This window comes from Streptococcus xiaochunlingii (assembly GCF_006385805.1).
GTDB lineage: Bacteria > Bacillota > Bacilli > Lactobacillales > Streptococcaceae > Streptococcus > Streptococcus xiaochunlingii.
Window position 1 is genome coordinate 287633 of sequence record NZ_VFSG01000001.1, and the last position, 57307, is coordinate 344939.

55 protein-coding genes and 1 other annotated feature (1 of these 56 only partly in view) are annotated in these 57307 nt (G+C 45.1%); of the genes, 49 read left to right on the top strand and 6 right to left on the bottom strand.

Going from position 1 to position 57307, the window contains the following annotated elements:
• Positions 1–48 precede the first annotated feature (48 nt).
• Together hemH and FJR71_RS01520 are read left to right on the top strand one after the other, a co-directional pair.
• Entirely contained in the window at positions 49–1143 is a 1095-nt protein-coding gene (gene hemH / locus FJR71_RS01515; protein ID WP_140813901.1) for a ferrochelatase, read from the top strand.
• Between the two features lie 89 nt (positions 1144–1232).
• Positions 1233–2270 (top strand): zinc-binding dehydrogenase, encoded by a 1038-nt coding sequence (locus tag FJR71_RS01520; protein WP_125329525.1) that lies wholly within the window; start codon positions 1233–1235, stop codon positions 2268–2270.
• A 54-nt stretch (positions 2271–2324) separates the two neighbouring features.
• On the opposite strand, the gene FJR71_RS01525 is transcribed toward FJR71_RS01520, so the two are convergent.
• Positions 2325–5039: a DEAD/DEAH box helicase family protein gene (locus FJR71_RS01525; protein ID WP_140813902.1), complete on the bottom strand. Its 2715-nt coding sequence runs from the start codon at positions 5037–5039 to the stop codon at positions 2325–2327.
• A gap of 157 nt (positions 5040–5196) precedes the next feature.
• On the opposite strand from FJR71_RS01525, the gene FJR71_RS01530 reads away from it, so the two are divergent.
• The 11 genes from FJR71_RS01530 (at position 5197) to FJR71_RS01580 (ending at position 20776) form a co-directional block, all read left to right on the top strand.
• The gene (locus FJR71_RS01530) at positions 5197–5961 is read left to right on the top strand and encodes a nucleoside phosphorylase (RefSeq protein ID WP_140813903.1); all 765 of its coding nucleotides are present in this window, start codon (positions 5197–5199) and stop codon (positions 5959–5961) included.
• A 31-nt stretch (positions 5962–5992) separates the two neighbouring features.
• A complete protein-coding gene (locus tag FJR71_RS01535) occupies positions 5993–7375 on the top strand; it encodes a TrkH family potassium uptake protein (protein WP_140813904.1) in 1383 nt (460 codons plus the stop codon).
• Between the two features lie 9 nt (positions 7376–7384).
• A complete protein-coding gene (locus tag FJR71_RS01540; RefSeq protein WP_125329521.1) occupies positions 7385–8059 on the top strand; it encodes a potassium channel family protein in 675 nt (224 codons plus the stop codon).
• A gap of 135 nt (positions 8060–8194) precedes the next feature.
• Positions 8195–8830: a TetR/AcrR family transcriptional regulator gene (locus tag FJR71_RS01545; RefSeq protein ID WP_125335480.1), complete on the top strand. Its 636-nt coding sequence runs from the start codon at positions 8195–8197 to the stop codon at positions 8828–8830.
• 171 nt (positions 8831–9001) lie between these two features.
• A complete protein-coding gene (locus tag FJR71_RS01550; protein WP_125329519.1) occupies positions 9002–9742 on the top strand; it encodes an ABC transporter permease in 741 nt (246 codons plus the stop codon).
• A 135-nt stretch (positions 9743–9877) separates the two neighbouring features.
• A complete protein-coding gene (locus tag FJR71_RS01555; RefSeq protein ID WP_125329518.1) occupies positions 9878–10591 on the top strand; it encodes an ABC transporter ATP-binding protein in 714 nt (237 codons plus the stop codon).
• Between the two features lie 26 nt (positions 10592–10617).
• Positions 10618–12300, top strand: coding sequence for an ABC transporter ATP-binding protein (locus tag FJR71_RS01560; protein WP_125329517.1), 1683 nt, complete (start codon positions 10618–10620; stop codon positions 12298–12300).
• Positions 12301–12616: 316 nt separating this feature from the next.
• Positions 12617–13381, top strand: coding sequence for a CPBP family intramembrane glutamic endopeptidase (locus tag FJR71_RS01565; protein WP_125329723.1), 765 nt, complete (start codon positions 12617–12619; stop codon positions 13379–13381).
• A gap of 134 nt (positions 13382–13515) precedes the next feature.
• Positions 13516–16794: an ATP-dependent nuclease subunit B gene (rexB, locus tag FJR71_RS01570; RefSeq protein ID WP_140813905.1), complete on the top strand. Its 3279-nt coding sequence runs from the start codon at positions 13516–13518 to the stop codon at positions 16792–16794.
• Positions 16791–20474, top strand: a complete 3684-nt coding sequence (addA, locus tag FJR71_RS01575) for a helicase-exonuclease AddAB subunit AddA (RefSeq protein WP_140813906.1) — start codon at positions 16791–16793, stop codon at positions 20472–20474. Before rexB ends, addA begins: the two co-directional genes overlap by 4 nt.
• The gene (locus FJR71_RS01580) at positions 20471–20776 is read left to right on the top strand and encodes a DUF4298 domain-containing protein (protein WP_129822157.1); all 306 of its coding nucleotides are present in this window, start codon (positions 20471–20473) and stop codon (positions 20774–20776) included. The genes addA and FJR71_RS01580 overlap by 4 nt, the downstream gene beginning before the upstream one ends.
• 317 nt (positions 20777–21093) lie before the next feature.
• Here the strand turns inward: FJR71_RS01580 and FJR71_RS01585 are convergent, their stop codons facing one another.
• Positions 21094–21264 (bottom strand): DUF3042 family protein, encoded by a 171-nt coding sequence (locus FJR71_RS01585; protein WP_003002781.1) that lies wholly within the window; start codon positions 21262–21264, stop codon positions 21094–21096.
• 83 nt (positions 21265–21347) lie between these two features.
• On the opposite strand from FJR71_RS01585, the gene miaA reads away from it, so the two are divergent.
• The 11 genes from miaA (at position 21348) to FJR71_RS01640 (ending at position 31608) form a co-directional block, all read left to right on the top strand.
• Positions 21348–22238 (top strand): tRNA (adenosine(37)-N6)-dimethylallyltransferase MiaA, encoded by an 891-nt coding sequence (miaA, locus tag FJR71_RS01590; protein ID WP_048788916.1) that lies wholly within the window; start codon positions 21348–21350, stop codon positions 22236–22238.
• Positions 22225–23475, top strand: coding sequence for a GTPase HflX (gene hflX, locus FJR71_RS01595; protein ID WP_140813907.1), 1251 nt, complete (start codon positions 22225–22227; stop codon positions 23473–23475). Before miaA ends, hflX begins: the two co-directional genes overlap by 14 nt.
• Positions 23459–24079: an HIT family protein gene (locus FJR71_RS01600; protein ID WP_172605113.1), complete on the top strand. Its 621-nt coding sequence runs from the start codon at positions 23459–23461 to the stop codon at positions 24077–24079. The genes hflX and FJR71_RS01600 overlap by 17 nt, the downstream gene beginning before the upstream one ends.
• Positions 24080–24089: 10 nt before the next feature.
• Positions 24090–25019 carry a ribonuclease Z gene (gene rnz / locus FJR71_RS01605; protein ID WP_140813909.1) on the top strand — a complete coding sequence of 310 codons (930 nt, stop codon included), beginning with the start codon at positions 24090–24092 and terminating at the stop codon, positions 25017–25019.
• A 1-nt stretch (position 25020) separates the two neighbouring features.
• Complete coding sequence (locus FJR71_RS01610) at positions 25021–25776, top strand: SDR family NAD(P)-dependent oxidoreductase (protein ID WP_140813910.1); 756 nt, start codon at positions 25021–25023, stop codon at positions 25774–25776.
• Between the two features lie 10 nt (positions 25777–25786).
• Complete coding sequence (locus tag FJR71_RS01615; protein ID WP_140813911.1) at positions 25787–26497, top strand: class I SAM-dependent methyltransferase; 711 nt, start codon at positions 25787–25789, stop codon at positions 26495–26497.
• Position 26498: 1 nt separating this feature from the next.
• Entirely contained in the window at positions 26499–26903 is a 405-nt protein-coding gene (locus FJR71_RS01620) for a GNAT family N-acetyltransferase (RefSeq protein WP_140813912.1), read from the top strand.
• A 123-nt stretch (positions 26904–27026) separates the two neighbouring features.
• Entirely contained in the window at positions 27027–29243 is a 2217-nt protein-coding gene (recJ, locus tag FJR71_RS01625) for a single-stranded-DNA-specific exonuclease RecJ (RefSeq protein WP_172605114.1), read from the top strand.
• 110 nt (positions 29244–29353) lie between these two features.
• The gene (locus FJR71_RS01630) at positions 29354–29866 is read left to right on the top strand and encodes an adenine phosphoribosyltransferase (RefSeq protein WP_003002788.1); all 513 of its coding nucleotides are present in this window, start codon (positions 29354–29356) and stop codon (positions 29864–29866) included.
• A 101-nt stretch (positions 29867–29967) separates the two neighbouring features.
• Positions 29968–30912 (top strand): homoserine O-acetyltransferase MetA, encoded by a 945-nt coding sequence (gene metA, locus FJR71_RS01635; protein WP_048717344.1) that lies wholly within the window; start codon positions 29968–29970, stop codon positions 30910–30912.
• A gap of 9 nt (positions 30913–30921) precedes the next feature.
• Positions 30922–31608, top strand: coding sequence for a DnaD domain-containing protein (locus FJR71_RS01640; protein ID WP_140813914.1), 687 nt, complete (start codon positions 30922–30924; stop codon positions 31606–31608).
• 36 nt (positions 31609–31644) lie between these two features.
• Here the strand turns inward: FJR71_RS01640 and add are convergent, their stop codons facing one another.
• The gene (add, locus tag FJR71_RS01645; RefSeq protein ID WP_140813915.1) at positions 31645–32664 is read right to left on the bottom strand and encodes an adenosine deaminase; all 1020 of its coding nucleotides are present in this window, start codon (positions 32662–32664) and stop codon (positions 31645–31647) included.
• Between the two features lie 139 nt (positions 32665–32803).
• Here add and yghU point away from each other — a divergent pair, with 139 nt between their 5' ends.
• The 7 genes from yghU to rfbB all read left to right on the top strand — a co-directional run bounded on the left by yghU (position 32804) and on the right by rfbB (position 39220).
• Complete coding sequence (gene yghU / locus FJR71_RS01650; RefSeq protein WP_048788926.1) at positions 32804–33595, top strand: glutathione-dependent disulfide-bond oxidoreductase; 792 nt, start codon at positions 32804–32806, stop codon at positions 33593–33595.
• Between the two features lie 81 nt (positions 33596–33676).
• The gene (locus FJR71_RS01655) at positions 33677–34366 is read left to right on the top strand and encodes a tRNA (adenine(22)-N(1))-methyltransferase (RefSeq protein ID WP_048788927.1); all 690 of its coding nucleotides are present in this window, start codon (positions 33677–33679) and stop codon (positions 34364–34366) included.
• Positions 34353–35150, top strand: a complete 798-nt coding sequence (locus FJR71_RS01660; protein WP_048788928.1) for a Nif3-like dinuclear metal center hexameric protein — start codon at positions 34353–34355, stop codon at positions 35148–35150. The genes FJR71_RS01655 and FJR71_RS01660 overlap by 14 nt, the downstream gene beginning before the upstream one ends.
• 6 nt (positions 35151–35156) lie before the next feature.
• A complete protein-coding gene (locus FJR71_RS01665) occupies positions 35157–36248 on the top strand; it encodes an NAD(P)/FAD-dependent oxidoreductase (protein ID WP_398578233.1) in 1092 nt (363 codons plus the stop codon).
• 260 nt (positions 36249–36508) lie between these two features.
• Positions 36509–37378, top strand: coding sequence for a glucose-1-phosphate thymidylyltransferase RfbA (rfbA, locus tag FJR71_RS01670; protein WP_048788930.1), 870 nt, complete (start codon positions 36509–36511; stop codon positions 37376–37378).
• Complete coding sequence (locus FJR71_RS01675) at positions 37378–37971, top strand: dTDP-4-dehydrorhamnose 3,5-epimerase family protein (RefSeq protein WP_023022979.1); 594 nt, start codon at positions 37378–37380, stop codon at positions 37969–37971. The genes rfbA and FJR71_RS01675 overlap by 1 nt, the downstream gene beginning before the upstream one ends.
• 202 nt (positions 37972–38173) lie before the next feature.
• Positions 38174–39220, top strand: a complete 1047-nt coding sequence (gene rfbB / locus FJR71_RS01680; RefSeq protein WP_023026717.1) for a dTDP-glucose 4,6-dehydratase — start codon at positions 38174–38176, stop codon at positions 39218–39220.
• Between the two features lie 83 nt (positions 39221–39303).
• Here rfbB and FJR71_RS01685 read toward each other — a convergent pair whose 3' ends face one another.
• The gene (locus FJR71_RS01685; RefSeq protein ID WP_048690238.1) at positions 39304–39705 is read right to left on the bottom strand and encodes a DUF6556 family protein; all 402 of its coding nucleotides are present in this window, start codon (positions 39703–39705) and stop codon (positions 39304–39306) included.
• Positions 39706–39807: 102 nt separating this feature from the next.
• Positions 39808–40371, bottom strand: a complete 564-nt coding sequence (locus tag FJR71_RS01690; protein ID WP_048690241.1) for a hypothetical protein — start codon at positions 40369–40371, stop codon at positions 39808–39810.
• A gap of 238 nt (positions 40372–40609) precedes the next feature.
• Between FJR71_RS01690 and FJR71_RS01695 the strand changes: the two genes are divergently transcribed.
• The 12 genes from FJR71_RS01695 (at position 40610) to proC (ending at position 50587) form a co-directional block, all read left to right on the top strand.
• Positions 40610–41752: a cysteine desulfurase family protein gene (locus FJR71_RS01695; RefSeq protein WP_048690244.1), complete on the top strand. Its 1143-nt coding sequence runs from the start codon at positions 40610–40612 to the stop codon at positions 41750–41752.
• A 21-nt stretch (positions 41753–41773) separates the two neighbouring features.
• The gene (gene thiI / locus FJR71_RS01700) at positions 41774–42994 is read left to right on the top strand and encodes a tRNA uracil 4-sulfurtransferase ThiI (protein ID WP_140813916.1); all 1221 of its coding nucleotides are present in this window, start codon (positions 41774–41776) and stop codon (positions 42992–42994) included.
• Positions 42995–43068: 74 nt separating this feature from the next.
• Positions 43069–43668: a hypothetical protein gene (locus FJR71_RS01705; RefSeq protein WP_140813917.1), complete on the top strand. Its 600-nt coding sequence runs from the start codon at positions 43069–43071 to the stop codon at positions 43666–43668.
• Positions 43669–43774: 106 nt separating this feature from the next.
• Positions 43775–43861, top strand: a sequence feature (ribosomal protein L21 leader region).
• A gap of 33 nt (positions 43862–43894) precedes the next feature.
• Positions 43895–44209: a 50S ribosomal protein L21 gene (rplU, locus tag FJR71_RS01710; protein WP_003007734.1), complete on the top strand. Its 315-nt coding sequence runs from the start codon at positions 43895–43897 to the stop codon at positions 44207–44209.
• Between the two features lie 15 nt (positions 44210–44224).
• The gene (locus FJR71_RS01715; protein ID WP_140813918.1) at positions 44225–44569 is read left to right on the top strand and encodes a ribosomal-processing cysteine protease Prp; all 345 of its coding nucleotides are present in this window, start codon (positions 44225–44227) and stop codon (positions 44567–44569) included.
• 17 nt (positions 44570–44586) lie between these two features.
• Complete coding sequence (gene rpmA / locus FJR71_RS01720; RefSeq protein ID WP_003002805.1) at positions 44587–44880, top strand: 50S ribosomal protein L27; 294 nt, start codon at positions 44587–44589, stop codon at positions 44878–44880.
• Between the two features lie 132 nt (positions 44881–45012).
• Complete coding sequence (locus FJR71_RS01725) at positions 45013–45915, top strand: LysR family transcriptional regulator (RefSeq protein WP_048690250.1); 903 nt, start codon at positions 45013–45015, stop codon at positions 45913–45915.
• 3 nt (positions 45916–45918) lie between these two features.
• Positions 45919–46380: a signal peptidase II gene (lspA, locus tag FJR71_RS01730; RefSeq protein WP_048690252.1), complete on the top strand. Its 462-nt coding sequence runs from the start codon at positions 45919–45921 to the stop codon at positions 46378–46380.
• Positions 46370–47260 carry an RluA family pseudouridine synthase gene (locus FJR71_RS01735; RefSeq protein WP_140813919.1) on the top strand — a complete coding sequence of 297 codons (891 nt, stop codon included), beginning with the start codon at positions 46370–46372 and terminating at the stop codon, positions 47258–47260. Before lspA ends, FJR71_RS01735 begins: the two co-directional genes overlap by 11 nt.
• A gap of 141 nt (positions 47261–47401) precedes the next feature.
• Positions 47402–48511: a glutamate 5-kinase gene (gene proB, locus FJR71_RS01740; protein WP_140813920.1), complete on the top strand. Its 1110-nt coding sequence runs from the start codon at positions 47402–47404 to the stop codon at positions 48509–48511.
• A gap of 12 nt (positions 48512–48523) precedes the next feature.
• Positions 48524–49768, top strand: coding sequence for a glutamate-5-semialdehyde dehydrogenase (locus FJR71_RS01745; protein WP_140813921.1), 1245 nt, complete (start codon positions 48524–48526; stop codon positions 49766–49768).
• 3 nt (positions 49769–49771) lie between these two features.
• Positions 49772–50587, top strand: a complete 816-nt coding sequence (proC, locus tag FJR71_RS01750; RefSeq protein WP_140813922.1) for a pyrroline-5-carboxylate reductase — start codon at positions 49772–49774, stop codon at positions 50585–50587.
• 438 nt (positions 50588–51025) lie between these two features.
• Here proC and FJR71_RS01760 read toward each other — a convergent pair whose 3' ends face one another.
• On the bottom strand, positions 51026–52549 hold the full coding sequence (locus FJR71_RS01760) for an ATP-binding cassette domain-containing protein (RefSeq protein WP_140813923.1): 1524 nt from the start codon (positions 52547–52549) through the stop codon (positions 51026–51028).
• 319 nt (positions 52550–52868) lie between these two features.
• On the opposite strand from FJR71_RS01760, the gene hemW reads away from it, so the two are divergent.
• The 6 genes in view from hemW to FJR71_RS01790 are tightly spaced (at most 12 nt apart) and all read left to right on the top strand, a layout consistent with a single transcriptional unit that may run on beyond the window.
• Complete coding sequence (hemW, locus tag FJR71_RS01765) at positions 52869–53999, top strand: radical SAM family heme chaperone HemW (RefSeq protein ID WP_140813924.1); 1131 nt, start codon at positions 52869–52871, stop codon at positions 53997–53999.
• 3 nt (positions 54000–54002) lie between these two features.
• Positions 54003–54761, top strand: a complete 759-nt coding sequence (locus tag FJR71_RS01770) for an acyl-ACP thioesterase domain-containing protein (protein WP_140813925.1) — start codon at positions 54003–54005, stop codon at positions 54759–54761.
• Positions 54743–55447 (top strand): hypothetical protein, encoded by a 705-nt coding sequence (locus FJR71_RS01775; RefSeq protein WP_172605086.1) that lies wholly within the window; start codon positions 54743–54745, stop codon positions 55445–55447. Before FJR71_RS01770 ends, FJR71_RS01775 begins: the two co-directional genes overlap by 19 nt.
• On the top strand, positions 55437–56207 hold the full coding sequence (locus FJR71_RS01780; protein ID WP_140813926.1) for a TIGR01457 family HAD-type hydrolase: 771 nt from the start codon (positions 55437–55439) through the stop codon (positions 56205–56207). The genes FJR71_RS01775 and FJR71_RS01780 overlap by 11 nt, the downstream gene beginning before the upstream one ends.
• On the top strand, positions 56200–56829 hold the full coding sequence (locus tag FJR71_RS01785) for a TIGR01906 family membrane protein (protein ID WP_140813927.1): 630 nt from the start codon (positions 56200–56202) through the stop codon (positions 56827–56829). The genes FJR71_RS01780 and FJR71_RS01785 overlap by 8 nt, the downstream gene beginning before the upstream one ends.
• Positions 56830–56841: 12 nt before the next feature.
• Positions 56842–57307 carry the 5' end (the start) of a CPBP family intramembrane glutamic endopeptidase gene (locus FJR71_RS01790; RefSeq protein WP_140813928.1) on the top strand. The gene runs 494 nt beyond the window's last position, so only the first 466 of its 960 coding nucleotides appear in the window; its start codon is at positions 56842–56844; its stop codon lies beyond the right edge, outside the window.

Genomic DNA, 57307 nt, shown 5'->3' on the forward strand with positions numbered 1-57307 from the left:
TAAGCCTTTTCATGGTAAAATAGAACAAACATGGAACAAGGAGTAGTTATGAGTAAAAGAGCTGTGTTGATGATGACCTTTGGGTCGCCAGAAGAGATTACCTACGAAGGAGTAGCAGAGTTTTTCACGAATATACGCCGTGGGGTTCGTCCTGAACCACATGAAATTCAGACTTTATATGACAATTACGTCCGAATCGGTGGAACGCCGCTCCAAAGGATAACTAGAGAAGAAGTGGACTTGGTTGCTACTGCTCTTGGAGATCAAGCATCGGTTTACTTTGCCAACAAATTTTCCCGCCCTTTCATCACAGATGTGATCAAAGAAATGGAGTTAGATGGAATTAAAGAGTGTTTGTGTTTGATTCTAGAGCCCCATTATTCCTACTATTCTGTCATGGGTTATGAAAAATTTTTAGAAAGTGGTCAGATAAAGTTCCAAATTATCAAGGACTGGTACCGCGAACCTGACCTACTCCACTATTGGGCTGATGAAATCCAAAAGATTTTAGATCAGATTGGAGACGACAGTTATAAGGTGATTTTTTCAGCCCACAGTGTTCCAGTTTTGGCGCTAGATTTTGGTGACCCTTATATCGACCAGATTTATGACAATAGTCGCATGATTGCAGAGATTTTAGGGCTTGAAGAGGATCAGTACACCAATACTTGGCAGAGTGAGAGTGATATAGGTATTCCTTGGATTAAGCCTGATGTTTTAGAATATCTGCGAGATGAGAGTGAACACCCAAACCACTATATTTTTGTTCCGATTGCCTTTATTAGTGAGCATATTGAAGTTCTTTTTGATAATGATGTGGAGTGTCAGGAGCTATGTCAGGAGCTCGGAGTGGCTTATCATCGACCTCCTATGCCAAATAGCGATTCACGACTGATTAAAGCCCTTCTGTCAACCATTCAGTCTCATATAGATGGTGACTATAGTGACTATCAACCTCAGCTAGAGACTTTTGATGAGTTGGAAGCTCCTTCAAGTACAGGTCAGATTTTGGAAGCAGAAAAAGATATTCAAATGCCCGATTTTGTCAGAAAATTGATTGATAAGAAAGGCCGCGAAAATGTCAAAATGCCCTATTTGATTAAGAAAATGCTAGAAAAGAAGTATGGGAAAAAATATGATTAAATGATAGAGTTTTAAATCAGGAAGTGGGCTAGAGCTCGATAAAAAGTGTATACTGTAGATAAGTAAGCAATAGAAAGTAGGTTGTTCCTATGAAGAAAACAGTCTATACAAAAGCTGGGCAAGTGGGTCTAGTAGAAGTAGAACGTCCGCAAATCGAAGCGCCGGATGATGTTATTCTCCGCATCGTCCACACATGTGTCTGTGGATCCGATCTCTGGAGCTACCGCAATCCAGATATTGAAGCAGGGCATCAAAATAGTGGCCACGAAGCCATTGGGATTGTCGAAGAAATCGGAGAAGCCATTACAACGGTCAAACCAGGAGACTTTGTCATCGCACCTTTCACCCATGGTTGTGGGGAGTGTGATGCCTGTCGTGCTGGCTACGATGGGACTTGTGACCGTCATATCGGCACCAACTGGTCTGATGGGGTGCAAGCGGAGTACATGCGCTTCGAATACGCCAACTGGGCCCTTGTCAAAATTCCAGGGCAACCATCAGATTATACAGAAGCCATGCTCAAATCTTTCTTGACGCTGGCAGATGTCATGCCGACGGGCTACCATGCGGCGCGTGTAGCAGACGTGAAGCCTGGTGACAAAGTAGTGGTCATCGGGGACGGTGCCGTTGGTCAATGTGCAGTGATCGCAGCCAAGATGCGTGGTGCGTCTCAAATCGTCCTTATGAGTCGCCACGAAGACCGGCAACAGATGGCTTTGGAATTTGGTGCGACAGCGGTCGTAGCGGAGCGTGGCGAAGAAGGGATTGCCAAGGTCCGTGAAATCCTTGGTGGCGGAGCAGATGCGGCCCTTGAATGTGTCGGTACCGCAGCAGCTGTCGATCAAGCCCTTGGGGTCCTTCACAATGGTGGACGTTTAGGTTTTGTCGGCGTGCCTCATTACAATAATCGTGCCCTTGGTTCGACCTTTGCTCAAAACATCTCGGTGGCAGGTGGAGCAGCCTCGGTCACTACCTACGACAAACAGTTCTTGCTTAAGGCTGTCCTTGATGGCGATATCAATCCAGGACGTGTCTTCACCCAAAGCTATAGCTTGGACGAAATTGATCAAGCATACAAAGACATGGATGAACGCAAGACTATTAAGGCCATGATTGTGATTAACTAACGAAAAAATCTAGTAGAAATCATCTACTAGAATTTTTTATTGTGAAATAAATTCTTATTTCAAATTTGACAACACTTGTTTCTTGGTGAAGGTACGCTCTTGTTTATTAGCTAAGGCCTTAATGCGCGCATCTAGGAGAATAGCGCGACCTTCCGCACTTCGGGTATAGACGAGGTCATACTTACCCAGGCTCTTTCGGATTTGCTCCACAAAGGCTTGGGCATCCTCTTTCCGTTTGTCAAAAAGGCTTGGTACAGCGAAATATTCTGTCTGATCGGATACTTTTTCCTGTGCTTTCAAGATATAGCGCTGATTTTCAATCGGTGCGAAGAATTCGATTATGGTTTGCGAGAAGAGTTCCTTCTCCCGCATGGTTCCGCCCTTCAAATAAATCAGCGTGTTGATGGCATCCTTTCTGTCTCGTACGACTTGGATACGGGTCTCCTGGGTTTGGATCTTGCCAGAAAGGAGAAGGGCTTGGTGAATAGCCTGGCCGAAGACTTCTAGCCGTTTATAAGGGCTCTTATAGAGATAGTAGCGCAGCCAAGCAAGGAGTGCGGGGACAGCTAGGAAGAATAGAAGAATAAGAGACGCTTTATTCCCTCCTCCTCTACGTGAATAGTAAATCAGGTTGGCGAAAGCATCGGTCAAAGCAGCGGCCGTCAGCCAGCGAGCTAGCTTCCTGGCGTCAAAAAATAGGGCCAGGGGCAGGAAGTGTTTATCCACTTGGACCTCATTTGCAATCTCCATATTCTCCAGAATCGGAAGGGCTTTTTGCCAGCCGTCTCGGAGTTCTTGACGATGGGTGGAGCGCTCTAAGGTCTCTTCATTGAGTTTTTGCAAGTGTTTTTTGGTATAGCGGATATTGTTAAAGGCTAGACGTTCGATACCGGATTCGATAAAGGGCTCCTTGTAATGGAGACCTAAAAATTGCTTCATCCGTCTTTCTAAGAGCTCCAGATCAGGACTGTATTCTTTCAACTGATCAGTGATGGCTTCGATTTTTTCCTTTTCAAGATCGGACTTTTCATACCATTTTTTTAGGGAAAGATTGATGGAGACCAGGTGCCAGATGTTACTAGTTTTGTCTGGATCCTGAGGCCACACTCGGATGGCACGACCTCGCATTTGGTTGCTGAGCATAAAGCTACCGACAAAGCTCGCTAGGATAAGAGAATTGACGCAGGGAGCGTCCCAGCCTTCTCCTAGAAGAGACTTGGTTCCAATGACGACCTGGATGAGCCCTTCTTGAAAGAGTTGGGTCACAGCTGTCACCAAATCATGTTGAGAACCAATCATGCGAAGCTTGAGAAAGTCATCAGGAGATAATTTGCCGACACTTTGGTAAGTCAGTCGATTCCCTCCAAGAAGCTCTTCTAGTCTTGGCTTAGCGACTGTCGGGATGATGACGATGCTGCCGGTTAAGACAGCAATGGCAGGAGGACTAGTTAGCTCTAAGCTTTCTCTGCGAATAGATTCAAAATAGGAGAGAACTCCCAACTGAGTGAATTGGGCGTCCTTATTCCCGAGATGAACTTCAAAGTCTTGGCGAATGTAGTCTGTTAGGACCAATTGGCGCAGTTGACTTCCAAGAGCCTGGTATTCCGCCTTGAAAATCTCTCGAACCGCATTGAGTTTTCCGAGGGATTGGTTGAGCAGTAGGTCTTGTTTTTTGTTGCGGACCAGTTTGACTTGTTTTCGATCGATCAAGCTGGCTGCTTTTAATTCATGAAGCAGTTGCTTCTCGTATTCCTCAGGTAGATTGTACCAGTGAGGCACCTGAAAGAGCAGACCTTGCAAGAGTATTTCAAGCCAGTCCAAGGTGAAAGCAGGTAGTTTCTTGGCTCCTAAAAGCTCCTGGAAACGTTTGGGAAAGTCAATTCCCTTGCTTCGAAGAAAGATCAGGGTAGCAGAGAGATACTTGGGCTCATTGAGCAATTCATCATCGCTAATCTGATCCGATAAGGCTTTGCAGTTTTGGAGGTATTGGCAAAAGAGGGGATCGGAAGTCAGTTGCTGTAAGAGAGCATTCTTTTGTTGGCTAAAGGCATCCAACTGCTTTTGCTCTTCCTTGGTTGGAAAGGCAAAGTAGACATAGTCCTGATGGGGACAAAGGGTTTCTTCCTTGACCAATTCGGGAACCGTAATTTCCTCATCAATCTCACCACACATGCGGATATAACGATCCCAAAGGGCAGGATCTCCTTCATAGGGAGGGGTAGCGGTTAGGGAGATCATCTTTAAGTCAGGGAAGGCTTGACGAAAGGCTTCCAAACTCTTCCACCATTCATTGCGCAGGTGATGGCACTCATCTAAACAAAGGGTTCCGAGTGAGATGGCTTTGAAAGTAGTAAAGATATCAAAGTCTTTGAAATCAAACGTTTCAATCTCTGCCTGGTCATCGGTATCCTCAGATTGTGATTGACCGACGACTTGGTTCATTGCGCTGTGTAGGGCCTGATAGGTAGCCACTGTAATCAGCTTAGGATGTTTGAGGTCCTGAGAGATCAATTGCTCCGCTTGGCTTTCATCGCTTAGGAATGCTTGGATAATCCGGTCCACCCATTGCTGACGAATGGTGACCGTAGGAGCTAAAATCAGGGTTGGCTGACCAAAGCGTCTGATAAATTCGATTCCCAGGGTTGTTTTTCCAGAGCCAGGAGCTGCTACCAAATGCAGGTGGCCATCCGCCATAAAAGCGTCACTCTTATCGAGAACGCGTTTTTGATAGTGTCTCCATTGACCTGTAAAGGCTAGTTCTTGTAACATTGGTTTCCTCCCTTGTACTGTCCCCATTATATCATAGTTGAAAGTATTCAGTTATATGGGGAGTTGCTGTGGAAGGAAAATAGTCCATTTCGCTATCTCTCCTTGACACAGACTAGATGGACTTATATAATGTTACAAACAAGTTTGGAGGCAATAGATGATTCATAAACATGAAATTCCTATTTTAGAGTTTGACGACAATCCGCAGGCGGTCATTATGCCGACTCATGAGGGACTAAATCTGCACCTACCTGAAAAATGTGTGTACGCTTTCTTGGAGGATGAGATTGATCGCTTTGCCAAAGCTGTTGGAGCCAAAGAAGTAGCTAGCTTTGTCTCAGCTACCAGGACCTATCCGGTTTATGTTATGGAGGACCAAGGAGAGGAAATCTGCTTGGCGCAAGCGCCAGTTGGATCTGCAGCTGCTGCCCAATTTATGGATTGGTTGATTGGCTATGGGGTGAGGAAAATCATTTCTTCAGGAAGCTGTGGCGTCTTGGTGGACATGGAAGAAAATGCCTTTTTAATCCCAACAAAAGCCTTGCGAGATGAGGGAGCTAGTTACCATTATGTAGCACCCTCCCGTTATATCGAAGTGGATAGGCGAGCACTGAATGCCATTGAAAGGGTCCTCAAACAAGCGGCCATTCCTTATCAAGAGGTTATGACCTGGTCGACCGATGGCTTTTATAGAGAGACACCTGACAAGGTGGCCTATCGCATTGAAGAAGGGTGTAGTGTGGTGGAGATGGAGTGTGCCTCCCTTGCAGCAGTCGCCCAGCTTCGTGGGGCGGTTTGGGGCTTGCTCCTATTTACCGCAGATTCGCTTGCAGACCTGGAAAATTATGATCAGCGTGACTGGGGATCTGAAGCATTTGAGAAGGCCTTAGAATTATGCCTAGAAATGGTTCATCACTTGTAGGTCTTTTCTCTTTTTATGATACAATGAAGCTATGTTAGTCAAATCATTTTTTAAACAGTGGCAGTCCAAGATTAAAGGCCTGTCTCCAGCAAGGCGGATCTTTCTCAGTTTTGCCTTAGTCATCTTAATCGGCTCCTTCTTACTGAGTCTGCCTTTTGTCCAGCAAGCAAGCTCAACAGCAGGCTATGTCGATCATCTTTTTACAGCGGTTTCCATGGTCTGTGTGACAGGGCTCTTTACCCAGTCAGTGGCTTCGACCTATAATGGCTGGGGGCAATTGATCTGTATGCTTTTGATCCAGATCGGAGGCCTAGGTATCTTGACCTTTATCGGTCTCTTCTTTATGGAGAGCCGACAAAAGCTCAGTTACAAGGACCGGCAGACCATTCGGGACAGTTTTAGCTTTAGCAATAACCAGAGCTTGGCCCGTTTTGTCCGCTCCATCTTTATTACCACCTTTACCATCGAAGGTCTGGGAGCCTTGCTCCTCATGACCCGCTTTATACCTCGCTTCGGCTGGGGACATGGAATCTTTAACTCTATCTTTGTAGCGATTTCCGCTTTTTGTAATGCGGGCTTTGATAATTTTGGGGGCGATAGTATGATGAGTTTCCAGACCGATTGGTTGGTCAATCTGACTTTGTCTGCCCTTATTATTACAGGGGGGTTGGGCTTTATGGTTTGGTTTGACCTGGCCACCAAGGCCCGTAACCAATCCGGACGACGGACTCTTCGCTTTCACACCAAGGTGGTTCTCTGGTTAACAGCTGCGATTCTCCTCTTTGGGACAGTAACCAGCCTCTTGACCGAGTTTAATAATCCGGCAACCATTGGGTCCCTCCCATTGGGAGAGAAGGTCTTGGTCAGCTTTTTCCAAACTGTCAGCATGCGGACAGCCGGATTTGCTTCCTTAGATTATACAGCAGTCCGGCCAGTGACACTCTTTATCTATCTCTTGCAGATGTTTTTAGGTGGAGCACCAGGAGGGACAGCAGGGGGCATGAAGATCACCACCTTCCTGGTCCTCTTGCTCCTGGCTCGGAAGGAACTATTGGGGCTACCACATACCAATTTAGGAAAACGTACGATTTCACCAGACATTGTTCAACGTTCCTTTGGGACGGCGGTGATTTTCCAGTTGACCTTCTTAGTGGGGCTATTAGGAATCTGTTTGGTGACGCCGGATGGCCAACGCTTTATTTATTTGGTCTTTGAGGTGGTATCCGCTCTAGCGACAGTGGGAGTGACCGCCAATGTAACCTCAACCTTAAATGGAGCGGGACTAGGCATTATCATGGTCCTCATGTTTATCGGACGGATTGGTCCTTTGACCCTCATGGTTAGCTTGAACAATTACCAAGCCAAGAAAGCAGATACCTTGCAGTATGCCAAGGCAGACATCATTATTGGATAGGAGAAACTTATGGAGAATCGAACCATTGGAATTTTAGGATTAGGAATTTTTGGACAGAGTATCCTGAAAACTCTGCAGGATCAGGATGTGGATATTATTGCAATTGACGATCACGCAGATGTGATCAACCAATATGAATCCATGATTTCGACTGGAATTGTTGGAGACATTACAGAAATGGACCTCTTGGATGCGGCTGATATCGGTACCTGTGACACAGTCGTGATCGCGACGGGAGAAAACTTGGAGTCCAGTGTGCTGGCGGTCATGCATTGTAAGGCCCTTGGTGTTGAGCGAGTCATTGTCAAGGTCAAGAATGAAGTGACCAAGGAAGTCCTTGAGAAGATTGGGGCTGATTTGGTCATCCTACCAGAGGTAGAAGCGGGGATGTCTCTGGCCAAGATGATCCTTTTCCAACACGGGATTGAAGTCTTCCAGTTGGATGAAGCAGTGGTGGTGGTCGAGTTTACAGTTCCAGCTAGCTGGGTAGGAAAAAGCATTCGAGACTTGGAAATCAGAGACCAATATCAACTCAATATTATTGGCTATCGAGATGCGGAAGATCAGCCTTTGCGAAGTCAGATTGGTCCCGACTTTATCTGGCCAGAAGGGGTGCGCGTGATGGCGGTGACAGACAACCAGTATCTGGATAGAATCCAAGACCTCTTAGAGGAAACAAACTAGGAAAACGACCGAAAGGTCGTTTTTAGGTTTTATAAAATTTCCAAAGTATTATTGGAAACAACAAAAAATTGACAACATTAATTTGTTAGATTATAATAAAAAAACATACCATTAGTATGATAAGGAAGAGTTATAATGGCAAGGAATAGAAACTCACATGAAACTAGAAAAAAAATCCTAGAGGTCTCTAAAAATCTATTTTTAGAAAAAGGATTTGATAATACGTCAATACAAGATATCATAGATGGCTTAGGTGGATTAACAAAAGGTGTTATCTATCATCATTTTGAGTCTAAATATGATATACTGCAAACAATCATTAGCGAAAATAATCAAGAAATTTTAAATTATAATTGGAGAGGAAATACTGGATTAGAAAAGATACAAAATTCTTTGATGGACTCTTTCTCTAATTTTGAGCACCAAAGGCTCGTTTACTCTGCCTCAATCATGCTAAGAAGTCCACGTTTGTTAGGAGAGCAGTATCTAGGTCTATTTTCTGATTTTTTACTCGAAATTAGAGAAAAAGTTCACGAAGGTGTTAAAGATGAATCAATAAAAACCGAATACCCAGAAGAACTAGCAGATTTAATCATTTTAACTCTAGATGTTTGGATTGGATTCCAAATTTCTGTTTTTTCAGTAGAAGAATTAAAGCGGAAAATGAATTTCATTAAACTTACTTTTGAAGGGTTAGGAGTGCAGTTGATTACTGATGAAATGATGGAAGTAATTTTCAAATTATTTGATCACTTAAAAAGTAGTAAATAAGTTTTACGTATAGAATTTTAAAATAATACCATACTCTAGATATGGTATTAAAAATTTTATTATACATACCTTTAGTATGTATAATTTTTAAGTTTAAACATACCAGAAGTATGTAAAGTGTTTTTTGAATAGTGTAATTAATATTAACAAAATTTTTTGGAGGAAAAATCTATGTTGTCGCTTATTAAAATAGAATTAAATAAGGTTTCAAAATCTAAATTATTTTTTGCTTGGTTGTGTACTATATTTATAGTATTAGGTATTTCAGGAATCATAATCATGGGGTTAGCTACAGATAATAAACTGGGTGAATTTGTAGGGCAGAGTTCTAAGAATTTTAGAATTGCTGATAAATGGGAAGGTTGGGCAATTGCAGCTTCATTGTTTTCATCTTTATTTACAAAAGCAGCATTTTTGATTTTCGAATCTTATTTATTATCTAGGATTATTATTGATGAATTTAAACGAAGAACAATTTTTCAGTTGTTTTCTTACCCTATTCCTAAAAGAAAGTTACTATGGGGAAAAATTATTTCAGTCATTCTAATAGCATGTATTGCCCAATTTTCTGCATATTTAGTTATTCAATTATTAATTAAATTAGTAGCAATTTTAACTGAATCAAATTATATTTCAGTAGCTAATCAATTGATTAACTTAGCTGGAATAACGTTTGGAACAGTACTAATAGGCTTACTACCATTTGTTTTAGGTATGATTAAGCATTCAACAGCTGTAACAATGCTTACAGGATTTGGTTTAGCGGCATTACTTTCGAATGTAAGTCCAGGAAGTTTATCTAATAATATTGTTGATAACTTATTCTTTTTGATATTTGCAAGTTTCATAAGTTTAACGATTGTTTCCTTTTCAATTTATACTATTTCAAGACAAGATATTAGTACCAAGTAGCATAGTTGAGTTTAATCGAAGGAAAGTTATAATTCCTTGATGATTTCTATAAAAAAAGAGACTGTATAAGTTGGTATTTATGCTCCGAGAGAAAAATTCTTGCATTTAAAGCTAGATATAGAAAGAGAGATAGAAATGAGAAATATTGTTGAAATAAAAGAAGTTTTTAAAACAATTGATAAAGAAGAAATTTTAAGTGGTATCAACCTTCAAATTGCTGAAGGAGAAATCTATGGTTTTTTAGGACCGAATGGTGCAGGAAAAACAACGTTAATGAAATGTATGTTAACCTTATCAACAATTACATCAGGTAGTATTGAAATATTTGGGAAAAATCTACAAGAACACAGAGAAGAAATCCTAAGTCAGATTGGAAGTATTATTGAATCACCAATTTTTTATGATAACTGCACTGCAAAAGAAATTTTGGAAATTCACGCTCAGTATATGGGGAAAAATATTATTGAATCAGATATAATAAGAGCCTTAAGAATGGTCGGATTAAAAAATACGACTAAAAAAGTAAAAGATTTTTCGTTAGGAATGAGGCAAAGGCTTGGTTTAGCTCGTGCCTTTCTAACAAAACCTAAATTGTTAATTTTAGATGAGCCAATCAATGGTTTAGATCCAATAGGAATTCAAGAAATTCGAAATCTTTTGTTGTCGCTTTCTAAGGAGCATGGAATTACAATACTAATATCGAGTCATATATTATCGGAAATTTCACAGATAGCAGATAAAATTGGTTTTATCAAAAATGGAAAAATTGTAGAACAGGTCTCTATGAAAGAGATTAGGAGAGAGAATATTGACTTAGAAGAATATTTTATGTCACATTTTCTAAATTAAATTAAGAATTATGAGGTAGATTAAGGATGAAACAATTGATAAAGAACCATCAGAAGGCTTTTTATGCTTTCATGATATTTAATATACTGGTCCCTTTAACTAATATTGCTTTTGCTTATGCTATTAAAGGTATTATTGATAGTGGCATGTCTCAAAATAAAGAAGCCTTAACTCAAGCGGTACTAGTAGGAGCTATTGTTATTTTCATATATGCAGGGCTAAACTTTATATCTCTTCGATTGAAAAATAAACTTGTTAGGCAAATCATGTCAAGATACAAAAATAAGGTGTTCCTATCTATTTTAGATAGGGATTATAGAGACTTTTCTAAAGAAAAATCAGGGAAATTTATTTCTGTATTAACCGAAAATATGAAGAAAATTGAGCAAGATTATCTACACCAGTATTTTAATATTTCAAAAAACCTTTCCTTAATGATTTTTTCGCTCCTAGCTATGTTTATAGGTAATTGGTATTTGACCTTATTGGTTATCATTGCTAGCATTATTCCAATGATGATTTCTGGATTCATTGGACAAAAATCAGCTTATCTTCAAAAGAGTGCCATGATTGCCGATCAGAAGTATTTAGTTAAGGTTAAAGATATTTTAGCAGGGTTTCTAGTTATAAAAAGTTTTAATGTGAAAGAGGCTATCCGTCAAGATTACAGAAATGAAAGCGAAAAATTGGATGAAATATATTTTATGAAAGGAAAATTTGATGTCTTAGCTAATGTTATTTCGCAGCTTTCGGGGATGATTGTTTTTTTAGTAGCCTTTGGTGGAGGAATGTATCTTGTTTTTAATGGCTATACCACAATTGGAAGTGTAACAGCTATTGTTCAACTGGTCAATTTTGTAGTAATGCCACTAAACGAAGTTGGTATGGGAATGAGTAAATTCCGTGAAGGTCAGGCAACACTAAATGCATTTGAGGTAAAAGATGTAATCGAACTTCAAACTGGTAAAACGAAAGAATATTTTGATGATGTTATTTCTTTTTCAAATATAGATTTTTCTTATCCTAATACTGAAGAAAAGATTTTTAATCATTTATCTTTGAAGATTCAAAAAGGGGAAAAAATTGCAATTGTAGGAATGTCAGGGAGTGGAAAATCAACTTTGCTCAATCTATTGCTGCGTTTTTATGATGTAACAAGTGGACATATTTCAATTGATAATCAAGATATACAAGCTATTTCAGCAGAGAGTCTTTATAACTTGATGACGATTGTTCAGCAAGATGTTTATATCTTTGATGATACTTTAAGAGCAAATATTACTCTTAATCAATCCTTCACTGATGAGGAAATAAAGAAAGCTGTACAGCAGTCAGGTTTAGAAAGTTATGTTTTAGAAAATGAATTAGGTCTACAAGCTTTATGTGGAGAGAATGGATCGAATTTATCTGGCGGACAAAAACAAAGAGTTAGTATTGCGCGTGCCTTGATTCGAAAAACACCAATCTTATTATTGGATGAGGCTACTTCATCTTTGGATAATCAAGTAACTACTGAAATTGAAAGTTCAATCTTGGATATTCAAAATTTGACTGCACTTGTAGTAACCCACAAGTTGAATGAGAACATTTTGAAAAAATACGATAGAATTCTCTTTATGAAAGATGGCGTTATTGTTGAAGATGGTTCTTTCAGTGATTTGATGGATAGGAGAGGTGAGTTTTATAGGTTGTTTGAGTTGAGTGTGTAATGATAATATATATTTCAAATACCAATATTACTAAATCGGATGAGCTCTACATAGAAAATCGTATCCCACTTAATTTTTTGAAAGAAGTGAGAAAATATAAATAGGTTCAAAACTAATTCATGTAACTTCGAAGAAGTTCACTGATGTCCATACTCACACAAGGAAAGTTATTAAGAAGATTTATCTTCATGTTGAAATAACAGAAGGTTTTTTATAAAAAAATTATTACTAGCTAAAAATTAAATTTATTTTAAGCTATTTCTTTTATAGTAGAACTATCAAAAACACTTCCATTATGGGAATAGAAGGATGAATGATGAAAATTTTAAAGTTGATACGACCTGAAAAGCCTTTAAAAGAGCTTAATTGGTTTGATATCGCTATTGTGACTGCGATCATGTTTGGGCAGTTTATTGTTTGGTCTACAGAACTCTTCCTTACCAGTCTTCAGCCAGTCGCCCAAACCGTCACCGCAGCTACTGAAACGGCTACCAATACAGCTAGGGATGGGGCAGCATACTCGAGCAACTTTACCCTGCAGATCATCTTATTAACTCTCGCCTTGGCCTACTTGATTCTACGGAATTTCGATTTTAAACAGCTTCCGATTCGCTTTAAATGGTCCGTCCTCTTTTGGGTACCCTTGATTTTTGCCATCGTCGGTCTGTTTGGGGATATCGTGACAACGGTGAGTGGAGAGTATGATTACTTCAATATCAATCTCCTCCCATTTATCGATCCCATGCAGATTATTCACAAGTTCTTAGCGCTTAGTCCCATGGCGATTGCTTATGCCTTGCTGAATGGTTTCTACGAAGAGTTCTTCTTCTTAGGAGTCATGACATCTGTTAATCAGAAGTACAAGTGGTGGGCACTGGCTTATTCGACCTTGATTCGGATTTCCTTCCATACCTACCAAGGTTTGCTTTGGGCAGTGGTCATCGGAGTGATTTATGGACTCTTCTACTATGTCCTCTACAAGAAGGTGATCAAAAACCTTTTGCCATTCTTCCTCATGCATGCTTTGGCCGATATGTTTGGCTCTAGCATCCTCTATCTTTTAATCAACTGGGGAGGTTAAAAAAATAGTTGAAAAACTGGACTGTTTGTCCAGTTTTTTATCTGTTTTGAATCGCCAGAACTCTAGGAAAATCCCTGTAGAAAAGGACTAAAGATGGTATAATAGAACTATCATTTTACAGGAATCCTAACATTATGAAATTAGTCTATACAGATATTCGAACGCCTTTAACCCAGGTCTTGGTGGATGAAGCCAATCGCTTGGTTGCTGAAGGGAAGCGGGTCTTTTATATCGCGCCCAACTCTCTGTCCTTTGAAAAGGAAGGCAAGGTCCTACAGCTCCTCGACCAGAAGGCTTCTTTTGCCATTACTATTACGCGCTTTGCCCAGATGGCTCGCTATTTTACCCTCAATGAAAGCCACCAACAGCAGTCGCTCGATGATATCGGTCTTGGGATGCTCTTTTTTAAGGTGCTTTCTCAGATGCCGGATGAAGAGCTCAAGGTTTATGCCCATCTTAAGAAGGATCCCCAGTTTATCCAACAATTGATCCAGCTCTTTCATGAGTTGCAGACGGCCCAGATGACAGCATCCGACTTGGATGCCTTGCCAGATCAGGAAAAGAGAGAAGACTTGGTCCATATCTTGAAAGCCGTTCAAGACCAGTTAGTCGCAGGTTCTTTTGAGTCTGAGTCTAAGTTGGCTAGTTTTGCCTCTCACCTTGTCAAGGGAGATTTGGATGAGGAGTTAAAAGACTTGGCTCTAGTGATTGACGGCTTTACCCGTTTCTCAGCCGAGGAGGACTACCTAGTTCATTTACTGCACGACAAGGGTGTCGAGATCATTATTGGGGCTTATGCCAGTGAGAAAGCCTATCGCTCGAGCTTTCGAGAGGGCAATCTCTACCAGGCTAGTGTCGACTTCCTGCTAGACTTGGCTAGGACCTACCAGGTCACGCCAAGCTACGTCGGTCAAGGAAAAGAGGATGCCTTTAGTCGTATGACGCGGATCTTGGAAGCTCGTTATGACTTTACAGAGGTAGAGGGTGAGCTGTCTGATCAAGATCGAGAAGCAGTAGAGATTTGGACCTGTAACCATCAAAAGGAAGAATTAGAGGCTGTAGCCCGCTCCATTCGCCAGCGTCTGTATGAGGGAGCTCGTTACAAAGATATTCGAGTCCTATTGGGGGATGTGGATGCTTATCAGCTGCAGCTCAAGACCATCTTTGACCAGTACCAGATTCCCTTCTATCTTGGAAAGAGTGAGTCCATGTCCCAGCATCCTCTGGTTCAATGGGTGGAATCCTTAGACCGTCTTCGTCGCTATCGGTTTTTGACCGAGGATGTGGTCAATCTCTTGAAGACAGGGCTTTATGGAACGCTAACACGAGAGGATATCGACCATTTTGAACAATATGTTCGTTTTGCAGAGATCAAGGGTCTGGCTGCCTTTTCTCGTGACTTTACAGCCAACCACCAGGACAAATTTGACCTAGAGCGTCTCAATCAGATTCGCCAGCAAGTCATCAGTCCTCTGCAGGATTTTTACAAGACCAAGAGCCAGACTAGCCAGGGACTGCTGAAGAAGTTTGCCCAGTTTTGTCAAGATGCACAGCTGGCTCAAAACATGCAAGAGTTGGCCAGTCGTTGTTCGGAGCAGGAGATGGAACGCTATGATCAAGTCTGGAAATCTTTTAGCCATGTACTAGAGCAATTTGCCCAAGTTTTTGAGCAGATGAAGGTGACCTTGGATGATTTCCTAAGCATCCTCTTATCAGGAATGTTGTTGGCAAGCTATCGGACGGTCCCGGCGACAGTGGATGTAGTGACGGTTCAGTCCTATGATTTGATTGAGCCCTTATCAGCTCCTTATGTCTATGCCATCGGCTTGACCCAGGAGCGCTTCCCTAAGATTGTCAAGGACCAATCCTTGCTGACGGATGAGGAGCGTCAGGTCTTGAACCAAGCTTCAGACGAACAGGCCAATCTCCAAATTGCCAGTCAGGACAACTTACGGAAGAATCGCTTCGTCGCCCTATCTCTCTTCAATGCAGCCACCAAACACTTAGTCTTGTCCAGTCCTATCCTTGTCAATGAGGTGGACGATAAGATGTCCCCTTACTTGCTTGAGCTGACCAAGGCACCGCTTACTCTACATGTCATTGAGAAGAAGGCAAGGGCCTCTAGTGAAGATATGGGGTCTTACCAGGCCCTCTTAGCTCGACTGATTGAATTACACCAGGGAGAAATTGACCAGGAGTTGAGCAAGGAAGAAGCGACCTTCTGGGCAGTAGCCATTCGTGTTCTTCGGAAAAAATTAGCGTCAGAAGGCTTGCATATCCCGCAAATCAGCCATAGCTTGACGACCAAGGTCCTAGAAGATGAGACCCTTGAAGCCCTTTATCCTAAAGGTCAGGCTCTATCTTTATCCGCTTCAGCTCTCAACACCTACTACCAAAACCAATACAGCTATTATCTCCACTATGTCTTGGGCTTGCAAGAGGAGTGGCACTTGCGACCAGATGCGAGAAGCCATGGGAATTTCTTGCACCGAATTTTTGAACGGGTGCTAAAAGATCCTTCAGAAGGAGATTTTGATGAGCGCTTGAACAAGGCCATTCGCGAAACCAGCCAGGAGACAGAGTTTGCCCTCCTTTATCAGGAGAATGCCATGGCTGCTTTTTCAAAAGAATTGCTTCTGGATACCGCTCGGGCAACGGGACGTGTCCTCGCTCACAATGATCGCATTGAAACCATTGGAGAAGAAGCTCTCTTCGGCCAGGCAGATCGTCCCTTCTTAACCCTAGAAGATGGTCGTCCGCTCTTGGTCAAGGGCAAGGTTGATCGGATTGACCGGCTGTCTGATACAGGAGCTTTGGGAGTGGTGGACTACAAGTCCAGTGAGACCAAGTTTAATTTTGAGAAGTTCTTTAACGGTCTCAACTCCCAATTGCCAACCTATCTGTCCGCTATCAAAGACTTTCAGGACTTTGATCCTGACAAGGGGATCTTTGGAGCCATGTACTTGCAGATGACGGATCCTTTGGTGGCTCTCAAGGATACCAAGGCGGTCGATGATGTTGTCCAAGCGGTTCTAAAATCCCAACAATACAAGGGTCTGTTCTTGGCAGATCAGGCCAGCCAGCTTGGAGAAAACTATGAGAAAAACAAGGCCATGCTCCTGAGTCAAGAGGAGCTAGACCTGCTCTTACTCTACAATGCCCATCTCTATCAACAAGCAGCCAAAGGGATCTTGTCTGGTAACTTTGCGATTAACCCTTATACTGAAAATGGGAGAAGCATTGCTCCCTATGTAGAACAATACAAGTCTATTACAGGATTTGAAGCCAATCTCCACCTAGGACAAGCCCGCTTCTTGGAAAAATTGGATCCAAGTCACTACGAGAAACGCCCAGTCGGTGACAAGCTCCGCCAGGCCTGGATAGAAAAAATGAAGGAGGAATTGAATCAATGAAACCAATTGAATTTTTAAGTCCTAAGCAGATTCAAGACCTCCAAGTTCAGGAGGCCCAGTCTGACAAGGAACAAAAACGGACCCCTGAGCAGATAGAAGCCATCTATTCATCAGGGACCAATATCCTGGTCTCGGCTTCGGCTGGTTCTGGGAAGACCTTCGTCATGGTCCAACGGATCCTGGATCAATTGCACCGGGGGATTTCCATCCAGCAATTGTTCATCTCAACCTTTACCGTCAAAGCAGCAACCGAGCTTAAGGAACGCTTAGAAAAAGAGTTGGAGAAAAGTCTCAAGGCCAGTCAAGATGAGGAGCTCAAGCACCACTTGGCCCAACAAATTGCAGAATTACCAACTAGTGATATCGGAACCATGGATGCCTTCACGCAACGCCTGGTCTCCAAATATGGCTATTTATTAGGCCTCTCGCCGACCTTTCGCATCCTCCAAAGTGCGAGCGAGCAGTACTTGCTCAAGAATGACTGTTTTGAACAAGTCTTTGAGCGTTTTTATGAGGAGCAAGGGCCTGACCGCCTCTTTAGTCGTCTGGTCAAGAACTTTACAGGAAAGGGCAAGTCGCTAGCTGGTTTTAAGGACCAGGTTTATGCACTGGTAGACTTCCTCCAATCCACTGCGGATCCCCAGGCCTGGCTAGAGGAGTCATTCCTCAAAGGCTATCAGAAACTTGATTACGATGAGGCTTTAGCTAAGTTAGCCCAAGAGGTAAAAGAGCAACTCTTTGAACTGGAATCTTTCTTTACCTTCCACCTGGCCAATGAGGGGCAAGCCTTTTCTGGGGCCAAGTACCAAGAGAATGTCACTGCTATTCAAGACTTAATCGCTAGTCTTAATGAGCAGTCCAGCCAGGAAGCCATTTTTGAGGTTTTAGAGCGGGTGGTCCTGATCTCCCGTGCCAGCGGAGGACGAAGTCTGACCATCACGACACGAAAAGAAGACCTGAAAGAGCTAGCTACGGCCTTCAATGACGAACGCAAAGAACGCATCGAAGCCTTGCGGGCAGCAGCTTCCCAGCACTACCAGCTAACCTATCAGATTCGCTTCAAGGATGAGCCCTTGCCTTTGCTAGTCTTGCTCAGGGACTTTGTCCAAGCTTTCTCCACCGCTTATTTGGAGCGCAAGAAGCAGGAAAATGCCTTTGAATTTGGCGACATCAGCCATTTTGCTATCCAGATCCTTGAAGAATTCCCTCATATCCGCAGTCTCTATCAGGAGCGCTACCACGAGGTCATGGTCGATGAGTACCAGGATACCAACCACACCCAAGAGCGGATGTTGGAGCTCTTGTCTAACGGTCACAACCGCTTCATGGTGGGAGATATCAAGCAGTCCATCTACCGTTTCCGTCAGGCGGATCCTCAGATTTTTAATGACAAGTTTAAGGCCTACCAAGAAGAAGGGGCTGATGGTAAGTTGATCCTGCTCAAGGAGAATTTCCGTAGCTATGTAGAAGTCTTGGAAGCGACCAACCATGTCTTTGAACGCCTCATGGACGAGGAAGTTGGGGAGATTCTTTATGACCAGAGCCACCGCTTGATTGCGGGCAATCCGGATAAGAAAGAGCCGACACCCGCCTATGAAACTGAGTTCCTGCTTTACGATGGCAGTCAGGATGTGGCTGAAGCAACTGAAGACGAGGAGCAAGAAGGGGATAGCCTATCCTCAGGTGAAGTCCTTTTGGTCATCAAGGAGATCATCCGCCTCCACAACGAAGAAGAGGTTTCCTTTAAGGATATCACACTCTTGACGGCGTCTCGGACTCGCAACGACAAGGTGCTTTCAGCCTTTGAAGCCTATCAAATTCCTATCGTTGCAGATGGAGGAGAGGAAAACTACCTCCAGTCCGTTGAAGTCATGGTCCTTTTGGACACCCTCCGAACCATTAACAATCCCTTGCAGGACTATCCCTTGGTGGCCCTCCTGAAATCAGCCATGTTTGAGTTTGATGAGGACCAGTTGGCTCGTTTAGCCTTACAGGGAGTTGAAGGCAAGAAGGCAGAGAATCTCTATGAGAAACTGCAACACGCCCTAGACCTGACAGGGAGTGCTTCTCATTTGATCGATTCCAGCTTGAGAGAGAAGCTCACCCGCTTTATGGAGACATTGGAATCCTGGCGTGAATATGCTCAGACGCATTCTCTCTATGACCTGCTCTGGAAGATTTACCAAGATCGCCACTATTATGATTATGTGGGTGCCCTGCCAAATGGAGCCCAACGGCAGGCCAATCTCTATGCCTTGACCCTGCGGGCAAATGACTTTGAAAGCTCTAGTTTCAAAGGTTTGCCACGTTTCATCTCCATGATTGATAAGATTTTGGAAAACCAACACGACTTGGCCAATGTCGCCCAGGCAGTTCCTAAGGATGCTGTCCAACTCATGACCATCCATAAGAGCAAGGGACTTGAGTTTCCTTATGTCTTTATCCTCAATACTGACAAAAAGTTTGTCGGCAAGGAACTATCGACCAATGCTGTCATCAGTCGGAAAAATGGGGTCGGGATCAAGTATGTTGCGAATCTCCCCGTCGAGTCAGATCAAGAGGGACTTCCCGAGTCGGTACGCTTGGTCATTGAGACCCTGCCTTATCAGCGAAATGTTGAGGAAATTCGTCTAGCATCCTTGTCGGAACAGATGCGCCTCCTCTATGTCGCTATGACCCGGGCAGAGCGCAAGCTCTATCTGGTGGGCAAGGGCCGGCAGGATAAGTTGGAAGAGAAAAAATGGGGATCCAGTGTCAATGGACGCTTGAGCCCAGCTCTTCGTAAGGAGATCAATTGTTTCCAAGACTGGCTCTATGCCATCCAGGCAGTCTTTGCCCAGCAACACTTGTCCTATCAGACCCGCTTTGTGACCGACCAAGACTTGACGCCGGAGCAAATCGGTCACTTGGAGTTGAAGTCTTCTCTCCCAGTCGATGACCTCAAGGACAACCGGCAATCAGAAGAGATCCGCCGTGCCCTGGATGTCTTAGAATCAGTGGACCGGCTCAACACCCAGTACCAAGCAGCCATCCAACTTCCGAGTGTGCGGACTCCGAGCCAAATTAAGAAATTCTATGAACCTATCCAAGATATCGACGGAGTGGACCTCATGGAAAAAGCAGATCTTGCCTTACCAAGCTTTGAGTTTCCAACCTTTGGCAAGGAAGAAGCTGTGACAGGAGCAGCAGTCGGTAGTGCCCTGCACGAATTGATGCAACGGATTCCATTGACGACGATTCCAACCATGGAGAGCCTAGCAATGGTCCTCCAAGAGGTCAATGCCAGTCCGGCTGTCAAGAAGCGGATCGACCTCAAGAAGGTTTTGGCCTTCTTCCAGACCGACTTGGGCCAACTCTTGCTAAAAGAGTCCGACAAGGTCCATCGTGAAGCGCCCTTTGCCATGCTCAAGACAGATCCAGCTAGTGGCCAGGACTTTGTGGTCCGGGGGATCTTAGACGGCTACCTACTATTGGAAGATCGGATTCTTCTCTTTGACTACAAGACAGACCGTTACCGGAACCCTCAAGAATTGCTGGATCGCTACCAAGCCCAACTGGAACTCTACGCAGAAGCCCTCCGCCGTTCATATGGTGTGGAGCAGGTTGAATCCTATTTGATTTTACTAGGCGGTGAGCAGCTGCAAGTCGTTTCTTTAGCAGATAGAAAGGACAACTCATGACCCCAATTGAACGAATCCAAGAGATGGAAGGCCATCTCAACACCTACCAAAGTTTAATCGAAGAGCTCGAAGCATGTTTGAAACGGGTAGAAGCTGGCCAGTCTAGCTATATCGCCCTTCGCGATTACTACACTAGCCAGGTCTACATGGACGATGTCGAATTGTCCAATCAGCCAGACTTCCCTGAAGAGGTCTACTGTGGCGTCTTATCGGAAGATGCCGTCTACGATTTGTTGGACGAGCACTACCAAAAGGCAGTAGAGATGCTAGACCTTGCTACCAAGATGTTAAAAGAACGATAAGAACACAAAAAACTCCGGTTTTCCGGAGTTTTTAGATTAAAGATAAATTCTTCTGAAAAACTTTCCTTAGGTTAGTACGGACGTCAGCGAACTTCTACGAAGTTCCATGACTTAGTTTTGGACCTAAGGTTCCAAAACTCCCGTGTGCTAGAAACAATCGTGTTTCTAGCACTTTTCTCACAGCGGAAAGTTTTTGACTTGCTTAAAATCTTAAATAATAAATAACTTTTTTGAAAAAATTATCTAGCTAGTAATGTAAAAATAGTTTGTCTACATTCACAAAAAAAACTCCGGTTTCCCGGAGTTTTTTCTTTTGATTAGTGTGATACACGACGACGTGCTGCTTTTTTGCGGTTTTCTTCGATGAAAGCTGCTTTTTGTTCTTCAGGCTCGATTACTTTTTTCTTGAATGTGTAAACTGCACCTGCTACAGCAGCAACTGTACCAGCAACACCAGTAACAAAACCTTTACCAAATCCTTTAGCCATGAGAATTTCTCCTTTTTAGAACTTTAAATTTTTATGTTATAATATATGGTAACGAAAAAATGCGATTTTTGCAAGGAAAAACGATGAAAAACAAGATAATTGTGATAGTGGGACCGACCGCTGTTGGCAAAACAGCCCTCGCTATCGAGGTGGCCAAGCGCTTTAACGGAGAGGTCATCAGCGGAGATAGCCAGCAGGTCTACCGCACCCTAGATATCGGAACAGCCAAAGCTAGTCCAGAAGATCAGTCGGCAGCTCCCCATCATCTGATTGATGTCCGCGAGGTGACAGAGACTTACTCGGCCTATGATTTTGTGACAGAAGCTAGCCAAGCCATCGAGGAGATTCAAGAACGAGGCCACCTTCCCATTATTGCTGGAGGGACAGGCCTCTATGTCCAGAGTCTCTTAGAAGGCTATCACCTAGGAGGGGATGTTGCCCACGAGGATATTCTAGCCTATCGGGAGTCCTTGTCCCCTCTCACTGATGAAGAACTGTTTGACCGAGTAGCGAAAGAGGGAATTGAGATCCCGCAAATCAATCGCAGACGGGCTATGCGGGCCTTGGAAATCGCCCATTTCGGTCAGGACTTGGAAAATCAAGCTCCAGCCCATGAACCCTATATCATCTGTTTAGATGATGATCGCCAAGCCTTGTATGACCGCATCAATCGACGGGTGGATTTCATGGTTGAGCAGGGCTTGTTAGAAGAAGCTCAGTGGCTATATGAGAACCATCCTGAGGTTCAGGCGGCGAAGGGGATTGGCTACAAGGAGCTCTTCCCTTATTTCAAGGGGGAGCAAAGCCTTGAAGAGGCTCTTGAACAGCTCAAGCAAAATACGCGCCGTTTTGCCAAGCGCCAGTTGACCTGGTTCCGCAATCGGATGACAGTTCATTTTTACCAGATTGGAGAAGAAGGCTTCAAGGAGCGGGTTCTTCAAGATATAGAAAGATTTTTAGATGATAGAAACTGAGAAAAAACAGGAGCGGGTCCTCATTGTCGGTGTCGAACTTCAAGGCATGGAGAACTTTGACATGTCTATGGAGGAGTTGGCCAGTCTAGCCAAGACAGCTGGGGCAGAAGTCGTCGGCGTCTACACTCAAAAGAGGGAGAAGTACGACAGTAAGACCTTTGTCGGCTCTGGGAAGCTAGAAGAGATTGCCCAAATGGTCGATGCGGATAAGGTTTCGACCGTTGTCGTTAACAACCGTTTGACCCCTCGCCAGAATGTGAATTTAGAAGAAATTTTGGGTGTGAAGGTCATCGACCGGATGCAGCTGATTTTGGATATCTTTGCCATGCGGGCTCGGAGCCACGAAGGCAAGCTCCAGGTTCATCTAGCCCAGCTCAAGTACCTTTTGCCTCGTCTCGTGGGTCAAGGGATCATGCTCAGCCGTCAGGCTGGGGGGATTGGTTCCCGTGGACCGGGAGAAAGTCAGTTGGAGTTGAACCGCCGGAGTGTCCGCAATCAAATCACCGATATCGAGCGTCAACTCAAGGTGGTTGAGAAGAACCGTGAAGTGGTCCGAGAAAAACGCTTAGAATCCTCTGTTTTTAAGATTGGCTTGATTGGCTACACCAATGCAGGGAAATCAACCATTATGAATGCCTTGACCAGTAAGACCCAGTACGAAGCAGATGAACTCTTTGCGACCTTGGATGCTACAACCAAGAGCATTCATCTAACAGGCAATTTACAAGTAACTCTGACAGATACGGTTGGCTTTATTCAAGACTTGCCAACAGAGTTAGTGACCAGCTTTAAGTCGACCTTAGAAGAGAGCAAGAATGTGGATCTTTTGGTCCATGTCATCGATGCCTCTGATCCCAACCATGAAGAGCATGAAAAGACAGTCCTTCAGATTATGAAAGATTTGGAGATGTTGGATATTCCACGCTTGACCCTCTACAACAAGGCAGACAAAGTCGAGAACTTTACCCCGACCCAGACACCTTACCGCCTGGTGTCGGCCAAGGATCCTGATAGTCGGACTAAACTTCAGGACATCCTTCTTGAAAAGATGCAGGAACTCTTCCAGCCCTTTACGATTCAGGTTCCTTTTGAACAAGCTTACCGGATCCATGACTTGGAGACCATGGCCATTCTGACTGAGCGTTCCTATGAGGAGACTGGCGAGGTCATAACAGGCTACATCGCCCCGAAAAATGCATGGAGACTAGAGGAGTTTTATCATCATGGATTATATTAACATGGCTCTCAGCTACGGAGGCTATACCAGTCTGGACAAGGTCTATTTGGAGCGGGTCTTGGCGGGATTGACAGAGGAGCAGAAGCTCCAGTTTATCACGCCACCACCCAGTGTGATCAATGCCTACTTCGCTGAGCTCTACCAAAAGAAGAGCCCCGATGCAGCAACAGACTACTATGAACAAGTCACTGAGGTCTTTGATCTCTATCAGACCAGTCCCAGCTTCGAGGAGGACAAACCCTTTGTCCGTCTCAATCTCTCTGGCAAGGCCTATGGCTTTTGCTACCGAGAGAAAGGATTGGCTCAAGTCTTTGCCCAGCAAGCAGAAGCTATCAGCATGGATCTCTTGTTTGAGATTGCGCAAATCTTTCCTCACTACCTCGTTTATGAAGAGGAAAGATTGATCTTGATGCGCCATGTTACGGATCGAGAGGTGGTGGAGACCAAGGAATTGTCAGCTTTGTCTCAATTTGAAGAGTTAGCAGATGGCAGCATCCGCCTGACTGGCTACAACCAGGACGAATTGGCCCAATTGGCTAGGGCCTACCCAGGAAAAATCGCCGTTCGATCGAAAAATCGGACCGCTATGATCTATATAAGTTAGAAAGAATACAATGGAAATTCAATTTTTAGGAACGGGTGCGGGCCAGCCGTCCAAATCTCGTAATGTCTCAAGTCTAGCGCTCAAACTCTTGGATGAGATCAATGAAGTTTGGCTCTTTGACTGTGGAGAAGGGACACAAAACCAAATATTAGAAACCAGCATCCGTCCTCGAAAAGTTAGCAAGATCTTTATCACCCACTTACACGGGGACCATATCTTTGGCTTGCCAGGTTTCCTCTCTAGCCGCGCCTTTCAGGCCAATGAAGACCAGACTGATCTAGAGATTTATGGACCGGTTGGGATCAAATCCTTTGTCTTGACCAGCCTTCGAGTTTCCGGTTCACGCCTGCCTTACAAGATCCATTTTCATGAGTTCGATGAAGGTTCACTTGGGAAAATCATGGAGACCGATAAGTTCACGGTCTATGCCGAGGCCTTGGACCACACCATTTTCTGTGTCGGCTACCGGGTCATGCAGAAGGATTTGGAGGGGACCCTCGACGCAGACAAGCTCAAGGCAGCAGGGGTTCCATTTGGACCACTCTTTGGCCAGGTCAAAAATGGGCAGGATGTTACCCTGGAAGATGGTACCAAGATCATTGCTGCGGATTATATCTCAGCCCCTCGACCGGGTAAGATCATCACCATCTTGGGCGATACCCGGAAGACCAATGCCAGCATTAGACTTGCCGTCAATGCCGATGTTCTCGTGCATGAGTCTACCTATGGCAAGGGCGATGAGAAGATTGCTCGTAAGCATGGCCACTCGACCAATATGCAGGCAGCAGAAGTGGCGCATGAAGCAGGAGCCAAACGCCTTCTACTCAACCATATCAGTGCCCGCTTCCTCTCCAAGGACGTCAGTCAATTGCGTAAGGATGCTGCGACTGTGTTTGAGAAGGTCCATGTGGTCAAGGACTTGGAAGAAGTGGAGATCTAAGATGCGAACTATCATCATCACAGGAGCGAGTGGAGGCTTGGCACAAGAAATGGTCAAGCTCCTTCCTGAGGACCGGCTCATTCTCTTAGGCAGAAATCAAGAAAAACTGGAACAACTCTATGCTGACCATCCTCAAGCCGAATGCATTGGGATCGATATCACGGATTCCTCAGCAGTCAAAGGCTTGGTAGAAGAGCTCTATCAGCGCTATGGGCAGATTGATGTCTTGGTCAACAATGCAGGCTATGGGATCTTTGAGACCTTTGATCGCGTTTCTGACGAGCAGGTGCGAGAGATGTTTGAAGTCAATACCTTTGCCCTCATGAACCTTTCACGCTTGATGGGTGCCCGCATGAAGACAGTAGGCAAGGGGCACATTGTTAACATCGTCAGCATGGCGGGATTAGTTGCAACTGCTAAATCTAGCCTTTATTCAGCCACCAAGTTTGCAGCCATTGGCTTCTCCAATGCCCTGCGCTTGGAACTCATGCCCTTTGGTGTTCATGTGACGACGGTCAATCCAGGCCCCATTCGGACCACTTTCTTTGACCAGGCAGACCCAGACGGAAGCTATGTCAAAGCGGTGGATCGCTACATTTTGGAACCGGACTTTGTGGCTAAGAAAATTGTCAAAAACTTTGGAAAAGCAAAACGTGAGCTCAATCTGCCTTGGCTTTTGAACCTGACCCACAAGCTCTATACCCTTTTCCCTCGTATCTCGGACAAGCTAGCCAGCAAGATGTTTAACTTCAAATAGGAGGAATCAGATGACCGCAAATATTCAAGCTTATTTTGAAAACCTCCGGCAACCCTGGGGACAGATCTATTATGATATCCTTTTTGAACAATTACAGGACATCAAAGGTAAGCGGGTGCTTGATTTTGGTAGTGGCTTTGGCCTGGTGGCCAACCACCTAGCGAAAGACAATGAGGTCCTTGCTGTGGAGCCCAATGAGGAAATGGTGGCCTTGCGGGCCCAGGACCATCCCTACCAGCAATTCGTCGGGAGTTTGGACCAGTTAGCAAGTCTTGAAGATGAGAGCTTTGATGTTATCCTCTGCCACAATGTCTTGGAATATGTGGAGGATCGCAAGGTGATTCTCAGGGAATTCACCCGCCTCTTGAAACCAGGTGGCCTACTCTCCATCGTCAAGCACAATGAAGTTGGCCGCGTCCTGCAGACAGTCGTCTTTGAAAATGATCCTCAGAAGGCGCTTGATCTCTTAGCCGGCCAAGATTTGGAAACCCACTCCATGGGCTTGGCCCAGGCCTATGATCTCGGTGCAGCAGTAGAAGATCTAGCCCTCGAAGTTCAGGACTACCAGGGAATTCGTGTCTTTTATGCCTTGCAGGACAATCACTTCAAAGGCCAAGAAGGCTGGCGAGAGTCCATGCTTCAGATGGAGCTGGCCGTTTGTCAGGAGTCCCCTTATCGGGATATAGCCTTCTTCCAGCACTATAGGTTAAAAAGGAGTTAAGATGTTAGAGTACAAACAAGAGATTCCAGCGATGGCAGACTTAGTCGCACTTTACAGCTCGGTCGGCTGGACCAATTATACCAACAATCCAACTATGCTAGAAGAAGCTGTCAAAGCCAGTCTCTGGCAGTTGGGAGTCTATGATGAGAAAGAGCTCGTTGCCTACATCCGCTTGGTAGGAGATGGCCACTCTGTCCTTTTGGTACAGGACCTCTTGGTGCGACCAGATCACCAGCGCCAAGGCATCGGAAAGAAACTCCTAGAAGAGGCTTTAGCGACCTTCCCCACCGTCTATCAACGGCTTCTCGTCACTGAACGGAGCGAGAAAAATCTTGCCTTTTACCAGTCCTTAGGATTTGTCGAACTTTCAGAGCAAGCCTGTACAGGGATGATTTATAAAATTTGATGGAGAGGATTTCCGGATAGGGAATCCTTTCTTCATTTCTTCTGTAAAATCATTTTTTCGCATTTGAAAAAATAATTCATGTTATAATAAGAAGACTAGATGACAGGGAGAAAAGAAAAACAGATGATCACGTCAAAATATGAATGGCAGTTTGCTGCGCCCTTTTCAGATGATACTTTTTTAGCGCAAGCAAAGAAGAGAGGATTAGAAGCATCTGCAGCCAAGTTGTTGGGAGAACGAGGGATCCAGACGGAAGAGGCGCTGGATCGTTTTCTTGAACCTCGGCTAGAAGATCTGCATGATCCCTACCTGCTTCACGATATGGACAAGGCAGTGGATCGCATTCGCCAAGCCATTGAAGACTATGAACAAATCCTAATTTATGGAGACTATGATGCGGACGGGATGACGGCCGCTTCTATTATGAAGGAAACCCTGGAGCAGATGGGGGCGGAAGTAGCTGTCTATCTACCCAACCGCTTTACGGATGGCTACGGTCCCAATGCCAGTGTCTACAAGTATTTTATTGAACAGCAGGGGATTTCCCTCATCATCACGGTGGACAACGGGGTAGCAGGCCACGAAGCCATTGAATTGGCCCAAAGCATGGGAGTAGATGTTATTGTGACAGACCACCATGCCATGCCAGAAGTCTTGCCCGATGCCTATGCCATCATTCACCCCGAGCATCCAGATGCTGATTATCCTTTCAAGCACCTAGCGGGCTGTGGGGTTGCCTTTAAGTTGGCTTGTGCCCTCCTAGAAGAGGTGCCCCTAGATTTCCTTGATCTGGTAGCCATTGGAACCATTGCGGATATGGTTAGTCTGACAGACGAAAACCGCATCCTAGTCAAGTATGGCCTAGGTGTCCTTCGTCAAACCCAACGGATCGGTCTCCAGGAAATGCTCAAGCTGGCCACCATCGCTCCTCAAGATGTAAATGAAGAAACGGTTGGTTTTCAGATTGCCCCTCGTCTCAATGCGCTGGGTCGCTTGGATGACCCAAATCCAGCGGTCGAGCTCTTGACGGGCTTTGACGACGAAGAAGCGCTGGAAATTGCGCTGATGATTCAAGCCAAGAATGAAGAGCGCAAGGAGATCGTCCAAACCATCTACGATGAGGCCAAAGCCATGGTCGACCCAAGTCTTCCCGTTCAAATCTTGGCAAAAGAAGGCTGGAATCCTGGTGTCTTAGGGATCGTAGCCGGTCTCCTACTTGAAGAGCTCCATCAGCCTATCATTGTCCTCACCATAGACCAAGGCAAGGCCAAGGGAAGTGCACGAAGTCCCGAAAGTGTCCATATTTTTGAAGCCCTAGATCCCCATCGTGATCTCTTTATCGCCTTTGGGGGCCATGCGGGTGCAGCTGGTATGACTCTGGAAGTGGACAAGCTCCCTCGTCTGACCGAGATTTTTTCTGACTATATTGTAGAAAAAGGGATTGACCTGACGGCCAAATCCACACTCTTTGTGGATGAGGAGTTGGACCTAGAAGAGCTGACCTTGGATACCTTAAAGAGTTTTGACCGTCTCGCTCCTTTTGGGATGGACCATAAGAAGCCAGTCTTTTACATTCGTGATTTTCAAGTGGAGTCTAGTCGGACCATGGGGGCTGGTAATAGCCATCTGAAGTTGAAGATTCAAAAAGGCGATGCCCATTTTGATGTCGTGGCTTTTGGCCAGGGCCATTTGGAATTGGAGCACTCCCAAGCGAAAAACTTGGAGTTGGTGGTATCCTTGTCCGTCAATCAGTGGAATGGACAGACCACCCTGCAACTGATGGTCGTGGACGCCCGTGTAGAAGGAGTTCAACTCTACAATATTCGAGGGAAAAATGCTCCTCTCCCACAAGCCATCCCCCTCTTTAGTCAGTTGGAAGAAGGGGAAGATTGCCCTGCTATTGTCATCGATCGCATCCCGGATGATCTGGCTGACTTAAAAGCCTTCTTCCAAGAACAGAGCTTCCAAGCGGTCTATTTTAAAAATGAACTAGACAAGGCCTATTACCTGACAGGCTACGGCAGTCGGGATCAGTATGCCAAACTCTACAAAACGCTGTATCAGTTCCCTGAGTTTGATATTCGCCATAAGCTCAGCCAACTATCTGACTACCTCAAGATTCCACAAGTTTTGTTGATCAAGATGATCCAAATCTTCCAAGAGTTGGGCTTTGTCCAGATTGAAAATGGCATCATGACGGTCAACAAGGATGCAGAGAAGAAGGAGATTGCCTCTAGTTCCATTTATCAGGACTTGGTGCAGACGGTCAAAGACCAGGAACTCATGGCCCTAGGATCTGTGCAAGAAATTTATAATTATTTGCTTTCTGATGATAAGTAAGGTTTTGTCAACAATTACACTAAAGTATGCTTTTTTAAGACTTTCAAGTGCATCTCATAAATTTTCATGGTATAATGAAATGTAAACATAAATTTTGAAAGAAGTTAGAAATGAATTTAAAAGATTACATTGCAAGCATTGAGAACTATCCACAAGAAGGAATTACCTTCCGTGATATCAGCCCTTTGATGGCAGATGGCAATGCTTATAGTTATGCGATTCGTGAAATCGTTCAATACGCAACGGATAAGAAAATCGACATGATCGTCGGCCCTGAAGCGCGTGGATTCATCGTTGGATGTCCGGTCGCTTTCGAGCTCGGTATTGGTTTTGCGCCTGTTCGTAAACCTGGCAAATTGCCTCGTGAAGTCATCTCAGCTGACTACGAAAAAGAATACGGTGTGGATACCTTGACCATGCACGCCGATGCTATCAAACCAGGTCAACGCGTTCTCATCGTCGATGACCTCTTGGCAACAGGTGGTACCGTTAAAGCAACCATCGAAATGATCGAAAAACTCGGTGGAGTGGTTGCAGGTTGTGCCTTCTTGATCGAGCTCGATGATCTCAAAGGCCGCGAAGCAATCGGAGACTACGATTACAAGGTCTTGATGCATTACTAATATAGTTTAGAGCTATATCTAGATAGAGAAAAACCATAATTGAAAACTATATGCTCCTGTCTTATAATAAGAGGTAACAACTTGTAAGATGGGAGCTTTTTATGCCAATTACCTTAGATAAGAAATTACCAGCAGTTGATATTCTTCGCTCAGAAAATATTTTTGTCATGGATGATATTCGGGCAACGCACCAAGATATTCGTCCGATGAATGTTCTGATTTTGAATCTCATGCCGACTAAGGTAGCCACTGAGACTCAACTCTTACGCCTCCTGGCCAATACTCCCTTGCAGATCAATGTGGATTTCCTCTATATGACCAGCCATGAGTCTAAGACGACAGCGGCAGAACATATGGAAGTCTTCTACAAATCCTTCGAGGATATTAAAGAGAACTATTATGACGGCTTGATTATTACGGGAGCTCCAGTAGAGAAATTAGCCTTTGAGGAAGTGGATTACTGGGAGGAGTTAACAAAGGTTTTTGCTTGGTCAAAACGCCATGTCTTTTCCACCTTGCATCTTTGTTGGGGTGCCCAAGCTGGTCTCTATTACCGCTATGGGATTGAAAAAGTAGCCCTCTGCGACAAGCTCTCTGGGATCTATGAGCAAACAGTCATGAATCCTCAGAATCGCTTGATGCGTGGCTTTGACGATGCTTTTTTGGCCCCTCACTCACGTTATACAGATGTCCCCCTCAAGGAAGTGCTAGAGAAGAGTAACTTGCAAGTCCTGGCTCAGGGGGGTGAAGTAGGACTATCCATCCTGGCCAGTCCAGACCTTCGGGAGGTCTATAGTTTTGGCCATTTGGAGTATGACCGTGATACCTTGGCCAAGGAATACCAGCGGGATGTCAAAGCAGGCTTGAATCCAGATCTTCCGAAGAATTATTACGATCAGGATGACAGTAGTCGGGACCCACGGATGCGGTGGAACTTAGCGGCAGCCAACTTCTTTAGTAATTGGATCAATTATGCAGTTTACCAAGAAACTCCTTATCGTTTGGAGGAGTTAGAAAAAGATATTTCATTTTATGGTTACCTATAAAGGGGTAGTATGACATATTCACAAGCATTTAAGTCGGGCAATTTGGTCTTACCAAGTGCCTTACTTTTCCATTATCACCATTTATTTAAAGACGCAGAGGATTTTCTGGTTTGGCAGTTCTTTTACTTGCAAAACACGACCAACCAAACCAGCCTCACACCTAATCAAATTGCAGATGCGATTGGTAAGTCTGTCGCAGAAGTTAACCAGTCCATGTCTCGCCTGACCAACCAAGGTTTGCTCCAATATCGGACCATTGAGCTAGATGGGGAGATTGAAGTTCTTTTTGATGCGACCATTGCCCTTGAACGCTTGGATGACTTGCTTCAAAGCAAGACAGAAGTAGCACAGCGAGGGCAAGACAAGCAAGCAGAAAATGAACTCGCTGATTTGGTCAAAACCTTTGAGCAGGAGTTGGGACGTTTATTGACGCCATTTGAAATCGAAGATTTGACGCAGACAGTCAAGCAGGACCAAACAGACCCTGATATTGTAAAGGCTGCCTTGAGAGAAGCTGTCTTTAATGGCAAGCCTCACTGGAAATATATCCAGGCCATCCTGCGCAATTGGCGACGGGAGGGCATTACCAGTTTGACACAATTAAAAATCAAACAACAAGAACGCGAAGCCCTTCAGCCTGAAAATGTCACAGTTTCAGATGATTTCTTACAGGCGATGGATTTGTGGAAAGATTAAAAAACTAGCACTTATTTGAGTGCTAGCTTTTTTCGTTTATAAATAGTCAGCGTAAGCCTTTTCTAGTTTGGCAAGGAGTTCTTGCTTTTCTTCGTCACTAGCAAAGGAAGCTTGGATGGCATCGACATTGTGCTGGTAAAAGTCAGCTGGCGTTGTTTGGAAGTGGCGATGGTAGAGGGCATATTCCTTGGTCAAATCCGTATCAGAGACGGTCCGGTTATCGGTGTTGATACTAATATGGGCTTGAGCTTCCTTCATCTTGAGGTAAGGGAAGTCCGCCACAGTGGCAGTAGCTTTGGTTTGAAGGTTACTGGTCAAGCAGAGCTCACCGGTGACCCCATTTTTCACAAACTCATTTAGAAGCTCTGGTTCATCCGCTAGCAAGGTCACGTGACCATTTCGTTTGATACCATAGGCCATGGATTGAGCGACATTGGCTGGGCAGTGGCACTCACCAGCATGCAGGGTCATGGGACGGTTGTATCTTTTGACCTGTTGGATGAGGGCATCAATGGCTTGTGGTGGATAGTGGTGTTCATCCCCAGCGAAGTCAAAGCCAACAAAATCCTGATCTCTAACTTGGTTGGCTTCTGCCAGGATACGAGAGGTGAGATCTTGATCGGACTGGCGCATGCCACAGACCAAGGCTTTCGCAACAATGCCAAATTCCTCCTGGGCTTGGCGTAGACCATCGCAGACAGCATCGATAGTTTCTGGGACAGTGAGCCCTTGGTCCATGGACAATTCTGGGGCAAAGCGCACCTCAATGTAGACGACATTTTCCAAAGCAGCTTGCTTGGCCACATCGTAAGCAGCAAGGGTCAAGGCTTCCTTGGTTTGGAGGAGCGGCCTTATGTAGTCAAAGGCTTCCAAATAGTCCAAGAGATTCTCACAGTGGGCAGGTGCAGTGACATGGTGCTTGAGCTCTTCATCGCTATCGGGGAGGTCAATATTGGCCTTGGATGCCAATTGGCGAATGGTCTGAAGCGACAAGGAACCGTCTAAGTGGCAGTGTAGTTCTGTCTTTGCCAAACTATGAAAGTCGATCGTGGACATGATTTTTCTCCTTCAAAAATGTATTTTTTCTATACTATCATTTTGCCAAGAAAAGTCAAGTAAAGCTAGCGTAGCAGATTTTTGAAACTAGCGACTGGATTTGATATGCTAGTAGTAACATAGACAAAGGAGAAAAGAGATGTCAGACTATCAATTACCAGAAGTATGGGAAGCACCGAGCCAGATGGGAGGAGCCTGGGGTGGCTTGAACCAACCAACAGCAGGTGCCCGCTTTGAACAAACTCTTCCAAAAGGCGACCAGCCTTTCCAACTCTATACCCTTCCAACACCTAATGGGATCAAGGCCACCATTATGCTGGAAGAATTAAAAGAGTTGGGAGTGGAAGCTGGTTATGATGCTTATCGGATTAAGATTGGCGAGGGAGATCAATTTGGCAGTGACTTTGTAGCCATCAATCCCAACTCAAAAATTCCAGCCATGTTGGATCAATCAGGCGACCAAGACATTCGGGTCTTTGAATCAGCCAATATTCTCTTGTATCTAGCAGAGAAATTTGGCCAATTAATCCCGTCTGATCCTGCTAAACGGACAGAAGTTCTCAACTGGCTCTTTTGGCAGACAGGTGCCGCGCCTTTTTTAGGCGGAGGATTTGGCCATTTCTTCCATTATGCTCCTGAGAGAATCGAGTATGCCATCAACCGTTTTGCTATGGAAGCTAAACGCCAATTGGACCTACTGGACAAGGAATTGGCGATTAAACCTTATATTGCAGGAGATGACTATACCATTGCGGATATTGCCATCTGGTCTTGGTATGGCCGTCTAGCCCAAGACAAGGTCTGGGACCGAGCAGGAATTTTCCTAGATGTGAAGGAATACAAGCATTTGCAAGCTTGGACAGAGAAAATTGCTAATCGCCCAGCTGTAAAACGTGGCTTGGAAGTAGAGTATAAGGAAATTAATGCATAAGAAAAGGGCGCCGTTGCGCCTTTTTTTAATGGTGCAAACATGGTATACTAAAGGATGGAATAAAAGTTTAGAAAGTAGCACATGGAATTTACAAAATTATCAAATCGCTTGGACTTGGTGGCTAGCTTCGTCCCAGCTGGAGCGCGTCTGTTGGACGTGGGGAGTGACCATGCTTATCTGCCAATCGCCCTCTTACAAGAAGGCAAGATTGAGGCTGCCATTGCTGGTGAAGTGGTTGAGGGACCCTATCAGTCTGCCCTCCAAAATGTCGCAGATAATGGCTTGGAGGACAAGATTGAGGTCCGTCTGGCCAATGGTTTGGCTGCCTTTGAACCAGCAGACGGCATTTCCTGTATCACCATTGCTGGCATGGGAGGACGCTTGATTGCTGATATCCTAGCAGCAGGTCTTGAAAAATTAGCCAATGTCTCTCGCTTGGTCCTACAGCCCAATAATCGGGAAGATGAACTGCGGGCTTGGTTAGTAGACCATGATTTCCGCATTGTTGATGAAGCAATCTTGGAAGAAAATGAGAAGTTCTATGAGATCCTCGTGGTGGAACAGGGTTCTCAAGAGTTGACAGCTATGGAACTGCGTTTTGGTCCCTATTTGATGCGGGAACAAGCTCCAGCATTTGTCCAAAAGTGGTCCAAGGAAGTAGAGAAATTAGCCTTTGCCTTGGAGCAGGTCCCAGTTGATAATCAATCTGCCAGAGCATCGTTAGAAGAGCGCATCGCACAAATCAAGGAGGTTCTACATGTTAGCAAGTGAAGTCATCAAACGCTATGAAGCCTATTGTCCTCAGGAGCTTTCCATGGAGGGAGATGTCCGTGGCCTACAGGTCGGCACGCTACAAAAAGACATCCAAAAGGTCATGGTGGCTCTGGATATCCGCGAGCAGACGGTGGCAGAAGCTATCGCCCATGGGGTGGACTTGATCATCGTCAAGCACGCGCCCATTTTCCGTCCCATCAAGGATTTGGTAGCCGATCGGGCCCAAAATCAAATCTATATCGATTTGATCAAGCATGATATCGCAGTCTACGTCAGCCATACCAATATTGACATTGTCCCAGATGGTCTCAACGATTGGTTCTGCCAACTTTTGGACATTGAAGATACAGAGCCCCTCAGTATAACAGGAGAAGAACTCGGAATCGGGCGCATCGGTCAGCTGTCCGCCCAAACCTTTGGTCAGTTGGCTGAAAAGGTCAAAGAAACTTTTGGCCTAGATGCTTTGCGCTTGGTCAGTTATGACCAGACTGATTTGGATCGGGTTGTTGCGCGTGTCGCCATCTGTGGAGGAAGTGGCCAGTCCTTTTACAAGGATGCTCTCGCTAAAGGAGCTGAGGTCTATATCACAGGAGATATCTACTACCACACGGCTCAAGACATGCTGAGCGATGGGCTCTTGGCCTTGGATCCAGGGCACCATATCGAGGTTCTCTTTGTCTCGAAACTAGTAGAAAAGCTCAATCAGTGGAAAGCTGAAGAAGCGTGGGAGATTGAAGTGATTGGCAGTCAAGCCAGTACCAATCCTTTTTACCATATCTAAGGGGCCATCATGAAAGTTGCCATTATCGGTGCAGGGATCGTAGGGTCTACTGCCGCCTATTATTTATCCAAAGAAGCACAAGTGGATCTGACCGTCTATGACCATGGAGTCGGCCAAGCAACTAAGGCAGCGGCAGGCATTATCAGCCCTTGGTTTTCCAAACGGCGGAATAAGGCCTGGTATCGTCTGGCTCGTCTGGGAGCTGATTTTTACCAAGAATTGGTAGAGGACCTGGCCAAGGACGGAATCGAAACAGACTTTTACCAGCAGACAGGGGTCTATCTCCTTAAGAAGAAGGAAGAGAAATTAGATGAACTCTATCAGTTGGCGCTGAGTCGACGGGAAGAATCTCCCTTAATCGGAGACTTATCGATTTTGACCACAGAAGAAGTGGCCCAGCAATTCCCAGGTCTGCAAGGGTTTGAGAATCTCCTTTATTCATCAGGTGGGGCCCATGTAGAGGGAGCCCTTCTAACGGAAACCCTTCTAAAGGCAAGTGGGGCAAGAGTCATCAAGGAAGAGGTTGCTCTTTCCGCCTCGGATCATGGCTATCAGATAGCAGGAGAAAGCTATGACCAAGTTATCCTAGCGACAGGAGCCTGGCTGAGTCAGGTGCTCGAGCCACTTGGCTACCAAGTCGATGTCCGTCCCCAAAAAGGACAGTTGCGGGATTATCAGCTAGACTTAGTTACTGATGATTATCCCGTGGTCATGCCTGAAGGAGAGTTGGATATCATTCCCTTCCAAAATGGCAAAATCAGTATGGGCGCTACCCATGAGAATGAGATGGGCTTTGACCTGACGGTTGATCAAGTTCTGCTAAATCAGATGGAAACAGAAGCCTTGGCCTACTATCCAGAACTAGCTCAAGCGACAGTTGTCGGCGAGCGCGTGGGTACTCGGGCCTACACCAGTGACTTTTCACCATTTTGGGGAGCTGTTCCTGATCAAGCAGGCCTCTATGTCGCTAGTGGACTAGGTTCGTCCGGCCTCACAACGGGTCCCCTCATTGGTTGGCATCTAGCCCAACTAGTGGCAGGAGGAAAGGTGCGCTTGGATCCAGCAGATTATCCAGTTGATCAGTATGTGAAGAAGTAGGCTGGGACAAAAGTCCTAGCCTCTCAATTTTCTTTGGATTGTCGAGCAAGACGAAGTGGTTGAGTGGGCTCTACTACAAGGTAAGGTTTTCAGACGGCTCAGTCAAGGAGCAGTAATCTATTTGAATCATGAGTAAGACCAATGCTAACAATTCTACAACTCTCATCTCCGGTCATCACCTTGCAACACAAATGCAAGGTGACTTTTTTATATAAACATGATAAAATAAGGGTAATGACTACGTAGAAAGGCCTAACATTATGAAAGGTATTATTTTAGCCGGTGGTTCGGGGACTCGTTTGTATCCTTTGACCCGTGCCGCTTCCAAACAGTTGATGCCCATTTATGACAAACCAATGATCTACTACCCATTGTCAACTCTTATGTTGGCAGGGATCAAAGAAATCTTGATTATCTCAACTCCGCAAGATCTTCCTCGTTTTGAAGAGCTTCTTGGAGATGGTTCTGAACTTGGTATTTCCCTCTCTTATGCAGAACAACCAAGTCCAGACGGCTTGGCACAAGCCTTTATCATTGGTGAAGAGTTCATTGGTGACGATCATGTTGCCCTCGTTCTTGGAGATAATATCTTCCATGGAAATGGCTTAACCAAGATGTTGCAACGGGCTGAAGCAAAAGAAAAAGGAGCGACTGTCTTTGGTTACCAAGTCAAAGATCCAGAACGCTTCGGTGTGGTAGAGTTTGATTCGGATATGAACGCCATCTCTATCGAAGAAAAACCAGAACATCCAAAATCGAATTTTGCAGTGACTGGACTTTACTTCTATGACAATGATGTGGTAGAAATTGCCAAAAACATCAAACCAAGTCCTCGTGGCGAGCTTGAAATCACTGATGTCAACAAGGCTTATTTGGAGCGTGGAGATCTCTCTGTTGAGCTCATGGGCCGCGGCTTTGCTTGGTTGGATACGGGAACTCACGAAAGTCTCTTGCAGGCTTCTCAATATATCGAGACTGTTCAACGCTTGCAAAACGTCCAAGTTGCCAACCTTGAAGAAATCGCCTATCGCATGGGCTATATCACCAAAGAACAAGTCCATGAATTGGCGCAACCTCTTAAGAAAAATGAATACGGACAATACTTGCTCCGTTTGATTGGAGAAGTTTAATGACAGAACAATTTTTCGGAAAAGAATTAGCAGCCCGCAAGATTGAAGCCATCCCAGGTTTGATGGAGTTTGATATTCCAGTTCATGGGGACAACCGTGGTTGGTTCAAGGAAAACTTCCAAAAGGAAAAAATGCTTCCTCTTGGCTTCCCTGAAAGCTTCTTTGCCGAAGGCAAGTTGCAAAATAACGTTTCTTTCTCGCGCAAGCATGTCTTACGTGGTCTGCATGCAGAACCTTGGGACAAGTACATTTCTGTGGCAGATGAAGGAAAGGTTCTTGGCACTTGGGTAGACCTTCGTGAAGGTGAAACATTTGGGAACACCTATCAAACTGTGATCGATGCCTCTAAAGGGATTTTTGTTCCTCGTGGCGTAGCCAATGGTTTCCAAGTTTTGTCTGACAAAGTAGCCTACAGCTATTTGGTCAATGACTACTGGGCATTGGAGCTCAAGCCAAAATATGCTTTTGTCAACTATGCAGACCCAAGCCTAGACATCCAATGGGAAAACTTGGAAGAAGCAGAAGTCTCAGAAGCAGATAAGAACCACCCATTGCTCAAAGACGTCAAACCCCTAAAAGCAGAAGATTTGTAAAAATAAACCTTGCACAGTATTTTTGCGACTGCAAGGAGCTTGGTAGGATTGTTCCTGCCCTAGTGGAAACAAGATTGCCGTAGGGAATCTTGTAGGGAAATCCGGAGACATGGGCTCCGGATTTAGCCATGAAACCGAAGGGTTGCTGGCGTCCCTCACTAGCCAAAGGAACAATCAAAACTAAAAACTATTTGGAGAAAAAATGACTGAATACAAAAACATCATCGTAACCGGTGGCGCTGGTTTCATCGGTTCAAACTTCGTACACTATGTCTACAACAACCATCCAGACGTGCATGTGACTGTCCTTGACAAACTCACTTACGCAGGTAACCGTGCCAACATCGAAGAAATCCTTGGGGACCGTGTTGAATTGGTTGTGGGTGACATTGCTGACGCAGCATTGGTTGACCAACTGGCTGCTAAGGCTGATGCGATCGTTCACTATGCAGCTGAAAGCCACAATGACAATTCATTGAATGACCCATCACCATTTATCCATACAAACTTCATTGGTACCTACACACTCTTGGAAGCTGCTCGTAAATACGATATTCGTTTCCACCACGTGTCAACAGACGAAGTGTATGGAGACCTTCCATTGCGTGAAGATCTCCCTGGACATGGGGAAGGTCCTGGTGAAAAATTCACTGCTGAAACCAAATACAACCCATCATCACCTTATTCATCAACCAAGGCTGCTTCAGACTTGATTGTGAAAGCTTGGGTACGTTCATTTGGTGTCAAAGCAACGATTTCTAACTGTTCAAACAACTACGGACCATACCAACACATCGAAAAATTCATCCCACGTCAAATCACCAATATCTTGTCTGGCATCAAGCCAAAACTTTATGGTGAAGGGAAGAACGTCCGTGACTGGATCCACACTAACGACCACTCAACTGGTGTTTGGGCTATCCTCACTAAAGGCCGTATCGGTGAAACTTACCTGATCGGTGCCGATGGTGAAAAGAACAACAAAGAAGTGCTTGAGCTCATCCTTGAAAAAATGGGACAACCAAAAGATGCTTACGACCGTGTAACAGACCGTGCTGGTCACGATTTGCGTTACGCTATTGATTCAACAAAATTGCGTGAAGAATTAGGTTGGGAACCACAATTCACAAACTTCGAAGCAGGTTTGGAAGAAACCATTAAGTGGTATACAGATAACCAAGACTGGTGGAAAGCCGAAAAAGAAGCTGTCGAAGCCAACTATGCGAAGACACAAGAAGTGATCAAATAAAATCAAGCCTCTATCAGTCAGGATTTCTGGCCGACAGAGGCTTTTCTATTTTAGAAACAAAAAAAGACCAAACGGTCTTTTTTTTACTGGTTAGCAGATGATTCAGTATCTGTAGCAGATGGTGTTGTGTCTGCAGGAGCTTCACTGGCACTGGTTTCTGCCTGTGAAGAATCGGTTTGTTCAGAGCTTGATTCGGATGCTTGGTTGCTGCTAGCACTGGTGTCCGTTCCGGTAGCACTTGAATCAGTAGCAGATCCATCCTTTTCATGGACAACCACAACGCTAGTGGAGCCATCTTTTTTCTCCTCTGTCTTAGTTGTCGGTTTCATGATACTGTAAATAGTAAAGGAAGTAACGATAATCCCGAGAAGACTAGCAATCGTTGCGACAATCATCTGGAATAAAGAAAGGCTCTGTTTCACTTTTTCGCTTCTTGATGGTTTGTTGCTGTCTTGGTGTTTTTCTTTTCGTGAGTATTGTGACATAATCTGTTTCCTCTTCATTTCATATTTGGTTCTTTTATGTGAACACTTTAGTCATTATACGTTATTTTTATGAAAATGTCTAAGAAGAAATGAAAGAGGTTTTTAAAATTTCAAATTGCTTTCAAACTGGACGCTTTGAGTCTCGCTTGCTTCAGAGGACGTTTCAAAGTTTGCCTGTCCTTTTTCAGAGACGGAAATTGCTTGGTTTGTTTGACTAGGCTGGCTGATGATTTCATGGTTACTAAAACTAGAGGAGTCATTAGGAGAGATAAACTGGCCATTCGCCTGAATCTCTATCTTGTTTGGATCCGGGATAGAGTAGTCAATTTTACCCTTGAATTCCTTGGTTTTTGAAATCACTTTTACATCTTTGACACGGATAATACGACGGAACCAGCCATTGTATTCGACCAAGCAATTGAATTCGATGTGGCTATCGGATTCACCAGGGATTGGTTGGATAAGGCTCATTTCTCGGAGACTGCCTTCATCTTCCCTAAAGTAAGGTGGCTTCTCCAAGGGCTGTTGTAGGTCACACTGTCCTTTACCGTGACAGGCTAGTCGGGCAGAAGGGAGGGCAAATGGAAGTGGTGGTAGGACAGTGAGCAGTCCTCCAATAGCAAGACTTCCAGCTAGGGCAATGGAAAAATAGATCGGTCGTTTCATGCTTGTCTCCTTGTAACTTCAATCCGTTCCAGTTCTGGACTTGAGTAGGTCATAAAAAACAACAGGGGATCTTGTAAGCGTTTTACAAAACTCTCCATCTTCATCATAAGCTATTTTGAGAAATTTACAAGTTTTCTGTCTGAAACTAGGAACAAAATGAAGCCTGCCAAATCCTTGTCCCTCCAACCTATAAATGTTACAATAAGATGATTGAAAATTGACTAGGAGAGTGTGGAAGATGATTTACTTTGATAATTCAGCAACAACCAAACCTTATCCAGAAGCCTTGGCTACCTACACAGAAGTCGCAAGCAAAATTTGGGGCAATCCCTCCAGCTTGCACAACCTGGGAAGTCAAGCGACTCGGATCTTGGAGGCATCTCGTAAGCAGATTGCTTCCCTCCTAGGCAAGAAAGCAGAAGAAATCTATTTCACCTCAGGTGGAACTGAAGGAGACAACTGGGCGATCAAGGGAGTTGCTTTTGAAAAAGCTCCTTATGGAAAGCATATCATTGTCTCAGCTATTGAGCATCCGGCTGTGAAGGAATCAGCCCTCTGGCTACAAGGTCAAGGATTTGAAGTGGATATTGCTCCAGTTGATGCGCGTGGCTTTGTCCAAGTAGAAGAGTTGGAAAAACTCTTGCGCCCTGATACAACCCTCGTTTCTATCATGGCAGTTAATAACGAAGTAGGTTCTATCCAGCCTATTCAAGCCATTGCGGATCTATTGGCAGATCGTCCGACCATCACCTTCCATGTCGATGGCGTTCAGGCGCTGGCTAAGGTTTCAACCGCTCTCTACCTGCCAGAACGGGTGGATCTAGCCACCTTCTCCAGTCACAAGTTCCATGGACTTCGTGGGGTTGGTTTCCTCTATCTCAAAGAAGGCAAAAAGATCAGTCCCCTCTTAACAGGTGGCGGACAAGAAAAGGACCTTCGTTCGACGACTGAGAACTTAGCTGGAATTGCAGCGACTGCCAAGGCCTTGCGCTTGGCGATGGAGCGTCAAGAGGACTTTGAACGCAAGTGCCATCAGTTGAAGGAAGTTATTCGTGAAGAATTAGCCCACTATCCAGATGTGACTGTCTTCTCAGGAGATGAGGGCTTTGCACCCCATATCTTGACTTTCGGCATCAAGGGTGTGCGAGGAGAAGTCATCGTCCACGCTTTCGAAGAGTATGAGATTTATATCTCGACAACCTCTGCCTGCTCTTCCAAGGCTGGCAAACCAGCTGGAACCCTGATTGCTATGGGAGTCGATAAGGCTCTGGCACAAACAGCAGTCCGCCTCAGTCTTGATCTCGAAAATGACATGAGTCAGGTCGAGCAATTTTTGACCAAGTTCAAACTGATTTATGAAAAAACACGTAAGGTGCGTTAAGGAAAAGAAAAGGAAGTTACTATGCCATTAACTTATTCAGAAATTATGATCCGCTATGGGGAGCTTTCTACTAAAGGAAAGAACCGGATGCGCTTTATTAATAAATTGCGCAATAATATCTCAGATGTCTTGTCTATTTACCCAGCTGTCAAAGTGACAGCCGATCGGGACCGAGCCCATGCCTATCTAAATGGAACGGATTATGAACAGGTAGCTGAATCCCTCAAACAGGTCTTCGGGATTCAAAATTTTTCACCCGTTTACAAGATTGAAAAATCAGTCTCAGCCTTGATTTCAGCCGTTCAAGAAATCATGCAGGATATTTACCAAGAAGGGATGACCTTCAAGATTTCCAGCAGACGAAGTGACCATTCTTTTGAGTTGGATAGCCGTGAGCTCAACCAAACCTTGGGTGGCGCTGTCTTTGAAGCGATCCCAAGTATCCAAGCCCAAATGAAAAAACCGGATATCAACCTCCAAGTAGAGATCCGGGAAGAAGCAGCCTATATCTCTTATGAAACCATTAAGGGAGCAGGTGGTCTGCCAGTTGGGACGTCTGGTAAAGGCATGCTCATGCTATCTGGTGGGATTGATTCTCCAGTAGCGGGTTACCTAGCCTTGAAGCGTGGTGTGGACATTGAAGCGGTTCACTTTGCTAGCCCGCCTTATACCAGCCCGGGTGCGCTGAAAAAAGCCCACGATTTAACTCGTAAATTGACTAAGTTTGGGGGCAATATCCAATTTATCGAGGTACCTTTTACTGAGATTCAAGAAGAGATTAAAGCCAAGGCGCCGGAAGCTTATCTCATGACTCTGACCCGTCGCTTTATGATGCGCATTACAGACCGTATCCGTCAAATTCGTGGTGGCTTAGTCATCATCAATGGGGAAAGTCTTGGTCAGGTTGCCAGCCAAACACTGGAGAGCATGCAGGCTATCAATGCCGTGACCAATACGCCCGTCATTCGTCCAGTGGTGACTATGGACAAGTTGGAGATTATCGATATCGCCCAAGCCATTGATACCTTTGAAATCTCTATCCAGCCTTTCGAAGATTGCTGTACCATCTTTGCACCGGATCGTCCAAAGACTAATCCGAAACTCAAAAATGCGGAGCAGTATGAGCAACGTATGGATGTGGAAGCTTTAGTTGAGCGTGCGGTAGCAGGCATCATGATTACTGAGATCAAACCACAAGCAGAGACTGATGAAGTTGACGAGCTGATTGAAGGGCTGTTGTAGGAGTTTAGAAGTAGCTTTTTACTGAAAGAATCTAGAATTGTATCCATTAATGCTGAAGATAAGAGGGGGTATTTATGAACGAATGGGATTCCTTTTTGAGTGGGCTCATGGGAGCATTGTCTTGGAAAGATGGACAAGATAATGCTTTGCTGTTTGGAATGCCCAGTTGGACTTATTTACTTGGTCTCTTAGTTCATTTTCAGATTTTCCTGAGCTTGTATGCTCTCTTATTTTGGGGATTTCATTTAAGTATTAAGGAAGCTGGCTCTGTCAAGAGGGCCATGAGAAATAAATGGGAAATCATACGTCAAAGCCATAAAAGTAAGGGCAGAGCTATTTTTGTTACAATAATTGGCTCTCTTCCTATATTTATTATCTTTCCTGCTTATGAAGGATATCGTGTGACCAATGGTGTTTGGCGCTACAATTATTTTACTAATCAGACAACCGAGCTAAAAACGGCTTTAGTTACTGGTGTTGATACGGAGACAGGAGGAAGCAAGTCTACCTATTCTCGAATTACCTTCACTATTACGGTTGATGGGAAAGAGCGAAATGTCAATGTTTCAGATAGTAATAAAAGTCTTGCCAGATCAGCTAAAAAACATTTGAAGCCTCCGATAGCTATTGAGGTTCATGTCAATCAAGAAGGGCAGATTGTATATTTGAAATAAATGGAAGTAAAGAATGAGGCTATTTACTTGAAAATCCGTTTTCATTAAATGAAATCACTTGCCAAAGGTTAGTAGAAGTGCTATACTTAGAGAGTTGACTATGCACATGCCTGTGCAACCGCTCGATCATCGTTGCTCATCCTTTGAGCTTAAGTGGTTCGTCCCACGATGCTAGGCGAGTCTTCACAAAATACGGGGAAACCCAAAAATACATAGGAGGTGCATAATGAGCACATACGCAATCATTAAAACTGGCGGAAAACAAGTTAAAGTTGAAGTTGGTCAAGCAGTCTACGTTGAAAAATTGAACGTTGAAGCTGGTCAAGAAGTTACATTTAACGAAGTTGTTCTTGTTGGTGGTGAAAACACTGTTGTCGGAACTCCACTTGTTTCAGGAGCTACTGTTGTTGGAACTGTTGAAAAACAAGGAAAACAAAAGAAAGTTGTTACTTACAAGTACAAACCTAAAAAAGGTAGCCACCGTAAACAAGGTCACCGTCAACCTTACACTAAAGTTGTCATCAACGCAATCAACGCTTAATTTTTAGGAGAACACATGATACAAGCAGTCTTTGAACGAGCCGAAGATGGCGAGCTGAGGAGTGCAGAAATTACTGGTCACGCCGAAAGTGGCGAATACGGCTTAGATGTCGTGTGTGCATCGGTTTCTACGCTTGCCATTAACTTTGTCAACTCAGTTGAGAAATTTGCAGGCTATGAACCGGAACTAGAATTAAACGAAGAAGAGGGTGGCTTCATGCGGGTCTCAATCCCGACAGACATTCCACCTCATCAAAGAGAAATGACCCAACTATTCTTTGAATCATTTTTCTTAGGGATGGCAAACTTATCGGAGAACTCATCCGAGTTCGTCCAAACAAGAGTTATCACAGAAAACTAACATGGAGGAAAACAATTATGTTGAAATTGAATCTTGCTAACTTGCAACTTTTCGCCCACAAAAAAGGTGGAGGTTCTACATCAAACGGACGTGATTCACAAGCTAAACGTCTTGGAGCTAAAGCAGCTGATGGACAAACTGTAACAGGTGGATCTATCCTTTACCGTCAACGCGGTACTCACATCTACCCAGGTGTGAACGTTGGACGTGGTGGAGACGATACTTTGTTCGCTAAAGTTGAAGGCGTAGTACGCTTCGAACGCAAAGGTCGCGATAAGAAACAAGTTTCTGTTTACCCAATCGCAAAATAAAAAGCGAAGAAACGGATTCAAAAACTCTCTGATTCATCAGAGAGTTTTTTTATGCACTCTTGATAAAACCCCATCTTTTTTCATCCTCTAGATTATGGTATAATGGAGTGATATTGTTAGAAGGAAGAAGACATGAATATTCAACAATTACGCTATGTTGTCGCGATTGCCAATAGTGGTACTTTTCGTGAAGCAGCTGAAAAAATGTATGTCAGTCAGCCGAGTCTGTCCATCTCTGTGAGAGACTTGGAGAAGGAACTGGGCTTTAAGATTTTCCGTCGGACTAGTTCAGGGACTTTCTTGACCCGCCGCGGGATGGAATTTTATGAAAAGGCCCAAGAATTGGTCAAGGGCTTTGATGTTTTTCAAAACCAGTATGCCAATCCTGAGGAAGAAAAGAAGGAATTCTCGATCTCGAGTCAGCACTATGATTTCCTTCCTCCTTTGATTACCCAATTCTCAGTCCTTTATCCGGAGAACAAAGACTTCCGAATCTTTGAGTCGACAACGGTTCAAATCCTGGATGAAGTGGCTCAGGGTCATAGTGAACTGGGGATTATCTACCTCAATAAGCAAAATACAAAAGGGATCATGCAACGGGTGGATAAACTGGGCTTGGAAGTCGTTGACCTGATTCCTTTCCAGACCCATATCTATTTGCGCAAGGGCCATCCATTAGCTAAGAAAGAATCCTTAGTGATGGAGGACTTGGCACACCTACCGACTGTTCGCTTTACCCAGGAAAAGGATGAATATCTCTACTATTCGGAGAACTTTGTCGATACGAGTAGCAGTTCCCAGCTCTTCAATGTGACGGACCGCGCAACCCTGAATGGGATTTTAGAGCGGACCGATGCCTATGCGACCGGTTCTGGCTTCTTGGATAGCCAGTCGGTGAATGGCATTACCGTTATCCCCTTGATCGATGATCTGAATAATAAAATGGTCTATGTCAAGCGGGAAGAGGTAGATCTCTCACCGGTAGCTGAGAAGTTTGTCCAAGTTATGGAAGCCTACTTTGATGAGAAGAGGTAGGTAATGAAGAGAAAAGTAAGTATTTTTATTAGTATCCTCCTCTTGATCCTCCTAGATCAAGCGGTGAAGGGATATGTTGTCAAGGAGATCCCGTTAGGGGGTATGCGTCGCTTCATTCCCAAAGTTGTTAGTTTGACCTACCTCAAGAATTCTGGAGCGGCCTTCTCCATGTTAGAAAACCAACAGTGGTTCTTTACCATCATTACCCTGATTGCGATGGGAGCAGCCTTTGTCTATCTCTATCGTCATATCGAAGGTTCCATTTGGCTCTTGTTGGGATTGACCTTGATTATTTCAGGGGGAATCGGCAACTTTATTGACCGGCTCCGTCAGGGCTTTGTCGTCGATATGTTCCACTTGGATTTTATGAATTTTGCCATCTTCAATGTAGCAGATATCTATTTAAGCATTGGGGTGGGACTGCTACTGATTTATCTTTTGAGAGAGGAGAGCCATGGAAGTTAGAGTAGAAGTCGCAGGAGCGCGACTGGATAAGGCAGTCTCAGAGTTGACTGAACTCTCACGTGGCTTGGCCAATGAGCAGATCAAGGAAGGAAAAATCCTCGTCAACGGTCAAGTCAAAAAGGCTAAGTATACTGTAAAAGAAGGGGATGTTATCAGCTACGAAGTTCCTCAAGTGGAAGAAGTGACCTACGAGGCAGAAGATATTCCCTTAGAGATTGTCTATCAAGACGCGGATGTCGCAGTGGTCAACAAGCCCCAGGGCATGGTGGTCCATCCGAGTGCCGGTCATACCAGTGGGACCTTGGTCAATGCCCTCATGTATCACATCAAAGACTTGTCAGGGATCAATGGGGAGCTTCGTCCAGGAATCGTCCATCGGATTGACAAGGACACCTCTGGCCTTCTCATGGTGGCTAAGAATGATGCAGCTCATGTAGCCTTGGCAGATGAGCTCAAGGCTAAGAAGTCCCTGCGCAAGTATTGGGCCATTGTCCACGGCAATCTTCCCAACGATCGAGGTGTGATTGAGGCGCCGATTGGACGGAGTGACAAGGACCGCAAGAAGCAGGCTGTGACAGCCAAAGGAAAACCAGCTCTGACCCGTTTCCATGTCTTAGAGCGTTTCGGGGATTATAGCTTGGTCGAGCTGCAATTGGAGACAGGTCGGACCCACCAGATTCGGGTTCACATGGCCTACATTGGCCATCCGGTCGCTGGTGATGAAGTCTATGGCCCTCGCAAGACTTTGAAAGGCCATGGCCAGTTCCTCCATGCCAAGACACTGGGCTTTACCCATCCTCGGACGGGAGAAGTCATGGAGTTCTCAGTGGAGGTACCGGAGATTTTCCAAGAAACCTTGGAGCAGCTCCGTCAAGGATAAGCATTCAATCATCAAAACGAGTTTACCTACTGTGGTTAAACTCGTTTTTTTGTGGGGAAACGGCACTCCTGATCTGCTCTTAGTAATTTTTAAGGCTTTCATGGTATAATGTTACAATCGAATACTCTGGAGAATGAATGGATGAAGAATAAGCGAATTGTGTTTAAGGTAGGGACCTCTTCCCTGACCAATCAAGATGGAAGCTTGTCTCGGAGCAAGGTCAAGGCCATCACCCAGCAACTGGCTCTTTTACATGAGCAAGGGCATGAATTGATTTTGGTATCTTCGGGTGCGGTTGCGGCTGGATTTGGTGCACTGGGCTTCAAGAAACGCCCGACCAAGATTGCGGACAAGCAGGCTTCTGCAGCAGTTGGCCAAGGGTTGCTGTTAGAAGAATATACCTCTAATCTACTGGTACGCGACATCGTATCTGCCCAGGTCCTCTTGACCCAGGATGACTTTGTCGATCAACGCCGCTATAAAAATGCCCACCAGGCCCTTTCTGTCCTCTTGCAAAGAGGGGCCATTCCGATTATCAATGAGAACGATACAGTTTCGATTGAAGAACTCAAGGTTGGAGACAACGATACCCTGAGTGCCCAAGTGGCGGCTATGGTCCAGGCAGATCTCTTGGTCTTGCTGACGGATGTGGATGGACTCTATACAGGGCATCCTCAAAAGGATCCGACTGCCAAACGTTTGGAACGGATCGATTCAATCAGCAAGGACATTATCGAGATGGCCGGTGGAGCAGGCTCAAGTAATGGGACAGGAGGCATGCTGACAAAAATTAAAGCAGCCACCATTGCCACAGAGTCAGGAGTTCCTGTTTACATCTGTTCATCCTTGAAAGAAGACGCTCTTCTAGAAGCGGCAGAGAAAACTCAGGATGGCAGCTATTTTACAGCTCAGGATAAGTTTTTGCGCAATCAGAAACAATGGCTGGCCTTCTATGCGCCTAGTCAAGGGTCTGTATGGCTGGACCAAGGAGCGGTTAAGGCTGTCAAAGAAGAGGGTAAGAGTATCCTTGTGTCTGGTGTGGTAAAGGTTGAGGGAGCCTTCTCTTTCTCCGATATTATCACGGTTCATGATGCAGAGACTGGACAGGTCATTGGGAAAGGGCGTACCCGCTTAGGTGCTGCTGCCATTAAGGATTTGCTCCATGGGCAAAAGCCAAAGGGCATCGTCATTCACCGGGATGATTGGATTACCATCACACCTGAGGTAGAACTCTTATTTACAGAATTTTAAAGGAGGGATTAGATGGAGACGATCGATCAGATTCGCCTGGCTAAACAGGCCAAAAAAAGTATTAATACTGCAACAAGTGATGAGAAAAATAAAGCCTTAAGAGCGATGGCCGACGCCTTGGTTGATGCCACAGCTGACATTTTGGCTGCTAATCAATTGGATATGGAAGCAGCTCAGGGCCGGATTTCTGAGGTAATGCTGGATCGCCTGCTTTTGACAGAAGAGCGGATTCAAGCCATGGCTGATGGGATTCTCCAAGTGGCTGCCCTACCCAATCCAGTGGGAGAACTCTTAGAGGAGCGGACCCTGGAGAACGGTTTGGTCATTCAGAAGAAACGAGTGGCCATGGGGGTCATTGGGATTATTTATGAAAGTCGTCCTAATGTGACCTCTGATGCAGCAGCCTTGGCCCTGAAAAGTGGGAGTGCTGTTGTCTTGCGCAGTGGCAAGGATGCCTATCAGACAGCCCATGCCATCGTTAGTGCCTTAAAAACAGGCTTGCAAGCGACCACTATTGATCCTGCTGTCCTCCAGTTGGTCGAAGATACCAGTCGGGAGAGCAGTCTGGTCATGATGAAGGCCAAGGGGGATCTAGACCTTCTTATTCCACGTGGGGGAGCTGGCTTGATCCAGGCAGTCGTAGAGCAAGCAATTGTCCCTGTGATTGAGACAGGGACTGGGATTGTTCACGTCTATATCGATCAAACGGCAGATTTAGACAAGGCTCTCAGTATCATTCAGAATGCCAAGACCAGCCGACCATCTGTCTGCAATGCTATGGAAGTCCTCTTGGTGCATGAAGCTATTGCAGGTGACTTTCTGCCACTAGTGAAGAAAGTCTTGGTAGACGAGGCTCCAGTACCAGTGGAGATGCGCTTGGATGCTCAAGCCCAGCAAATCATTAACGGTTCACCAGCTTCTGAGACTGACTTTGATACGGAATTCTTAGATTATGTCATGGCTGTCAAGGTCGTCCCTTCTGTAGAAGAAGCCATTGCTCATATCGAAGCCCACAGTACTCACCATTCAGATGCCATTGTCTCTGAAGATGCGACAGCCATTGAACTCTTCAGCAACCAGGTAGACTCGGCGGCCGTTTATGTCAATGCTTCGACCCGCTTCACAGATGGCGGAGAGTTTGGCCTAGGCTGTGAGATGGGCATCTCGACCCAGAAGTTGCATGCGCGTGGTCCCATGGGCTTGCGTGAGCTGACCAGTTATAAGTATCTGGTTACTGGAAATGGTCAAGTGAGGTAAGTCATGAAAGTAGCATTTATCGGACTTGGAAATATGGGAGCCAGTCTGGCCAAAGCGGTCGCAAAAGAAGTAGCAGCTACAGACCTACTTTTGGTCAACCGCTCCCCTCAAAAGGTGGAAGAATTCATCAAACAGTTTGGGGGAACAGTGTCTGATCTTGAACAGGCCTTTAAAGAGGCGGAGGTCATCTTCTTAGGGGTCAAACCCTACCAGATCTGTCCTCTCCTAGAAGAGTATCAAGGAATCTTGGTTCAACGCTCCAATCTCTTGCTGGTGTCCATGGCTGCAGGCCTGGAGCTAGAAAAAATGGCTGATGTGATCCAGAATGACCAGGTGGGTCTCATCCGCATCATGCCCAATACGCCCGTAGCCATTGGTCAAGGGGTTATCAGTCTGGCTCGCTCTCAAGCAGTGACAGATCAGCAAGTAGCCCAAGTCAACCAGCTCTTAGCAGGAGCAGGGGCTCTCTACGAAATCGAGGAAACATTAATGGATCCTGCAACGGCTGTTGCAGGCTGTGGTCCAGCCTTTGTCTATCAGATGATTGAAGCTATGGCAAATGCAGGAGTAAGCTTAGGGCTTACTCGAGAGCAAGCCTTGCAAATGGCGGCCCAGACCTTCCAAGGAGCTAGTCAAATGGTCCTAGAGACAGGCGAGCACCCAGCCCGCTTGCGAGATGCAGTTTGTAGCCCAGGTGGCTCTACCATCGCAGGAGTCAATCGCTTAGAACAAGTCGGCTTACGGGGGAACATCATTGCAGGACTGGAAGCAGCCTACAAACGCACCCAAGAAATGGGACAAGAGGCAGGACAAAATTAGATAAAATAATTGGTCAAAACCAAGTTTGGAGAACATTGACAAACTGTTCTTTCATACAAATCTAACAAATTAAGAATTATCCAATCCTCTATTGAAACTTTCCGCCGTGAGAAAAGTGAGAGTGGGACAGAAATCGGTAATTCGTTAGAATTCGATTTCGTCGTCCCACCTCCGCACAGTTGAGTAGGACTGTGAAAGCTGATGAAATCAGCGTAGTAGAGCCCACTCAACCACTGCGTCTTGCTCGACAATGCAAAGACAATTGAGAGGCTAGGACTTTTGTCCCAGCCTCACTCGGGAGTTTTGAAACCTTGGGTTCAAAACTAAGTCATGGAACTTCTACGAAGTTCGCTGACGTCCGTTCTTACCTAAGGAAAGTTTCTAAGAGGACTTCATTTTCAATTTAAAAGATTGGTTTTCTGGCCAATCTTTTTTACGTTAGAGAGCCTCCATCTCTACCAAACCATTTTCCGTCAGACGATAGATTTTTTGGCAGACTTCTTTGAGGAAGGTCCGGTCGTGGGAGACTGTAACCAGTCCGCCTGGGTAGTCTGCGAAAAGGCGTCGAATTTCTGGTTGGGAAGTGGGGGAAAAATTGCGGGTAGGCTCGTCCAAGAGTAGAAATTGGGGACTTGTGAGCACTAGTTGTAGGAGAAAGAGTTTTCCTTGCTGGCCACCAGAAAGTTCAGAGATCGGATGGTGCATTTCAGAATAGGTAAAGTTGAGGGAGGCTAAATGCAATTGAATGGTGTTGATTTCTTCGCGATCACTTGAATGCTGTAGAAATTGAACGGGTGTCTGAGTCAGAGGGAGGCGCTCAGTGTAATCTTGAGGCATATAGGCAGTGCGGATGCTCTCATTCTTTTGTAAGAGGTTCCATATCATTTTTAGGAAAGTGGATTTCCCTACACCGTTAGAACCGATAATCCCTATCTTATCTTGCCCTTGAAGAGTAAGGGAGAGGTTCTTGACTAGGACCCGGTCACCAATTGTGAGCTCTTCCTGATCTAAGAGAAGGACTCGTTTTTGAGGAGACAAGGGAGTGAGGGAAGGGAAATGCAGATTGATGATTTCCTCATCATAGGGTTGGGAAGTCATGGATTGGAATTCTCGCTCGTAGCGCTTTTCTTGTGAGAGGAGGGACTTCATTTTCTTTGCCAGGAGACGTCCAGCAGTGCTATCCTTAGTGTTTCGTAAGGATGTTTCAACTTGCTGACGGACGCGGCGATGCTTCTCCATTGTTTTCTTGTAGGTTCGTTGATCATTAGCAGCTTGCTGAGTCTGTTGCTTGAATTGTTGCTCCCTCTGCCTACTGTATTCTTGATAGCCTAGGTGCTCTACAATGGTTTCAGCCTCCTTGCGGTGTTTGATCTGTCTTAGATGGATGATCGTATCCGCCGTCTGCGTCAAAAAATCCTCATGATGGGAAATATATAGAATGGTTTGGGGGCTCGTTTGGATCATCTGCTGGAGCCAGTCCAGGGTTTCCAAATCCAGATCGTTTGAAGGTTCATCTAAAAATAGCAATTCATGAGGACGACAAAGTTCGTGAAGTAGTTGGACTTTGAGAGCTTCTCCTCCAGATAAACTTCCAATAGCTTGGCTGCTTGCAAAGCGGTCACTATCAAATTGCAATTGATCAGCCAGTCTGTAGAGGGTGGCATAGTCTAGCTCGTCCTCTCCAAAAAAATATTCTTCCAAGGTTATTCCCTTCAAGGCTTCCGGTAATGCTTGGGGAATATAGGCATAGGAGTGAAAGGAAGTGGTGATTTCCCCTTCTATGCTCAGATAATCTGGTAGAGATTTTGGGGACATGAGGACGTGAAGCAAGGAAGATTTTCCATTTCCTTCTTCGCCAATAATAGCAACTTTTTCTCCTTCACGAATGGTTAGGGATAGATCGCGAACCAAATCGCGTAAATCTTTTGTATGGCGGATAGTGAGGTGGGATAGTTTTAGCATAAGATTCCTTTCTACTGGGACAAAAAAACAGCTCTACTTATTTAGTAGAGCTGTATTCAAGTGGAACCCAAGCAGAAAAAGACCTAATATAGCCAACAAGAAGTTGGAGAATAGGCAAGAGGGTACACAAAAAGAGATAGAACAAGCAGTCCACTAAATAAAGTATCTTATTTAACGAAACTTAGTTGTTCATATCTCCTTACCTCCGAATGTGATTAGCTTTATTCTATTCCTTTCATTCTTTCTTGTCAAGGAAATCCTTGCTTTACCCTCTCTTTTCTACTCGGGCTTTGGTGCGAAATGTGGTATAATAAAGGTTATGCAAGCTAAACCGTCCTCTGCCTATGTGCATATTCCATTTTGTACCCAGATTTGTTATTATTGTGACTTTTCGAAGGTTTTTATCAAGAATCAGCCGGTCGATGCCTATCTGGAACACCTAATCCAGGAGACTCGGTCATATGAGATTGGCAAACTCCGGACCCTTTACATCGGTGGAGGGACCCCGACAGCTCTATCTGCCCAGCAACTGGCCTATCTCTTGACAGAATTGCCCAAGGTCATGGACCTATCGGAGGTAGAGGAGTTTACCATCGAGGCCAATCCTGGAGATTTGGATCCGGATAAGATCGCAGTTCTCAAGGACTCTCAGGTCAATCGGGTCTCTCTGGGGGTTCAAACCTTTGATAATAAGATGTTGAAGAAGATTGGGCGGAGCCACCAGGAGCAGGATATTTATGACAATATCCGCCATCTCAAGCAGGCTGGCTTTGACAATATTTCCATTGACTTGATCTATGCTCTGCCCGGTCAGACCATGGACCAGGTCAAGGAAAATGTCGCTAAGGCGATCGATTTGGACATTCCCCATATGAGCCTCTATAGCTTGATTTTAGAGAACCACACGGTCTTTATGAATCGGATGAGACGGGGCAAGCTTCCTCTACCGAAAGAAGAGCTGGAAGCAGAGATGTTTGAGTACATCATTGAAGAGTTGGAAAAAGCAGGCTTTGAGCATTATGAGATTTCCAATTTCTCCAAGCCTGGCTTTGAAAGTCGCCACAATCTGGTCTACTGGGATAATGCAGAATACTATGGTCTAGGAGCAGGAGCTTCTGGCTATGTGGACGGGATTCGCTACAAGAATCATGGACCTATCCGGCATTATCTAGAGGCTGTTGAAGCAGGTAAGGCTCGAATCACAGAGGAACACCTGACAATGGAAGAGAAGATGGAAGAGGAGTTGTTCCTCGGTCTACGGAAAAAGACAGGTGTGTCCAAGGCACGTTTTGAAGAAAAATTCGGTGTCTCCTTTAACCAACGCTATGGACTAGTGGTGGCCAGTCTGACGGAGCAGGGCCTTTTGGTTCCAGATGACAAGCAAGTTCGGATGACCAAGAGAGGTTTGTTTCTTGGTGATACCGTAGCAGAGAAATTTATATTGGAGTAAAAGATGGCTAAAATTTATCAGTATGACATGAAAGTTCCTTTTGATATGAGCGATGTGAATGGCTTTATCAAGATGCCCCAGCTCATCCTCCTGTCCTTGCAGGTCTCAGGCATGCAGTCCATGGAGATCGGTGTCAGTGACAGGGACCTGCTCGAACAGTACAATCTAGTCTGGATCATCACTGACTATGACATCAGAGTCCACCGCCTACCGGTCTTTGATGAACTGATTACCATTGAGACTCAAGCACTCGCCCACAATCGTCTCTTTTGCTATCGTTCCTTTGTCGTTAGAGACCAGAAGGGGGAAGCCATCGTCGAGATGGTGGCGACCTTCGTCTTGATGGATCGGGACAGCCGCAAGGTCCAATCCGTGCCAGAGGAGATCACAGAGCCATATGAGTCACCATTTGAGAAAAAGATCCGCCGTGGTCCACGCTATCCAGAACTGAATGGAGCCATGGAGCAGGACTACAATGTGCGTTTCTATGATCTCGATATGAACGGCCATGTCAACAACAGCAAGTACTTGGACTGGGTCTTTGAAGTCATGGGAGCGGAATTCCTAACCCAGCATATCCCTAAACGGGTCCATCTCAAGTATGTCAAGGAAGTCTTGCCTGGAGGCATGATCACCTCTAGCGTCGAGCGGGAAGGGATGATCAGTAACCATGTCATCTCATCAGAAGGCCAAATCCACGCCCAAGCCCTCATCACTTGGGAAGAAATAGATAAGGAAACATTATGGAAAAGCGAAGATTAAAACAGAAAAAAGAAGACTTGATGGAGGTTCAACGGCGGGTTGTTGCTCATGCTCGTCGTAAGAAAAATCCCCTCTATGTGTTGGGAGATGGTTTCTTGACCTTAGTCGCAGCCTTTTATATCTTTATTGAGGAAGCGATTCGCTTTATCCGCTATCGGTTGAGTTTTGAAGCCTTTCTTCGTTTTCTCAAGGAAGATGTACGCTGGTATCGTGTCTGGATTCATTTGATTTTGGCCTTTATCCTGCCTGTCGTTGTCTTTTCCTTGAGTATCACCAGCCAATCGGGTAGCTTCTGGAGTAACTTCTTTGATAAGCTCTCCCAAGGTGTCCTCTTTAGTACGACTGTCAGCCTCGCAGCGACTTTAATGACAGATTTCATCGAGACCATGAAGCCTATCCAGGCAGGGAAAGAAAGCAATGAGGAAAAAGAGACCGGCGTCTATACCATTACCATTGATCAGGCTAAGATCGGTGGCTTGATGGTGACCATCGTCATCTTGATGATTTCATCCTTTCTCTTTACTCAGGCTGGAAAAGCAAGTATCAATTTCTTCGGTTTGGTCCTTCAATTTGCCTTATATGGGGCTTGTTTGCTTCTGTATGGAGCAGGAGGCCAGTTTCAAGATCAGGAGAAAGTAGCAGAGGAAGCAAGTGAACAAGGAGATCAAGAATCCCATGACTTATAAGGGTTATTTAATTGACTTAGACGGAACCATCTACAAGGGCAAAGAGCGGATCCCAGCTGGGGAAGCCTTTGTCCACGAATTGCAAGAGCGTCAGATCCCCTATCTCTTTGTGACCAACAATACTACTCGGACACCGGAAATGGTTCAAGAGATGCTGGCAGGCCAGTTCAATATCGAAACGCCACTGGATACCATCTATACAGCGACACTAGCAACCATTGATTATATGGTGGACATGAATTTTGGGAAAACTGCCTATGTCATTGGAGATGTGGGCTTGAAACAGGCCATTGCTGAGGCAGGCTTTGTCGAAGATACCGTGAATCCAGCCTATGTCGTGGTGGGTCTCGATTGGGAAGTGGACTATGAGAAATTCTCCATCGCGACCTTGGCTATTCAAAAGGGAGCCCATTTCATCGGGACAAATCCAGACCTCAATATCCCGACAGAGCGCGGAATGATGCCAGGGGCAGGTGCTCTAAATGCCCTGATCGAAGCGGCGACGCGCGTGAAGCCAACCTTTATCGGGAAGCCCAATGCCATTATCATGGATAAGGCCATCGCTCACCTAGGACTAGAGCGTGAAGAAGTGGTCATGGTGGGTGACAATTACCTGACCGACATCCGAGCAGGGATTGACAATGGTATCCCTACTTTGCTGGTGACCACTGGCTTTACCAAGCCAGAAGAAGTACCAGACCTGCCCTTGCCACCAACGCACGTCCTATTGAGTTTAGCGGAGTGGGATTTCGATGCGTGACCGGTTAAAAGTAACGGGCTTTGTCCTCTGGCTCTTAGCAACGGTGATTTTGGGGACCATTCTTGTAGCCTGGTTGATCTATCCCATGGAGATTAGCTGGTTACGAATCCAGAATAGGACTGGTTTGGCTCCTGCAGTCATCCAGAAAAATTTTCAGATCCTTATGCAGTATTTGACCAGTCCTTTTACCTGGAAGCTGGAAATGCCGGATTTTCCATCCTCTCCAGATGGGCTTCATCATTTCCAAGCAGTCAAATACCTCTTTCACCTGACCCAGGTCTTGTTCTTGGTCTTGTTGCCAGTAGCTATACGATTTATTCGAACAGTGATGCGTAAGGGTTACGCAGGCCTCTATCGCCCTTTATTTGGTGGGATGGTTCTCTTGCCGATTATCATAGGAGGAGTGACCCTCTTTATTGGTTTTGATCAATTCTTTACCCTCTTTCACCAAGTCCTCTTTGTCGGAGATGCTACCTGGCTCTTTGATCCTTATCGGGATCCGATTATTCTAGCTTTACCGGAGGACTATTTCCTACATGCCTTTCTGATTTTCTTTGTTTTGTATGAAGGGGCTTTTGGATGGTGCTACGGGTGGAGTCGGAAAAGAAAAACAGTAGATTAGTGGAGTGAATGGATGAAACAGTTCAATCGATTTATAGATCCCAAAAAGGATTTGGGAAGCTTTTCAGGGATGGTTTGCCTCTATCTCTTGGTCATGGTCTTTGTCAGCATCATTTCGACCTTTGCCGTTACCCTCTTTATGTTTGGACGGTATGGATTGGAGATGGCAGAGAAGCAGGAGTATGTAGAAAAAATCATCAATGGAAATGGGATTAGCTACTTGATATCTGTCAGTATAGGTGTCCTCCTATTTGCCCTTTATCGGCAAGGATCCCTCTTTAAAGGAGATGTGAGACAAAAGGGACGCAAGATGACCTGGCAGACTTTCTTAGTGTTCATTGCCTTCTTGGGGTTTGCCCAATTGGCTTCTAGTGCCTTATCTCAGCTCTTAGACCACATGATGGAAACCTTGGGCTTTTTCAAGCCTCAAGAGGACATGTCTGAACAACTCAGCCAATCTTGGAGTCTCTTGCTCTATG

What these genes read in the sequence shown, in the direction of transcription:
- hemH (WP_140813901.1), top strand. Translation starts at nt 49, where the DNA reads ATGAGTAAAAGAGCTGTGTTGATGATGACCTTTGGGTCGCCAGAAGAG.
- FJR71_RS01520 (WP_125329525.1), top strand. Translation starts at nt 1,233, where the DNA reads ATGAAGAAAACAGTCTATACAAAAGCTGGGCAAGTGGGTCTAGTAGAA.
- FJR71_RS01525 (WP_140813902.1), bottom strand. Translation starts at nt 5,039, where the DNA reads ATGTTACAAGAACTAGCCTTTACAGGTCAATGGAGACACTATCAAAAA.
- FJR71_RS01530 (WP_140813903.1), top strand. Translation starts at nt 5,197, where the DNA reads ATGATTCATAAACATGAAATTCCTATTTTAGAGTTTGACGACAATCCG.
- FJR71_RS01535 (WP_140813904.1), top strand. Translation starts at nt 5,993, where the DNA reads ATGTTAGTCAAATCATTTTTTAAACAGTGGCAGTCCAAGATTAAAGGC.
- FJR71_RS01540 (WP_125329521.1), top strand. Translation starts at nt 7,385, where the DNA reads ATGGAGAATCGAACCATTGGAATTTTAGGATTAGGAATTTTTGGACAG.
- FJR71_RS01545 (WP_125335480.1), top strand. Translation starts at nt 8,195, where the DNA reads ATGGCAAGGAATAGAAACTCACATGAAACTAGAAAAAAAATCCTAGAG.
- FJR71_RS01550 (WP_125329519.1), top strand. Translation starts at nt 9,002, where the DNA reads ATGTTGTCGCTTATTAAAATAGAATTAAATAAGGTTTCAAAATCTAAA.
- FJR71_RS01555 (WP_125329518.1), top strand. Translation starts at nt 9,878, where the DNA reads ATGAGAAATATTGTTGAAATAAAAGAAGTTTTTAAAACAATTGATAAA.
- FJR71_RS01560 (WP_125329517.1), top strand. Translation starts at nt 10,618, where the DNA reads ATGAAACAATTGATAAAGAACCATCAGAAGGCTTTTTATGCTTTCATG.
- FJR71_RS01565 (WP_125329723.1), top strand. Translation starts at nt 12,617, where the DNA reads ATGAAAATTTTAAAGTTGATACGACCTGAAAAGCCTTTAAAAGAGCTT.
- rexB (WP_140813905.1), top strand. Translation starts at nt 13,516, where the DNA reads ATGAAATTAGTCTATACAGATATTCGAACGCCTTTAACCCAGGTCTTG.
- addA (WP_140813906.1), top strand. Translation starts at nt 16,791, where the DNA reads ATGAAACCAATTGAATTTTTAAGTCCTAAGCAGATTCAAGACCTCCAA.
- FJR71_RS01580 (WP_129822157.1), top strand. Translation starts at nt 20,471, where the DNA reads ATGACCCCAATTGAACGAATCCAAGAGATGGAAGGCCATCTCAACACC.
- FJR71_RS01585 (WP_003002781.1), bottom strand. Translation starts at nt 21,264, where the DNA reads ATGGCTAAAGGATTTGGTAAAGGTTTTGTTACTGGTGTTGCTGGTACA.
- miaA (WP_048788916.1), top strand. Translation starts at nt 21,348, where the DNA reads ATGAAAAACAAGATAATTGTGATAGTGGGACCGACCGCTGTTGGCAAA.
- hflX (WP_140813907.1), top strand. Translation starts at nt 22,225, where the DNA reads ATGATAGAAACTGAGAAAAAACAGGAGCGGGTCCTCATTGTCGGTGTC.
- rnz (WP_140813909.1), top strand. Translation starts at nt 24,090, where the DNA reads ATGGAAATTCAATTTTTAGGAACGGGTGCGGGCCAGCCGTCCAAATCT.
- FJR71_RS01610 (WP_140813910.1), top strand. Translation starts at nt 25,021, where the DNA reads ATGCGAACTATCATCATCACAGGAGCGAGTGGAGGCTTGGCACAAGAA.
- FJR71_RS01615 (WP_140813911.1), top strand. Translation starts at nt 25,787, where the DNA reads ATGACCGCAAATATTCAAGCTTATTTTGAAAACCTCCGGCAACCCTGG.
- FJR71_RS01620 (WP_140813912.1), top strand. Translation starts at nt 26,499, where the DNA reads ATGTTAGAGTACAAACAAGAGATTCCAGCGATGGCAGACTTAGTCGCA.
- recJ (WP_172605114.1), top strand. Translation starts at nt 27,027, where the DNA reads ATGATCACGTCAAAATATGAATGGCAGTTTGCTGCGCCCTTTTCAGAT.
- FJR71_RS01630 (WP_003002788.1), top strand. Translation starts at nt 29,354, where the DNA reads ATGAATTTAAAAGATTACATTGCAAGCATTGAGAACTATCCACAAGAA.
- metA (WP_048717344.1), top strand. Translation starts at nt 29,968, where the DNA reads ATGCCAATTACCTTAGATAAGAAATTACCAGCAGTTGATATTCTTCGC.
- FJR71_RS01640 (WP_140813914.1), top strand. Translation starts at nt 30,922, where the DNA reads ATGACATATTCACAAGCATTTAAGTCGGGCAATTTGGTCTTACCAAGT.
- add (WP_140813915.1), bottom strand. Translation starts at nt 32,664, where the DNA reads ATGTCCACGATCGACTTTCATAGTTTGGCAAAGACAGAACTACACTGC.
- yghU (WP_048788926.1), top strand. Translation starts at nt 32,804, where the DNA reads ATGTCAGACTATCAATTACCAGAAGTATGGGAAGCACCGAGCCAGATG.
- FJR71_RS01655 (WP_048788927.1), top strand. Translation starts at nt 33,677, where the DNA reads ATGGAATTTACAAAATTATCAAATCGCTTGGACTTGGTGGCTAGCTTC.
- FJR71_RS01660 (WP_048788928.1), top strand. Translation starts at nt 34,353, where the DNA reads ATGTTAGCAAGTGAAGTCATCAAACGCTATGAAGCCTATTGTCCTCAG.
- rfbA (WP_048788930.1), top strand. Translation starts at nt 36,509, where the DNA reads ATGAAAGGTATTATTTTAGCCGGTGGTTCGGGGACTCGTTTGTATCCT.
- FJR71_RS01675 (WP_023022979.1), top strand. Translation starts at nt 37,378, where the DNA reads ATGACAGAACAATTTTTCGGAAAAGAATTAGCAGCCCGCAAGATTGAA.
- rfbB (WP_023026717.1), top strand. Translation starts at nt 38,174, where the DNA reads ATGACTGAATACAAAAACATCATCGTAACCGGTGGCGCTGGTTTCATC.
- FJR71_RS01685 (WP_048690238.1), bottom strand. Translation starts at nt 39,705, where the DNA reads ATGTCACAATACTCACGAAAAGAAAAACACCAAGACAGCAACAAACCA.
- FJR71_RS01690 (WP_048690241.1), bottom strand. Translation starts at nt 40,371, where the DNA reads ATGAAACGACCGATCTATTTTTCCATTGCCCTAGCTGGAAGTCTTGCT.
- FJR71_RS01695 (WP_048690244.1), top strand. Translation starts at nt 40,610, where the DNA reads ATGATTTACTTTGATAATTCAGCAACAACCAAACCTTATCCAGAAGCC.
- thiI (WP_140813916.1), top strand. Translation starts at nt 41,774, where the DNA reads ATGCCATTAACTTATTCAGAAATTATGATCCGCTATGGGGAGCTTTCT.
- FJR71_RS01705 (WP_140813917.1), top strand. Translation starts at nt 43,069, where the DNA reads ATGAACGAATGGGATTCCTTTTTGAGTGGGCTCATGGGAGCATTGTCT.
- rplU (WP_003007734.1), top strand. Translation starts at nt 43,895, where the DNA reads ATGAGCACATACGCAATCATTAAAACTGGCGGAAAACAAGTTAAAGTT.
- FJR71_RS01715 (WP_140813918.1), top strand. Translation starts at nt 44,225, where the DNA reads ATGATACAAGCAGTCTTTGAACGAGCCGAAGATGGCGAGCTGAGGAGT.
- rpmA (WP_003002805.1), top strand. Translation starts at nt 44,587, where the DNA reads ATGTTGAAATTGAATCTTGCTAACTTGCAACTTTTCGCCCACAAAAAA.
- FJR71_RS01725 (WP_048690250.1), top strand. Translation starts at nt 45,013, where the DNA reads ATGAATATTCAACAATTACGCTATGTTGTCGCGATTGCCAATAGTGGT.
- lspA (WP_048690252.1), top strand. Translation starts at nt 45,919, where the DNA reads ATGAAGAGAAAAGTAAGTATTTTTATTAGTATCCTCCTCTTGATCCTC.
- FJR71_RS01735 (WP_140813919.1), top strand. Translation starts at nt 46,370, where the DNA reads ATGGAAGTTAGAGTAGAAGTCGCAGGAGCGCGACTGGATAAGGCAGTC.
- proB (WP_140813920.1), top strand. Translation starts at nt 47,402, where the DNA reads ATGAAGAATAAGCGAATTGTGTTTAAGGTAGGGACCTCTTCCCTGACC.
- FJR71_RS01745 (WP_140813921.1), top strand. Translation starts at nt 48,524, where the DNA reads ATGGAGACGATCGATCAGATTCGCCTGGCTAAACAGGCCAAAAAAAGT.
- proC (WP_140813922.1), top strand. Translation starts at nt 49,772, where the DNA reads ATGAAAGTAGCATTTATCGGACTTGGAAATATGGGAGCCAGTCTGGCC.
- FJR71_RS01760 (WP_140813923.1), bottom strand. Translation starts at nt 52,549, where the DNA reads ATGCTAAAACTATCCCACCTCACTATCCGCCATACAAAAGATTTACGC.
- hemW (WP_140813924.1), top strand. Translation starts at nt 52,869, where the DNA reads ATGCAAGCTAAACCGTCCTCTGCCTATGTGCATATTCCATTTTGTACC.
- FJR71_RS01770 (WP_140813925.1), top strand. Translation starts at nt 54,003, where the DNA reads ATGGCTAAAATTTATCAGTATGACATGAAAGTTCCTTTTGATATGAGC.
- FJR71_RS01775 (WP_172605086.1), top strand. Translation starts at nt 54,743, where the DNA reads ATGGAAAAGCGAAGATTAAAACAGAAAAAAGAAGACTTGATGGAGGTT.
- FJR71_RS01780 (WP_140813926.1), top strand. Translation starts at nt 55,437, where the DNA reads ATGACTTATAAGGGTTATTTAATTGACTTAGACGGAACCATCTACAAG.
- FJR71_RS01785 (WP_140813927.1), top strand. Translation starts at nt 56,200, where the DNA reads ATGCGTGACCGGTTAAAAGTAACGGGCTTTGTCCTCTGGCTCTTAGCA.